The following is a 55448-nucleotide window of genomic DNA, read 5'->3' on the forward strand; positions in this document are numbered from 1 at the left end:
GGACAGGGGAGGGGCCGGGTGTGCGGTGGGCGGACCTGGGCGAGGTGAGCGGTACGCTCAATCCCGACCAGCTGGTCGGCGCCTTGCCCACGGTGTCGGGTGTTTCGGTGCTGTCCATGAGCGGAGCTGGTCCAGCCGAGTCAGAGATCCTGGCCTCCCCGGCCGTGCCATCGGTGGTGGATGCGATCCGTACCGCTTTCACGCTGACAGTTGTCGATCTGCCGTCCGGCCGGCCGGCAGGAGGTCCGCTGCTGCAGGTCTGTGACACGCTAGTGCTCCTGGTTCCGGGCCGGGCCAGACCGATTGCGGCAGCCCGCTCCCTGGCACAGCAAACCCGCCACCTGCCGGTGTCGGTGGTCGCCCGGGGGCCGCTGGCATCCGGGTTGGACCCGCATCGGGTGGCCGAGATCACCGGGCTACCGCTGGCGGGCTACCTTCCCCAGCTGCGCGGCGTGCACACCGCCGAGCATCAGGGGCGGCTCTTGGAACTTGGATCCCAGCGTGCTCTCCGGCGGCTCACCTCCAGCCTTCTTGCCTCGCTTCCGGACGTGGCCGGGAAGGCGTGGCGATGAGCGACCGGCCAGCAATCCGCCGGGATGACCGCGCTCCTGACGACGTCGGAAGGTCAATGGTCAGCGAAGTACGACAGGCTGTCCTCGCGGACCAGCTGCCGCTGACCGGCGCCCGCCTGGCAGCGGCGGTCCAGTCAACCGGCAAGCTGTTAGGTTCCGCTGGAACACTCCGCACAGTGGATCGGGTGCAGGCGGAACTGCAGGGATTAGGGCCGTTGCAGCATCTTCTCGCCGACCCCACGGTCACCGACATCCTGGTCAACGGGCCCGACGAGGTGTGGGTGGACGGCGCCAACGGGCTGCGGCGGACCCCGGTGGTCTTCCACGCGGACTCCGAGGTGAGGTCCTTGGCCGTTCGGCTTATTTCGGCAGGTGGGCGGCGGCTCGACGACGGCAATCCCTGCGCCGACGTCCGGCTCAGGACGTTCCGGGTGCACGCAGTCCTCACTCCCGTCTCCAACCGGGGCACACTCTTGTCCATCCGTATCCAGCGACACCGCGAGTTCACCCTGGAGGAGCTGACCCGGTCCGGCACCCTCGACCAGGAAATGTCCGAGGTGCTGCGCGCGGTGGTGGAGCAGCGCCTCAACTTTCTGATCAGCGGGGCGACTGGCACCGGCAAGACCACCCTCCTGTCGACTCTGCTGGCCCTGAGCGCCCCCACCGAACGGCTCATCACCGTCGAGGATTCTGCGGAGTTGACCCCGCGACATCCCCACACGGTCCCACTGCAGTGTCGCCACGGCAATGTGGAGGGCGCCGGGTCCGTGGACCTCGCAGAACTGGTACGTCAGGCGCTGCGGATGCGCCCGGACCGGCTGATAGTCGGTGAATGCCGTGGAGGTGAGGTCCGGGAACTCCTGTCCGCGATGAATACCGGCCATTCGGGAGCTGGCGGAACGATTCACTCCAACTCGGCCGAAACAGTCCCGGCCCGTCTGACGGCCCTGGGTTCGCTGGCGGGCCTGAGCCAGGAGTCCGTCACCCTGCAGGCAGCCAGCGCCCTCGACGTCGTCGTGCATCTGGTGCGCACCGTCAGGGGCCGCCAGGTCGCAGCAATTGGGCTTGTGGAACTGGATGAGGCGGGTCACTTGGTCGTGCGGCCGGCTCTGGTCCAGGGCATCGACGGAAGCAAACCGGCAGCCGGCTGGTCCCGGCTGGTAAAACTGCTCGGGCACGGACCGGACCGATGACCGGAATCCTGACGGGCGCCCTCCTGTTGGCGGGCTACCTGATCCTCACCCTTCCCTCCGGCAGTGGCGCCAGTCTGATGTCCATGCCGACCAGCAGGATCACCGGGTGGAGGCGCCCCGCGCGGTCAGCCGCTCTTGATCCCGCAGAGCTGCCGTTGTTCGTCCACCAACTCACCGCCCTGCTGCAGGGCGGACGGTCGCCACACCAGCTGTGGCAGGACGTTGCCCTGCTGTACGCGGCAGCCGACGATGGCAGCGGGCGGCAGGACCCGACCGGTTTCGCCCAACTCGCGGCACCCGTGCTGCGGGCCGCCCAACAGGCGGCAGCCATCGGTGCGGGCGTCCCGGAGGTGCTCCGGGCCGCAGCCACCGAACCACCCGGGCCACGCGGCTGGAGACCCGGCCGGCCACGAACCCCACCCTCAGTGTGCGCCGGGTTATGGCGGGATCTGGCAGTCTGCCTGGAGATTTCCGAACGCAGTGGCGCACCACTGACCGAGGTCCTCGGCCGGTACGCGGCGCAGCTCGACCTCGCGCTCGACTCGGCATCGGCCCGGGCGACGGCCCTGGCCGGTCCGAAGGCCACGGCCCGGCTGCTTGGCTGGCTGCCCGTGTTCGGACTCGGACTGGGCTATCTGACCGGACTTCAGCCGCTCGCCGTCCTCCTTGGATCCGCTGCGGGGATAACGCTGCTCTGTACAGGAGGCGCGTTGATGCTGCTGGGGCGGTTCTGGTCCGGACGGCTGGTTGCCACGGCAGGAAAGGAGCCGGGATGACCGGAGTGGTTGTTTTCCTCCTCATCTTCGCCGGGTGCTGGCTGCTGGTCGGCTCATCTCGGTTCGGAATCGCGGCGTTGAACCATAGCCCTGGCGTGGACCACGGCCAGCAGCGCACCGGCCTCGGGCGAGGGTGGCGGGCATCCGGCGACCGCGATTCGCCCAAAGCAGCGGTTCATCCGCTTGACCCGGCTGTGATGATCGACCTGCTGGGGGCAATGCTGGTTGCTGGTGCGCCCGTCGGGGAGTCGCTGGCAGCGCTTGCAGGCTCCTCCCCGCCGCCGGTGGCACAGGGCCTCCGGCGCGTCACGGGGGCTCTCGCCCTCGGATCGGACTGGGACGCGGCCTGGAACTCGGCGATATCGCAATCAGACCGTCCCACCCGGAAGGTGCTGGCGGAACTCAGGGATGCGCTGCGATTCGCGGCCCTGACCGGTGCGTCCTCTGCCGGAATGGTTCACGCCTACGCCGCACAGTTACGGCGCCGGAGAAATGGCGAGGCAGAGCGGCGTGCCGCGACCCTCGGTGTCCGACTCGTGGTTCCCCTGGGGCTGTGCTATCTGCCAGCTTTCATCTGCCTGGGGGTGCTTCCCATGGTCCTCGCTTTGCTTCCGCGCTGGTAATGACCCGGGTGACCGACCGTCGGAGACTTATCCACATAGCGCGTGCGTTCGGTCCGCAGCCGGGCGCGAACGGGCAGAGTTTTCAGCAGGACACATCAGAGTCCCAACCGATCGAGTGCCCACGTGGGGCAGGGCACTCACCAGATGGATCACACGGAGGAAGACATGTCATCACTCAAGGTACTCGTTTCGCGGACCGGCAGGCGTTTGGCCAGGGAAGTACGTCGACTCGCAAGGTCAGAGGCAGGGATGGCCACCGCGGAGTACGCCATTGCCACGCTGGCAGCGGTGGGGTTCGCCGCACTACTGGTGGCGATCCTGTCCAGCGGGGAGGTCAGGGGCATGTTGATGAACCTGATCAGTTCGGCCCTCAGCTTCGGGTAAGCCGCAGTGTCTCCCCATTCAGCCTTAACGAGACGGCGGCGGCCCGACTCCCAGCACGGGGCGGTGACGGCGGAAGTGGCGGTCGCACTGCCGTCCTTGATCGTGCTTCTGGCGCTGCTCCTGGGCGCCGCCACGGCCGGGCTGACCCAGCTCAGGCTAGAGGAGGCGGCCCGTGCCGGGGCCCGGGAAGTGGTCAGGGGAGAGCGAGCGGACGAAGTGCAGGCAACGGTGCGCAGGCTCGCTGGCTCGCAGTCACAGCTGGAGGTAGCGGAGCAGGGGGTCTGGACCACCGTGACCGTTGGGTCCCGCGTCTCCCTGCCGGGGGTCGACTTTCTGGGATGGGACCTGTCGGCGTCTGCCACGGCCCGGGCAGAACTCCAGAAGCAGGTCCACGGGAAGCCGTATCGGGGTGCTCCGGCTGCAGAGAATAAGTCAGCTGCCTGCCATCCAGGCACTGGTGGACCACGGGGTGGCTGCGCGGCACCGCCCGGCCAGGCGCCCACGGAGTACAGCCCGTGAAGGGGCGGGCCCACAGGCGGCGCCGAGGAGGGGAAGTGGGAGCCGGAACAGTGTTGACCTGCGGGTTCGCGTTGCTGCTCATGTCCCTGATTGCCGCAATGGTTCTGCTCGCCCAGGCAGGTGCGACGGCGTCCCGGGCAGCGACAGCCGCCGATCTGGCAGCGCTGGCCGCCGCGGACGCGTCCCGCGGATTGATACCCGGCGACCCCTGCACGGTGGCTGCAGAAACCGCAGCGGCACAGGGGGCAACCCTGCAGTCCTGCAGCAGGGCAGGGCCGGGCGGCACGGTCGTGGAGGTGCGCACGTCCGCCAGGGTCGATCCGGCGGTCCACTGGTTCGCGCTGATCCCGGACGCGACCGGCCGGGCGCGTGCCGGACCGCCGCCCTGATTCGCTAGCCGGGGATGCCGGGGATGCCGGGGATGCCGGGGATGCCGGGGGTGCCTACCGGATCCTGGGCGAGCAGGAGCGCGAGCAGGGTAGCCGCACCGGCCTTGCTCAGCGGGTTATTCCGGTTTCCACACTTCGGCGACTGCACGCAGGAAGGGCACCCGGTGTCGCACTCGCAGGCACGAATCGCATCGAGGGTCGCCTTGATCCAGATCCTGACGGCGTCGTAACCCCGTTCGGCGAAGCCCGCCCCACCCGGGTGGCCGTCGTAGACGAAGATAGTCGGCACCATGGTGTCGGCGTGCAGGGCGGTAGATACTCCGCCGATGTCCCAGCGGTCGCTCGACGCCACGAGGGGTAGCAGGCCGATCGCTGCGTGTTCGGCGGCGTGCAGGGCTCCCGGAAGATCGGCAGCCGTCAGGCCGTTGGCCTCCAGCAGACGCTGATCGAACTCAAACCAGACACCCTTCGTATGAAGGTCACGAGCGCCCAGCTCCAGCGGTTCCTCACCGAGGATCTCGTTGGAGACGAAAGCCTTGCGCTGGAACGAGACCACCTGGGTGGTCACCAGCACCTCACCGAACCTGATCTGGACACCACCCCAGTCCTGGGTGCGGTCAGTCCCGATCACCTCGATCTCGGTGATGTCCCTGGCCTGGGTGTAGTAGTCAGGGTTGGAGCGGGTCACCATCGCGCAATGATCCTGCTCGTTCAGTTCATCCACCACATAGGTCTGCCCCTGGTGCACGTAAATCGCTCCGGCGTGCGCCTGGTAGTGGCTCTGCGGCGAATCCATGGTGCCGAGCATCGTGCCGGTTCCGGTTTCGACGATGCTGATGGGCCCACCGCCGTCCGCGCGGAGGTTCACCATCGCGGCGGCACTCTGCGGATGGGTCCAGAACCAGCCCGCGGGCCGCTGGCGAAGAAACCCCTGCGTCACCAGTTTGGCCAGCAGGGCTTCGACACCCGCACCGAAGAGGGGCAGCTCGGCCGGAGTCAACGGTAGCTCCGCAGCCGCCGCGCACAGATGCGGGCCCAGCACATACGGGTTGGTCGGGTCGAACACCGTGGCTTCCACCCCGACGTCGAACACCGCCTCGGGATGATGCACCAGATAGGTGTCCAGCGGGTCGTCGCTCGCGACGAAAGCGGCGAGTGCATCCTGGCCCGAACGCCCGGCCCTGCCGATCTGCTGCAAAAGCGACGCGCGGGTGCCGGGCCAGCCCGCCACCAGGACCGCGTCCAGCCCTGAGATGTCGATGCCCAGTTCCAGCGCAGGCGTGCTTGCGACGCCGAGAAGTTGCCCGCTGCGGAGCGCCGCCTCCAGTTCCCTGCGCTCTTCAGGCAAATAGCCCGACCGGTAGGCGGCAACCCGGGCTGGCAGGCTCGGATGGACCTCGTGGAGCAACCGTTTGGACATCGCCGCGATGCTCTCTGCGCCCCGCCTTGACTTGATGAAAGCGATAGTACGCACCTGCGCTGAGACCAGGTTCGTCAACAGGTCGGACGTCTCGGCGATGACGGTCCGGCGCTTGGGTGCGCCGTTCTCCCCGCGCAGGTCGGTGAGCTCAGGCTCCCAAAAGGCCACCGTGGTGGAGCCGTGGGGTGAACTGTCCTCGATGACGGGGGTCGCCTCGCCGCCGATCAGCTTCCCGAAGGAGGCCCCTGGATCGGCTGACGTGGCTGAGGCCCCAATGAACACGGGAGAGGCACCGTAGTACTCGCAGACCCGCCGCAGGCGCCGTAGCAGGTTCGCCACGTGTGATCCGAAGACTCCCCGATAGCTGTGCGCCTCATCGATGATTACGTACTTCAGCCGCCTGAAGTACCTGGCCCACCAGGCATGATTCGGGAGAATCCCATAGTGCAGCATGTCCGGGTTGGCCAGGACCAGGTTCGCGTGATCCCTGATCCACCGGCGAGCTGTGGGGTCCGTATCGCCATCGTAGGTTTCCGCCCGCACCGTCGGAAGGTTCAGAGCCTTGACGGCGGCCAGCTGGTCAGCGGCGAGGGCCTTGGTCGGGGCGAGGTACAGCGCCACCGATCCGGTGGGCTCCAGGGAAACCTGGTCGCCAAGCGCCGTCCGATGGATCTCGTCGAGCACCGGCAACTGATAGCAGAGCGATTTTCCGGACGCCGTTCCGGTCGCCACGATGGTGTGCTGCCCGCTATGGGCTGCGTTCGCTGCGGTGACCTGATGCAGCCACGGGGTCGGAACCCCCAGGGCGCCGTAGGCGGCGACCACGTCCGGGTGCGCCCAGGCCGGCCACGGTTCGGTGACGGCCTGCCGGGTCGGGATCTGACGGACATGGACCAGCTGCTCCGGTTCGGCGCCCCCACCAAGCAGGGGGATCAGGGAGTCATGTTGGGCCACGGTGCCATTGTGTCACTCCGGCGGGCACACACCGCCCGCCGGAGCAGGTGCCCGCTCCGTCCGAGGGACGGAAGGGTCAGCCGCGAATCACAAAAACATCGGCCAGATGGTTCCAGCCCAGGAACTGGTACAGCTGCTGGCCATCCGCCGAGGCCATCAGCAGCCCGTCCTGCACGTCATCCTCGAGCACCGCGGAGGTGAGCGCCCGCATGACGAAACTGCCGAGCCCCCGGCGCCGGTACGCCTCGTTGGTAATGATGCGGTCGTAGACCGCGAAGTCCTGTTCGACGGCGACCGAGCCGCGGGCGGCTTCCTCCCCATTGGCCGTCACCATCACCCGGCGGCACGACGGTTCACGCAGGTGGGTGAGGGAGAACACGTCATCCGGCGCCCGCGGCTCCTCCACGTCCTGGCCATCCATGTTGACCGTCATCAGTGCCTGACGGTTGTCGACCACGCGCAACCCCGCAGGACGCAGCGTCGCCAGCAGGTCATTCATCCTGGTGGTGACCACCGTCAGGAGACGGTTCGGATCGGCCTTCGTTTCAGCGGCGAGCGCCAGCGCCTCCTCGTCGGATGGTTCATAGACGAAGTGTTCCAGCTGGTTTCCGGAGTCGGTCAGCACAACTGACACCGTCCGTCCCTCGTCATGCGGCTGATAACCCCGGCAGGCGGACCAACCAGAAATCCACGTTTTCATCAAGTCTTCAGACAGGGTTGCGCTCATGCAATGACCATAGTTTGTAGGACAGGTATTGAACATAGAATTACCCGGCTGTAGCGCATTTGAGACCTGCTATGACAGGGGCCGTTATGCTTAAATGCGTGTCCATGAACCGCATTGTGCTCTATTACGCCTTCACCCCATTGCCAGACCCCGAAGCCGTGCGCCTCTGGCAGCGCGCCCTCTGCGAGAAGCTGGGGCTGCGGGGACGCATCCTGCTGTCGAAAGACGGGATCAACGGCACGGTGGGCGGGGAGCTCAACGCGATGAAACAGTACGTGAAAGCCACCCGCGAATACCCTGCCTTCAAGAAGATGGACATCAAGTGGTCGGAGGGCGGCGCGGCTGACTTCCCCCGCCTCAGCGTGAAAGTGAGGGACGAAATTGTGTCCTTCGGCGCCCCGAACGAACTCAAGGTCAACGAATCGGGGGTGGTGGGCGGTGGCACCCACCTCAAACCGGCTGACCTGCACCGGCTGGTGGATGCGAAAAAAGCCAGCGGGGAAGAAGTAGTCTTCTTCGACGGCCGCAACGCCCTCGAAGCGCAGATCGGCCGGTTCAGGAACGCGATCGTGCCCAACGTGGCCACCACCCAGGACTTCGTCAACGAACTGGACTCCGGCCGGTATGACGACCTCAAGGACAAGCCGGTGGTCACCTACTGCACCGGCGGGATCCGCTGCGAGGTGCTGTCCAGCCTGATGATCAACCGTGGTTTCACCGAGGTCTACCAGCTCGACGGCGGGATTGTGCGATACGGCGAGGAATACGGTGACTCCGGCCTCTGGGAAGGGTCGCTGTACGTGTTCGACAAACGCATGCACGTCGAGTTCTCCAAGGATGCGAAGACCATCGGCAAATGTGTCCGCTGCGCGTCGCCCACCAACAAGTTCGAGAACTGCTCCAACCTTGCCTGCCGGAACCTCACCCTCTACTGCGCCGACTGCGCGGCCTCCCCGTCGACCCTGCGTTGCCCGCAGGGCTGCGAATCAGACGAGTCCGAGGCCACTGCCGCAGGTGCCGCGTGACCCCCACCGATTTCGTTGCCGACGTCCCCGACGCCCCGGCCAGCAACCACCCCGCACTGCTCGGGCAGCTGGCCGCTGACCTTCTGGCACTGAACTACACGGTCGACGGCGTTGCCGAGCTGGTCGGCGACGAAGCCTGGCAGGCGTTGGAAAAGGACCAGCTGATCCCGGCGCTGCTCGCCTGCCAGCAGGCGGGGACCTCCGGTGATCAGCCGGCCGCTCCCGTCCTGCTTTGGATGCTCGGCGAGCGGATATCGGACGACCAATTGGGCACGGCGTTCCCCCGAACGGGACCGGAAGGGTTGCACCGTCTGGGGTTGGCTGAGCGCTCCGACGCGGACCACTGGCATGCAACTGTCGACCTGCGGCCCTACACCTCCGACACGAGCGGTGACCTGTGGGTTGCCAGTGACCTGGGGCAACACCAGCGGCCCGGCGTCCTCCGGCGCGACCATGTCCTCGGAATCGGTCACGCCTCCTTGAACCTCGCCCAACTGACCATCCGGCCGGCAGTCGACCGTTCCCTGGATCTGGGCACCGGTTGCGGGATCCAGACCTTTCACCTGCTCGATCACGCACAACATGTCACCGCCACCGACATCTCGACGCGAGCTCTTGCCTTCACCCGGTTCAACCTGCTCCTGAACGCTGAGGGTCTCCGGCTCGACCCCACGGATCTCGGGGCACGGGTCACCCTCAGGCAGGGCAGCCTGCTGGACCCCGTGGCGGGGGAGACCTTCGACCTGATCGTCTCCAACCCACCGTTTGTCATCACCCCGCGCCAGCCCGGCGAATCCGCCGATAACCAGTTCACCTACCGCGACGGCGGGCTGCCGGGCGACGACATTGTCTCCACCCTGGTCAGGGACCTTCCGGCGCTGCTGACCGAGGGTGGAACCGCCCAGCTGCTGGGCAACTGGGAGATCACGGCCGGCAGCGGCACCTGGCATGAACGGATCGAGTCCTGGATCCCCGCCGGAGTGGATGGCTGGGTGATCCAGCGGGAACAGCTCACGCCGTCGGGCTATGCCCTGACCTGGCTGCGGGACGCCGCCGAAACCCGCGACCCCCACTGGTTCGCCGAGCGTTACTCTGCGTATCTCGCCGACTTCGCCAGCCGGAACGTCGAGGCCATCGGGTTCGGCTCGGTGGTGCTCCGCACCCAGCCACCGGGCGGCCCCAGCCAGGCAGGGCCCGCACCGCTGCGAAGGTTCGAAGAGATTACCCACCCTCTGGAACAGCCCATCGGCCCCCACATCGCTGCTGCTCTGCGCCGCCAGGACTGGTCGACCGCGCACACCGGGGACCTCGCGGACCAGCACCTCGTGGTGTCCGACGACGTCACCGAGGAACGGCACCAGCGCCCCGGCGCTGAACACCCCGGCGTGATCCTGCTGCGGCAGGGCGCAGGATTCCGGCGCACGAACCTCCTCAGTACCGAACTGGCCGGCTTCGTCTCCGCCTGCGACGGCGAGCTCACCGCCGGTCAGATCACGATGGCACTCGGCGCCCTCCTCGGCCAGGACGACGAGGGCTTCCGGGAGGCGCTTCTCGCTGATGTGCTGGAGCTTCTCCTTGACGGCTTCCTCATCCCGGCCGATGACCACTGGGACCAGGACCGTCCCGTCGAAGTCGGCCACTAGCCACCCGCCCGGGGCATCCGGCGACGAGAGGTTGTACACAGTTATCGCGCTTTTGTGACCACCCCTACATCGGAGCCGTTACCCTATTGCAGGAAGGCATACCGCATACTGTGAAGGGTATGGGGCCAGAGAACCAGTGGCGTCCCGTCACGAACCACGCTGAATCAGCACCGAAATCAGCGACCTATATATAGGAGAGAAGTGCCCACTAAGGCAACGGACAAGAAGCCCGGCCGCAAGCTCGTCATTGTTGAGTCACCCGCAAAGAGCAAGACCATTGCGGGCTATCTTGGCGAGGGCTTCGAGGTCACGGCGTCCATGGGGCACATCCGGGATCTTCCCCAGCCCTCCGACCTGCCCGCCGAGCTCAAGAAGACCGGTGTCGGCAAGTTCGCGGTGGACCTCGACAAGGACTTCGAGCCCTACTACGTGGTGTCCGCCAACAAGAAGAAGACCGTCGCCGAGCTCAAGGCTGCACTCAAGGGCGCCGAAGCCCTCTACCTCGCAACTGACGGTGACCGCGAAGGTGAAGCGATAGCCTGGCACCTGCTCGAGGTCCTCAAGCCCAAGGTTCCCGTATACCGGCTGACCTTCCCCGAAATCACCAAGGAAGCCATCCAGCGTGCCCTGCTGGAAATGCGCGAACTCGACATCCCCATGGTCGATGCGCAGGAGACCCGGCGGATCCTCGACCGGCTCTACGGTTACGAGATTTCGCCGGTGCTGTGGCGCAAGGTGGCCCGCGGGCTCTCCGCTGGCCGGGTGCAGTCGGTTGCGACCCGCCTCGTGGTGGAACGCGAACGGGAACGGATGGCGTTCCGCGCCGCCTCGTACTGGGACCTGACTGGTTCGTTTTCGCCGCTGAGCGGCGACGAACGGCAATCCTTCGGCGCCAAACTGGTCAGCCTCGACGGTGCCCGCGTCGCCACCGGCAAGGATTTCAACGACCTGGGCGAGCTGAAGTCATCGACAGTTGCACGGCTCGACGCGGAGACCGCCGAATCCCTGGCAGCCGAACTCCAGACCTCCGAGTTCGCCGTCCGTTCAGTGGACACCAAGCCCTATACCCGCCGCCCGGCGGCGCCGTTCACGACGTCGACCCTGCAGCAGGAAGCGGCACGCAAGCTCCGCTTCTCCTCCCGGGTCACCATGCAGGTGGCACAGCGGCTGTACGAAAACGGCTATATCACCTATATGCGAACCGACTCGCCAGCCCTGTCGGACCAGGCTGTCAACGCTGCCCGCCGCCAGGCCTCCGAACTGTACGGCGCCGAATATGTGCCGGACGCCCGCCGGGTCTATAAGGGCAAGTCGAAGAACGCACAGGAGGCCCACGAGGCCATCCGTCCCGCGGGTGACTCCTTCCGTACCCCGGCCCAGGTGGCCGGCCAGCTCCGCGGCGACGAGTTCCGCCTGTACGAACTCATCTGGAAGCGGACCGTTGCCTCCCAGATGGCTGACGCCAAGGGCTCGACGGCGACCCTCCGGCTGGGTGCGCTGGCAACCGGACCGGACGGTAGGACCCGCGACGCCGAGTTCTCCGCTTCCGGAACGGTGATCACCTTCCGCGGTTTCATGGCCGCCTACGAGGAAGGCAAGGACGCCGGCCGCAACGAACAGGACGCCGCCGACGACGGTGGGCAGGGAGCGCGGCTCCCCAACCTCAGCGCCGGGGACAAGCTGGGCGCCGAGGAAGTCACCGCCGTCGGGCATGAGACCTCGCCGCCGCCGCGTTACACCGAAGCCTCCCTGGTGAAGGTGCTTGAGGAGCTCGGCATCGGCCGTCCCTCCACGTACGCCGCGACCATTTCCACCATCATGGACCGCGGGTATGTGCGCACCCGTGGGCAGGCCCTGGTTCCCAGCTGGATCGCTTTCTCGGTGGTCCGGTTGCTGGAGGAACATTTCCATGACTACGTCGACTACGACTTCACGGCCGAGCTGGAAGAGGACCTTGACCGCATTGCCCGCGGCGAGGCCGGCCGGGTCGACTGGCTGAACCACTTCTACTACGGGGACCGCAAGGTCACCGGGCTGCACACCATCGTGAATGACCTGGGCGAGATTGATGCACGCAAGATCAACTCGATCGAGATCGCTGAGGGCATCACCCTGCGGGTCGGCAAGTTCGGTCCCTACCTGGAGAAGCCACTCGACCCCGACGCCGAGGAGGGCACCGAGCCGCAACGCGCGAACGTGCCCGAGGATCTCGCTCCTGATGAGCTGACCGTTGAGAAGGCCATCGAACTGATGAACTCGTCCGGCACCGAAGAGCGCGTCCTCGGGGAGGACCCCGAAACGGGACGCACCATCGTAGCCCGCGACGGCCGGTACGGGCCCTACGTGATCGAACTGATCCCGGAGGTCACCGAGGAGGAACTGGCCAAGCAGCCGGTCGAGTACTACAAGAACGGCAAGCCGAAGCCGCCCAAGAAGCCGGTGAAGGAAAAGCCGCGGACGGGCTCCCTGTTCGCGTCGATGTCGCTGGAAACTGTCACGCTTGAGGATGCCCTGAAGCTGATGAATCTTCCCCGGGTCCTTGGAACCGATGCCGAGGGCAAGGAGATCACTGTCCAGAACGGGCGGTTCGGTCCCTACCTGAAGAAGGGCACCGATTCGCGGTCTATCGGGTCGGAAGAGGAAATCTTCACCATCACCCTCGAGCAGGCGCTGGAGATCTATTCGCAGCCCAAGCAGCGTGGCGGCCGGGTGGCCGCCCCGCCGCTCGCCGAGTTCGGTGACGACCCGGTCTCCGAGAAGCCGGTAGTGGTCAAGGACGGTCGCTTCGGCCCGTACATTACCGACGGCGTCACCAACATCACCGTTCCGCGGTCGATGGCCATCGAGGAGCTGACCCGGGAGATGGCGCTGGACCTTCTGGCGGAGAAACGCGCCAAGGGCCCGGCGCCGAAGAAGAAGCCGGCCACCCGGGCGCCAGCCAAGCGTAAAGTTGCTGCACGCAAGTAGAGGTTCGGTGGCGGGTGCCACCGGGTAGGCCCGATCAGTCACAGGACGTCGTGGGGGCGCGTCGTCAACGGAAGTAGCTCACGAGACATAATGGAATCATGCGTCTAGGCGTCCTCGATATTGGATCAAATACGGTGCACCTGCTCCTGGTGGATGCGCATGCCGGGGCACGACCGGTACCCTTCGCGTCCCACAAGCGTCCACTCCAGTTGGTGGCGCACCTGGACGCCGACGGCGCCATCACCGATCAGGGGCAGGATGAGCTGATCAGCTTCGTCAAGGACGCGCGGAAGTTCGCCGACCGCCACGGTGCTGAAGACTTCCTCGCTTTCTGCACCTCGGCCATCCGGGAGTCCGCGAACGGGGCCGCCGTGCTGCAGCGGGTCAAGGAGGAAACCGCCGTAGCGCTTCAGGAGCTCACCGGCGACCAGGAAGCGGCCATGACGTTCCAGGCCGTCCGTCGCTGGTACGGCTGGAGCGCCGGCTCGATTCTCAACCTCGACATCGGCGGAGGCTCCTTTGAAATGGCCATGGGCGCCGACGAACTGCCCGAGGTCGCCATCTCGGTGCCACTCGGAGCCGGACGGCTTACCCGGGACTGGCTCTCAGCTGACCCGCCCACCGCGAAGAGCGTCAAGAACCTCCGGCGATACATCCGCGGCACCATGAAGGAGGCGGCCGCCGAGTTCGCTTCCCTCGGTGAACCGCATCTGGTGGCGGGGACATCCAAGACGTTCCGGTCGCTGGCCAGACTGGCTGGCGCGGCGCCGTCGGCGGCAGGGCCGTTCGTGCGCAGGGAGCTCCGTCTCGAGGACCTGTCCCTCTGGACCAAGCGCCTGGCGGCCATGTCAGTGAAGGACCGGGTCAACCTCGACGGCGTCTCCGAGGCCCGGGCGGCGCAGGTGCTCGCCGGTGCACTGGTGGCCGAGGCTGCCCTTGAGGCGTTCAAGGTGGACAGCGTGAAGATCTGTCCGTGGGCGCTCCGTGAGGGCCTCCTGCTTCGACGGTTCGACACGAAGATGTTCGAAGCGCAGGAACCGATGCCGGCGGTCGGCGTCGGTCATGTGCAACTGAATTCGGCCCTCCAAGACACCCCGTGGGCAGGACGCGCGGCACTGTGAGCGGGGAAGCTGCACCGCAGCGGGACGGGGTGCGGGTCGCGCTCTCCAGCGCATCCGTCTACCCCCTCGCGGTGCATGAGGCGTTCGCCGTATCCCGGAACCTGGGCTATGACGGCGTCGAGGTGATGGTCACCAACAACCATGTCAGCCAGAATCCGGACATGCTCAGCGCGCTTAGCCGAGAGTATGACCAGCCGATTGTGGCGATCCATGCCCCGACCCTCCTGCTCACCCAGCAGGTGTGGGGCAAGGCGTGGACCAAGGTGGAAATGTCGGCCGCGATGGCGGCGGAGGTCGGGGCAACGACTGTAGTGGTCCATCCACCCTTCCGGTGGCAGAGCGGCTATGCCGAAAACTTCGCCGAGGGGGTGCAGCGCATCACCGCCGAATATGGGGTGACAGTCGCGGTCGAGAACATGTATCCGTGGCGGGTCCGGGGTCGTGAGGCGAAGGCCTATCTGCCGCACTGGAACCCGGTGCCGCAGGGCTATGAAGCGGTCACCTGGGACTTCTCCCATGCAGCGATTGCCGGGATGGATTCGCTCGACGAAATGCGGACGCTCGGCGACCGGTTATCGCACGTGCACCTGACCGACGGTACGCCCAACGGCAGGGACGAGCACTTGTTGCCGGGGCAGGGGACACAGCGCTGCGCCGAATCCCTGCAGTTCCTCGTCGATTCGGGGTTCACCGGGGTGGTGGCGGTCGAGGTCAGCACCAGAAAAGCGAAAGGTGCCGACGAGCGGGACAAGTGGTTGGGGGAAACACTCGCTTTTGCTCGACGACACCTGGGTCAGGCCAAGGAAGCCTGACGGTTATCACTCGCACCTCTAGGAGGTGTTACCAACACTAGGACCGCTACTTGTGCGTTAGCCGTGAGGTACCTGAGTGTTGGGCTTAAAGGGAACGGTGCCGGCGAGCTGTCCAAGCGAGTGGGGGGCAAGCTTGCGTCGCTCACCGGCACCTGAGACGGATCAGACCCTAAGGCCTGATCCGTCATCACTCGCACCTTTATGAGGCAATAACGAGTGTACTGTTATTTCCTCGTGAATATGCCTGAGGAGGCTGGGATATCGCTGGGAATTCGGCCGTGGCAGGATGGATTCATGAATAACACCCCTGAACCCACGATTTCCTTCCTCGGCTGCGGCTCCATGAATGAGGCAATTCTGGGGGGCCTGCTCGCCGGCGGGCTTTCACCCGAGCGCGTGAGCGCGACGGTCCGGGGAGCGGAACGGGCAGCAGAGCTGCGCGGCACCCATGGCATTACGGTGCTTGCCACCTCGGAAGACCCGGAGGCCAACCGGGTGGCCGCGGCGGGAGCCGACGTCGTCATCATGGGCGTCAAGCCGGTAGGAACCATCGACCTCGCCCGCGAAATCGCTCCAGTGCTGAAACCGACCACCACCGTCCTGAGCGTCGCCGCGGCCATCTCCCTGGCGATGCTGGAGGCCGCCCTCCCTGAAGGCCAGCCGGTCATCCGATCCATGCCGAACACGCCGTCCCGGCTCGGCAGGGGAGTGCTCTCCATCTCGGCGGGTACTCACGCCGATGCGGCCCTGATGGCGCAGGCGAGGGAGATCCTCAGCTCCGCCGGAACGGTGGTGGATATTCCGGAGAGTCAGGTCGACGCCCTGTCGGCGGTCAGCGGCTCCGGCCCTGCCTATGTGTTCTACCTTGCCGAGGCGATGGCCGCGGCCGGCGTGGAGCTGGGCCTCGATCCTGAGCTGGCCAAGGTCCTGGCCACCGAGACGGTGGCCGGAGCCGGTTTGATGCTGGCGGAGCCGGGAGCCGACCCCACCGCACTCCGACGGGCAGTGACCAGCCCCAATGGCACCACCGAGCAGGCGATCGCCACCTTCGACCGGCTGGACCTGCCAGTGATCGTCGCTGCGGGAGCCCGGTCCGCCAGCAACCGTGCCAAGGCGATCACCGAGGAGCTGGACAGCTAACCGATGACCCGCCCCACCCGGATGCTTCCGGGTCAGGGGCGGGCGGCGAAGCGTTCCAGCAGATCCACATGGCCGGAGACAATCAGCATGTCCCGGCTGGTCACCTTGGTGTCCGGCCGGGCGTAGGTAAAGTCCTCGCCCGGCGATTTTACGCCGACCACTGTGACGCCGTATTTGGACCGCACCGCCGACTCGCCGAGGGTGAACCCCTGGGTCTCCTTGGGTGGGTACATCTTCACGATCGCGAAGCCGTCGTCGAACTCGATGAAGTCCAGCATGCGACCGCCCACCAAGTGGGCTGCCCGCACCCCGGCGTCCGCCTCGGGGTAGATGACGTGGTTGGCGCCGATCCGCTTCAGGATCTTTCCGTGCGCCGGAGTAATCGCCTTGACCCAGAGGTGGTCGATGCCCAGGTCCACCAGGTTCGCCGTGATCAGCACGCTTGACTCGATCGACGTTCCCACGCCGACGACGGCGGCGGTGAACTCCTGCGCCCCCAGCTGGCGGAGCGCGTCAATATTGGTGGCATCGGCCTCGACCACATGGGTGAGCACCCCCGACCACTTCTGGACGAGCTGGGTGTCGCGTTCAATCGCCAGGACCTCGCGGCCCTGCTTCACCAGTTGGTCGGCGGTGGCTGAGCCAAAGCGGCCGAGCCCGATCACCAGAACCGGTGCGTTGTGTGCTGGTCTCTCAGCCAATGATTGGCCTTTCTTCGGGGTAGTGGTACAGGGTACTGCGTTGCCGCAGGGCTAGCGCGGAGGCGAGCGTGATGGTCCCCATCCGGCCAGCGAACATCAGCGCGGACAGCACATACTTGCCCTCCGGGGGTAGTTCGGCGCTGAGGTTGGTGCTCAGCCCACAGGTGGCGAACGCCGAGATCACCTCGAAGAGCACCCGGTTCAGGTCCTCCTCGGTCATCCAGAGCAGGATCCCCGTGGCCACCAGCACCAGGGTTGCGCCCATGAAGATCACCGAGATGGCCACCCGCATCACACCCTCGGGGATTTTGCGTCCGTAGGCCTTCACATCGGAGTTGCCGCGGGCTTCGGCCACGATAGCAAGGAACATGACGGCGATGGTGGTCACCTTGATGCCGCCCGCGGTGGAGGCGGACCCACCGCCGGCGAACATCAGGGCGTCGGTCAGCAGCATCGTCGCCGAGCCCATCTCCGCCTGGTCCACCAGGTTGAACCCGCCCGAGCGTGTCATCACCGAGGCGAAGAGGGCATGGATCACCTTGTCGCCGTCGTTGAATCCGCCAATGGTCCGGTTGTTGGACCATTCCATCGCCCCCCAGGCGACTGCGCCGGCCACCAGAAGAATCAGCGAGACATTGACGGTGAGCTTGGTGTGGAGGCTCCATTTGCGGACCCTGAGCCGGTACTGGATGAGGACCAGGATGACGGGAAAGCCGAGGCTACCCAGAAACACGCCAATCATCAGGGGTACCAGGATGAACAGGTCGGTCTCGTAGGGAACCAGCCCGTCGGAGTGTGGCGTGAAACCGGCGTTGTTGAAAGCGGAAATGGAGTAGAACACGCCGTGCCAGACAGCGAGCCAGAACGGTTCCCCGAGCACCATGAACCGTGGGATCAGCATCAGGGCGAGCACAATCTCGACCACCACCGACGTGGTGATCACGATCCGCAGCAGCGTTCCGACCTCGCCGAGCCGGCTGGCGTTGTTGAGTGCCGACTGTGCCAGCAGCTTGCCGCGCACTCCGAGCCGCTTGCTCACCATCAGCGCGAGCAGCGAGGCAAGGGTCAGGGTGCCGAGGCCGCCCACGAAAATGGCAATCAGGATCACCAGCTGACCGAAGAAGGACCAGTACGCCGCGGTGGAGACAACTGTCAGCCCGACCACGCAGACCGCTGACACCGCGGTGAACATCGCATCGTGCAGGGGGGCCGCCTCGCCGTCGGCGGTCGCTATCGGCAGGCTCAGCAGGGCGGTGAAGATGAGGATGACGCTAAAGAAGATGATCAGCGCGACGCGGGCGGGGGAACTGTTCGCCACCCCGTCGATGAAGTCCCGGACGCGAGCCAGCAGCCTCAGGTATACGCTCTGCTCTTCCCGCAGCCAGGACGGCTGTTGTCTTGCCATAGCGCTCGCTTTGCCCCGGTTCCGCGGTCTCGACTTCGGCTGGATTACACCAGATGTCCTCCGAGTAGTAAACCACTTTCGGGATGCCACCGTGTCCAGACATCCCGCAAATCACGTAGCCTGTCAGTGATGAGTAGCGAATCCCCGTCGATCCCCACCAGCGTTGTCTGGGACGACTCAATGCTGGCCTACAACTTTGGCCCGACGCACCCGATGAACCCGCAGCGGCTGGCGCTCACGGCACGTCTTTCCACTGACCTGGGTCTCTTCGACCACCAGGCCGTCACCCTCACCCCACCGTTCGTGGCAACTGACGCGGAACTGGCTACCGTCCACGACGACGACTACATCGACGCGGTGCGGACAGCCGGAGCGGATCCCGAGCAGGCGGACCAGGCAGTGGGGCTGGGCACCGCTGACAATCCTGCGTTCGCTGGGATGCATGAGGCCAGCGCGCGGCTGGTTGGCGGTTCGCTGGCCGCCGCCGACGCCATTCTTGCGGGGCATGCAGTGCATGCGGTGAACTTCGGCGGCGGGATGCATCACGCTGGCCGCTCCATGGCCAGCGGGTTCTGTATCTACAACGACGCCGCCGCCGCCATCCAGCGGCTGCTCGACTCGGGGACTCAACGGGTCCTCTATATCGACGTCGACGCCCACCACGGTGACGGAACCCAGAGCATCTTCTGGAATGACCCGCGGGTGATGACCATTTCGCTGCATGAGACCGGGATGAGCCTGTTCCCGGGGACCGGATTTGCCAACGAGGTAGGGGGACCGCGCGCCGAGGGATACGCGGTCAACGTTGCACTACCGACCCTGGCTGGCGATGGCGCCTTCCTCCGCGCATTCCACGCAGTGGTTCCGCCGCTCGCGGAAGCATTCCAGCCCGAGGTCATCCTGAGTCAGCATGGCTGCGATAGCCATGTTGACGACCCGCTGACCAATCTCAGGATCAGCGTCGATGCCCAACGCGACCTGATGGTCAGCATCAGTGACCTGGCAGCGCGGGTCTGCGAGGGCCGTTGGATCGCCACCGGCGGCGGAGGGTACAACCTCACGAGCGTGGTGCCCCGTGTCTGGTCAACACTGATTGCGGTGGCCGCCGGTGTGCCCGTCGGGCCCAAGACTCCGGTGCCCGAGTCTTGGCGATCCTACGTGCTCGAGCAGTACGGGACGACGGCGCCTCTCCTGATGGGTGACGGCGCGGATACCTGGTGGCGCTCCTGGGAAGTCGGCTACGATCCCAACGACGAGCTGGACCGCACGGTGATGGCCACCCGGAAGGCAATCTTTCCACTGCACGGCCTCGATCCGTGGTTTGACTAGCATCGAACGCATATATGCCGCTAGGGTAATGGAATGGTCATAGAGGATGTTTTTGCCGTCGTCGCGGAGGGTACCCGCCGGGAGATTTTGGGGTCGCTCCGCGCCGGCGACAAAGCGGTAGGCGAGCTGGTCGACGAGCTCGAAGTCAGCCAGCCGACTGTCTCGAAGCACCTGAAGGTTTTGCGTGTTGCCGGCCTGGTATCGATGCGGGCGCAGGGACAGCGCCGCTACTATTCACTGAACCCCGCGCCGCTGCGAGAGATAGAACTCTGGTTGGGTTCGTTCGACTTCCCGGCCAAGACGCCGCCAGAGCCCGAACTCGCTGCAGTTGCTCCGCGCCCGTCAACGGTCCTCGCGACAGCTGTTGATCCGGCCACCGACCTTGCCGGCCAGCAAGCCTTCGGTCGCACTGTGGGCAGGGCTGCCGAACGTGCAGCTGACCTCTTCGCACAGCTCCCGAAACTGAGGCGTCGACGCGACTGATCCTGCCGCGGCCATCCCGCTCGGCGGCGCCGCCGACACTTTCACTTTGGTCACAGCAGCAACTAGAGTACTAGGTGGCGGACTTTTCCCAACACGTGGCGACAGGCCGTTTGGGCTGCCACGAGGCACGCCTCAGGTTGCACACGTTGGGTGCAAGCCTCAGTTTTAGGAGCAATGTGGGATGGTAGACGCGAGCAATTTCTCGGACGTTCGGTTTGTGACGGTGGCCGAGGTGGCCGACATGATGCGAGTCTCCAAAATGACCGTTTATCGCCTGATTCACTCCGGCGAAATGCCAGCAGTCCGCTTCGGCCGGTCCTACCGGGTGCCGGAATCGGCTGTCGAACAATTTGTCAGGGGCGCGGTGGTGGACGGCCAGTCCGAAACGGGCTAGTCGGCACCGGGTTCTCAGGCCGCCGATCTCCCCGAAGTAGTCCGGTCGGGAGAGGTCACAATTAGCGGTACCCTGTTAAGGAGCGTTTTACGCGCTGTTGGCCGTGCGCCCGAGTGGCGGAAAGGCCGATCCGCGTAGGTAGTTGCGTTATTGTCAGAATCCGATCGTTGGCCCCACCCGGGCCGTGTCGGAAACCGAAGATCAGTTTGTGAGGACTTTATGGGTTCAGTAATTAAGAAGCGCCGCAAGCGTATGGCCAAGAAGAAGCACCGCAAGCTGCTTCGTAAGACCCGTCACCAGCGTCGCAACAAGAAGTAACTTCATTTTTTCAGTTTCTTGAAGGGCCCGTCACCTCGGTGGCGGGCCCTTCAGCGTTAAGCCCGACCCAGTGTCAACATGATCGAGAGTGAGAGCCTGGCTCTGCCTAGCTCCCGCGCATCCTGGTGAACCCACGCCAGAGCCCGTAGACCGCACCGGCACCCGTGGCCACCTTCAGCCCCAGAGTGGCGGCACGTCGGCCGCTGCGGAAGTCGTAGATCGGCCAGTTGTTCTCCCGTGCATGCCGCCGGAGTCTCCGGTCCGGATTGATCGCCACCGGATGGCCCACAATGGTCAGCAGGGGGATGTCATTGAAGGAATCGGAGTATCCCCAGCACCGCCGGAGATTGAGGCCTTCCTTCTCCGCCAGCGCGCGCACCGCAACCGCCTTGGCAGGCCCGTGAAGAAACTCGCCCACGAGCTTCCCGGTGTACAGGCCATCAGCCACTTCACCGACGGTGCCGAGTGCGCCGGTCAGTCCCAGCCTGTTGGCGATCACGCTGGCCACCTCGACGGGTGTCCCGGTGACAAGCCAGACGCGTCGCCCTGACTTCAGGTGCTGTTCGGCCAGGGCACGTGCACCGGGCCAGATCTTGGAGGCGATCATCTCGTCGTACACTTCTTCGCCCAGCGCCAACACGTCCTCGTGGGCAATGCCGATGGCGAAGGCCAACGCTGCGTCGCGCACTGAATTGATGTCGGTCATGTTCTCGCCACGCATGACGAAGCGGAGTTGTTTCCAGGCCAGCCCGACGGCGAAACGGAGGGTGAAGGCCCTGCGCTGATACATCTTCCGTCCCACGTGGAAAAGGCTGGCGCCGCGCATCATGGTGTTGTCGACGTCGAAGAATGCGGCATCTCCTCCTGGGCCGGGGAGGGTGTCGGCTACCCCTGGGACCACGCGCAGGGGTCCGGTGCTGGCAACGGACATGCTCTGAGTCTAAATCAATCGCATCGGGCCACGGCCCGATACTGTGTGCTCACCGGTGAGGCGGTAACTTGGGTGGCATGACCCCTACACCACCGTCCGACGTTCCAGAGGGCGAGGTGCGCGCCCCGAGGGTGGAGCTGCTCACCCGGCCCGACTGCCACCTGTGCGCTGATGCCCGGGCTGTGGTCGAGTTGGTATGCGGCGAGCTGGCGGTGCCCTGGCGGGAGCTGTCGACGGAGGAGAGGTCGGACCTGCTCGAGAAGTTCGCCGAGGAGATCCCGGTGCTGTTCATTGACGGTGTGCAACGTGACTTCTGGAAGATTGACGAGCGGCGGCTTCGATCGCTCCTGGCCCCATGACGGTCCCCTCGGGCAACGCCGGCTTTGTGCGGTCCCCTCTGCACCCTAAAGTGGAGTTACCCACGGCGCCGGCTGGTCCGGCGTTGTGCAACCCTGCCGCCTGACGGCTGGTGGATAGCAAACGGAGCGATGGAAAGTGACGACGCCGGAAGTACCCGAGCTGCGACTGTCGATGGGCGGCAGCGCCGCGCGCCAGATCCCCAGCGCCTCCCTGACGCGCCTGACCATCTATCTGCGCGCTCTGAATTCCTTCCTGGCGGAAGGCACCGAACGGGTGTCATCCGACCGCCTGGCGGAGGCTGCCGGCGTCAACTCCCCGATCCTGCGCAAGGACCTGTCGTACCTCGGCTCCTACGGCACGCGGGGTGTCGGTTACGACGTGCAATACCTGAACCGGCAGATCTCGGCGGCTCTCGGCCTGACCCATGACTGGCGGGTAGCGATCCTGGGGGCGGGCAACCTGGGCCGGGCACTCGCCGGCTACTCCGGGTTTGAATCCCGGGGATTCGAAATTGTTTCTCTCTTTGACGCCGACCAGCTGGTGGTCGGAGCCGAGGTGGGCTGGCTGCGGGTCAGCCCGGTGGCCGACCTGGAGCAGGTGCTGGAACGGACCCGCGCCAATATGGCGGTCCTTGCCGTGCCTGCGGCGGTGGCGCAGGCGCTGTGTGACAGGTTGGTCGCTGCAGGGATCACCAGCATCCTGAGTTTTGCCCCGGTGGTGCTGCAGGTGCCGGACGGGGTTCAGCTGCGGAAGGTCGACATGGCTACCGAGCTGCAAATACTTGCCTATCACGCACAACGGGCGCAGGAGCCAGAGATAACTGATGACTCCCGCGCCCGTTCAGCCCAGTAGGTCCAGCGTTCGGCTCGCGCTCGTGCCCGCCTAGTACTGGCTGGGGGCGGTCTGCTTCTCGAAGTACGGCCGGGCCGGTTTCAGGAAGGTCATCACGACGCCGGCGATGCCGAGCAGCAACCCAAGGAGGCCCAGAATGGTCTCCAGCGGCCCCGGTGTAACCATCTCCTGGCCCTGCATCAGGTCGCTGCCCTCAAGCATCGACGCCGACATCAGGCCGAACAGGTACATCAGCACTGACAGCACCGCCAGCACCGCCGCTGTGATTCTCGCCCAGTTGTGACCCTTGCGGATGAAGATCGCCAGCAGAATGTAGACGCCGGTCACGATCGCGGCGAAGACCAAGCCAATTGCAGTGGCAACGTCAGCGCCGGGACCCTGAACCGGAGTGGTCACCGTGCTGAGGATGGTAGAGATCAAGCTGACCACACCCGCAGCAATGATCAGCCAAAAAGCCCGCTCCACTTCCTTGGGAGCCGGGCCCTTCTCCGTCATCGCGACCTGGCTCATGTTCCCCGGGTAGTTGTAATTGGCGGGCGGTGTGTTGGGCGACCCATACGGTGACGAGGTGGGGCCCGCCGGGTTCTGGCCGGGGGTGGGCTGCCCCGCCGAGGGATCGCGCGGACTCTGGCCCTGGCCGTAGTTGGGGTCGTTGGGAGGTGTGCTCATTGCCGTTTCCTCTTCACTTGAGACTGACTGGTGCAGACCCTGTGGGGTCCCAAATCCAACCCTAGCGCGGAGGATTGAGCGTCGGCAGGATTAAACGCCAGTGGCTGCCCTTCCCCTGGGGGAAGGGCAGCCACTGAGGGGATGCTTACGCTGCTGGTGCTACGAACGCTGCATCGAGGTTGATGGTGACCTTATCGCCGACCAGGACGCCGCCTGCTTCGAGGGCTGCGTTCCAGGTGAGGCCGAAGTCCTTGCGGGAGATCACGGTCTGGCCGGAGAAGCCGGCGCGGGTTGCACCGAAGGGATCAACCGCAACGCCATTGAACTCGGTCTCGAAGACCACGGGAAGGGTGGTGTCGCGGATGGTCAGGTTGCCTGAGAGCTTGTAGGTCTCGCCGGAACCGTCGATGGACGTGGACTCAAAAGTCATCTCGGGGAAACGCTCGACGTCGAAGAAGTCCTCGCCACGCACGTGGGCGTCGCGGTTCTCGTCGTTCGAGTTGAAGGATGCGGTCTTGATGGTCGCGGTGACCTTGGAGTCGCTCAAAGAGGAGCCTACGTGCAGGGCTGCATCGACGGTGTCGAAGTTGCCGCGCACCTTGCTGATGCCAGCGTGCCGCACGGTGAAGCCGACCTCGCTGTGCGAGCCATCGAGGGTCCAGATGCCGTTGTTCAGTCCGGTGGGAATTGCCATGGTAGTTCTCCTGATTGTGGTGCCGTCTAGGTGATGTGCTGTCGCTGCCGGGAGGCCGCTACTCATAATAAGCATGCATTTGCATTGATTATTCCCCAAGTTACTTGAATCTTCAAATAAACGGTTCCCGAGTCCGCTCGGGCGCGGATTTAGAGGCATGAGCGAACTCTGAGAAACTAGAGGTATGTCCCTAGCTACCGTTCACCTCGTGCGCCACGGTGAGGTCCATAATCCCGAGCGCGTCCTCTACGGGCGGTTACCCGAATTCCACCTCTCCGAGCTGGGCCACGAGATGGCAGCCCGGGTGGCCGGCCATTTCGCGCAAAGCGCCGCCGACGGTGCGAACATTGTGCAACTCGTTGCCTCACCGCTGACGCGTGCCCAGGAAACCGCCGCCCCGATCGCCGAACGCCTTGGCCTGGAGATGAGGACGGATGGACGTGTGATCGAGGCATTCAGCCGTTTCGAGGGCATGTCGCAGGTGGTCCAACAGCTGAAGAATCCCCGCTACTGGCCACTTCTCGCGAACCCCTTCCGTCCGTCCTGGGGTGAACCGTACCGCCAGCAGGTCGCGCGGATGATGTCGGCCGTTGAGGACGCGCGGCGCAGTGCGGTCACGCTGGCAGAAGCTGCCGGAATGTCCGGCCCGGCCGAGGTGATCGTGGTCAGCCACCAACTGCCGATCTGGGTCTCCCGCCTGGCCGCTGAGAATCGCCGGCTCTGGCATGACCCCCGTGACCGCGAGTGCACCCTGACCTCGATCACGTCACTGGATTTCGATGGCGGGCGCCTGGCCGGAGTGCGCTACCAGGAGCCGTGCGCTGACCTCCTGCCCGGTGCGGCAAACCTGCCGGGAGCATAATAGTATTACTACACGTTGTAGAACTGTGGAAGAAGCTGTGAAAAACTCTGACCGATCCGCTGGGCGCCTGAAAAAACTCGGTGCCGCGCTGGCTCTTGGGCTGGCCGCCTCACTCGCCCTTTCAGCGTGCGCCGCCGACGACCCCCTCGCGCAGCAAGCCGCCGTCGGTGACAACAAAAACTACATTGCAGGCGACGGATCGGTGACCGAATACGCTGCCAGCGACCGCGGCGAGCCGCTCGCCATCACCGGCACTGAGTACGGCGGGGCCACGGTCGACTCAGCGGACTGGGCGGGCCAGGTCACTGTGGTGAACTTCTGGTACGCGGCTTGTGCGCCCTGCCGCGAGGAAGCTCCGGACCTGGTGGCGCTGCACGACGAATACGCGTCGGCCGGGGCCCAGTTCTATGGAGTCAACATCCGCGATACGCAGAGCACCGCGGAGGCCTTCGAGCGCAGCTTCGAGATTCCCTATCCCAGCCTGGACGACCAGAACGGAGGGGTGCTGCTGGCAATGACCAGCTACGTCCCCCCACAGGCAGTCCCCACCACGCTGGTGATCGACAAGGAAGGCCGTGTCTCAGCACGGATCCTCGGGTTGGCCGACAAGAGCACGCTGGCCGCTCTCATCGACGCCGCGCTGGCCGAGTAAGAGACAAGTGACTTTTCAGCTGCACCTCAGTGCCGCCGTCGGGAGTTCAGTGCCGACGGCGACCTCCAACGCGTTCGCCGACACCGTGCTGAACGGGTCGATGCTCCTGGCGCTTCCGGTGGCGCTGCTGGCCGGTCTCGTGTCGTTCGCCTCACCGTGCGTCCTGCCACTCGTCCCCGGCTACCTGGGCTACGTCACGGGGCTGACGGGCGTCGACCTGGAACAGCAAAAGCGTGGCCGGATGCTCACCGGGATTGCCCTGTTTGTGCTCGGGTTCTCGGTGGTCTTCATGGCCTACGGCGCCTTGTTCGGCCAGCTTGGTGCCTGGATGGTGGGGTCCGAAAGCTGGCTGATCCCGGTGATGGGCGTGGTGGTCGTGCTGATGGGGCTGATCTTCATGGGCGGCTTCTCCTGGTTCCAGACCGAGAAAAAGCTCCACACCAAAGTGCCTACCGGGCTCTGGGGTGCACCGCTGCTGGGGTTGACCTTCGGGCTGGGCTGGGCGCCCTGCATCGGCCCCACCCTCTCCGCGGTGCAGCTCCTCGCCTTCTCAAGCGACGATGCCAGCGCCGCGAAGGGCGCCGCCCTCACGTTCGTGTACTGCCTTGGGCTGGGCCTGCCGTTCCTGCTGATTGCGCTTGGTGTACGGCGCGGCATGGGTGCCATGGCGTTCTTCAGGAAGCATCGCCTGGCCCTGCAACGGTTCGGGGGCGGAATGCTGGTGGTGGTTGGCCTGCTGATGGCAACCGGCGTCTGGGCGCTTTGGATCAATGAACTGCAGAACTGGCTCGGCGGGGTGACCCTTCCCATCTAATGACTTCTGACCACTATGAAAGGGGGCAGACAATGACCCCCGACACTCCAGACGGCGGCAAACCCGACGTTGCTCTCCCGGCCCTCGGCCTCTTTGGCAGCCTGCGGTGGGGCTGGACCCAGCTCACCAGCATGCGCACTGCACTGTTCCTGCTGCTCCTGCTTGCCGTCGCCGCGGTTCCCGGATCGTTGTTCCCGCAGCGTCCGGCCAACCCGGCAGTGGTCACCCAGTACATCCAGGACAACCCCGACACCGGGCCGATCCTCGACTGGTTCCAGCTGTTCGATGTCTACTCGTCGGTCTGGTTCTCGGCGATCTACCTATTGCTCTTCGTGTCCCTGATCGGCTGCGTCATCCCGCGGGCTCTTGCCCACGGTCGGGCCATGAAATCGAAGCCACCCCGGACACCCCGGAAGCTCTCGAGGATGCCGATCTACGGCACACTGGTCCTTCCCGCGTCGACGCAGTCCGGCGGCTCGCCGATCACCGCTGCGTCAGCAGCCGCCGACGCAGCCGCGATGCTGAAGAAGCGCGGTTACCGGGTGGACCTGCGGGACACTGACTCCGCGCAGCCCTCAGTTGGCGCGGAACGCGGTTTCCTCAAGGAAGTCGGCAACCTGGTATTCCACTTCTCACTCATCGGTGTGCTCGTTTCGGTGGCAGTCGGCGGTCTCTTCGGATACAGCGGGCAGAAAATCATCGTGGAGGGCGACAGCTTCGTCAATACTCTCGTGGGCTACGACACGTTCACCCCCGGCGCCAACTTCACCGCCGGCCAGCTGGAACCCTACTCATTGCGTCTCGATAACTTCGACGTGCAGTTCGACCGCCAGGAAACCCACTACGGGCAGCCACTCGACTTCACCGCCAACGTCACCACCAAGGACGGCCCGGACGCCGAGGAAGAGGAACAGGTGCTGAAGGTGAACTCTCCGCTGAACATCGGCGGCACCGGCATCTACCTGGTGGGCAATGGCTACGCGCCCGTGGTCACGGTCCGCGACGGCAACGGCGACATCGCCATGCAGGGCCCCGTGGTGACCATCCCGCAGGACGGCCTTTTCACCTCCCTCATCGTGATCAAGGCACCGGACGCCGCACCCGATCAGCTGGGGTTCGTCGGATTCTTCCTTCCGACAGCATTCGTGGGCGAGGACGGCGTCGCCTTCTCCCGTGATCCTGACCCGTTCAATCCCCAGCTGAACCTGAACTCCTACTACGGTGACCTCGGCCTTGACGACGGCGAGCCGCGCAGCGTCTACGTCCTCGACACCGAGGACCTGACCGAGCTCAACAGCCGGACCAGCGACGAGGGCGGTATTGTCCTGGGCGCCGGCCAGACCTACGATCTCCCCGACGGTAAGGGTTCTATCTCCTTCGACGGGCTGGACCGCTACATCGCCGTCGACATCCGCCACGATCCCGGGCAACTGGGCGCCCTCGTGTTCTCCTCCCTCGCGTTGGCTGGGCTGACGGCGTCCCTCTTTATCGGACGTCGGCGGGTCTGGGTGCGAACCGGCACCCACGCCGACGGCCGCACCATGGTCGAGTACGGGCTCCTCGCCCGCGGCGAGGACCATCGGCTGACCGGAGAGGGAGCCGCCATCGAGAAGGCGCTCCGAACCCAGTGGCTGGTGGACGAACCGGTTGAGGAGCAAAATGAAAGACCTGGCGCACCAGGTAGCACGACCTTCGAACACGCGTCACACCAGGCAGGAAACGGTAAGGAAAGCTAATGCCACCAATCAGCCAGACCCTCGGGGAGTTCAGTGAGCGCTTCATGCTGCTCGCTGCCCTCACCTACACGGTCGCCTTCATTGTCTTCACGCTCGACCTTGTGAAGAGCAGCAAGCGAATCCGTGCGGTGGAGGAGAACCTCGCCGCGTCCCAGCAGGCCGAGCAGCGGGTTCTGGTGGGAGCCGACATGACAGGTGGTTCCTCGCCCCGCGGCGGCGCTGCCCGTCTCGCTGCCGACACCACTGCCGATGATTCGATGGATTATTCCGGCCGGCGGAAACTGGCGCGCATCGCCGTCGTCCTCACCGTCGTCGCGGCACTGATCCACGCGGCCGGGGTGATTTCCCGCGGACTGGCCACCAACCGCGTCCCGTGGGGCAACATGTACGAGTTCTGCACCACGGGCGCCCTGGTAGTGGTGGTTGTCTTCCTCCTCGCTCTGATTCGCAAGGACCTCCGGTTCCTCGGCACATTTGTTGTCGGGCTGACCCTGGTGATGCTCTGTGCTGCGACGATCGGCTTCTTCACGCCGGCAGGCAACGTGGTGCCCGCTCTGCAGAGCTACTGGCTGATCATCCACGTCTCGGTGGCGGTAGCGGCCTCGGCGCTGTTTACTCTGACCTTTGCCATGTCGGTCCTGCAGCTCATCCAGACGAGCCGGGTCCGCAAGCTTGCCGCAGGCGGTGTGGACCGCACCCCGTTCATGCGGCTGGTTCCGTCAGCGCTAAGTCTGGAGAACCTCTCCTACCGGATCAACGCCTTTGCCTTCGTGATGTGGACCTTCACCCTGATGGCCGGCGCTATCTGGGCTGAGGAGGCCTGGGGCCGTTACTGGGGCTGGGACGTGAAGGAGGTCTGGACCTTCGTCATCTGGGTTGTCTTCGCCGGGTACCTTCACGCCCGGGCCACCCGCGGCTGGACTGGCACCCGCGCCGCGTGGCTGTGCATCATCGGTTACCTGTGCATCGTGTTCAACTTCACGATCGTGAACATCTACTTCTCAGGCCTGCACAGCTACGCCTAGCGAGCGGCTGACCAGACGAAAAAGTGCAGCCACCCTACGGGGTGGCTGCACTTTTTCGTTTCGAGTGGTCGATGGGATCAGGCGGTCTGGCCGCCGGGCTCGGGGTCGGTTTCCCCATCCTTCTTCTGCTGATCCTCGCGTGCCTTCTTCTCCTGGGCGGCGCGCAGCTCTTGTTCCTTGCGCCGGAGTTCCTTCTCGCGGGCCTGCTGCCGACGCTTCGCCTCAAGGTTTCGCAGGAACTGGGGATCGTCGTCCGGCGCGGTGGGATGCCGGGGAGCGGGGCGGGCGCGGCCGCGGGTCCCGCTGGGCCGGGGGCGGCCGAAGAGGAACCACAGTCCCGCACCGAGAAGCGGTACCAGGGCGATGGTGAGGATCCAGGCGGGTTTGGAGATGCTGCGCACCGAGTGCGCCTTGGTCATGATGCAGTCGATCAGTGCGTAGACGATAACGGCAACTGCAACGAGGATGAGAAACAACAACAGGCGAGGCATCTATCAATTGTAGGCGAGTAAACTTGATGAGTGCCCTTCTTCAAATTCACTGCCCTCCGCCTCGGCCTCGTCGTGGTGTTCTTCGTTATTGCCTACTGGCTGGGCCTCGGCGCCATCTTCTCGGCGGTCGCGGCGGCGATCCTTGCCTGGTGCGTGACCTACCTGTTTTTCCGCTCCCAGCGGGATGCGGCCGCAGCCTCCCTGCAGCGCCGGTTCAGGGACGGGGCGCCGCCGCAGCGCAACCTTGCCGAGCTCGACGACGCCGCCGCTGAGGACGTGTACGACCCCAACGCAGCGGTGAACGCGGACCGCAAACCCCGCCCCTGAGCTACGCCGGTCCATTGGACCGGCGTCAGGACCCCATGACAGTCGTCAGAATCAGGCCGGCACCGTAGAGGACACTGAATCCGAGGTTGATCAGACCGGTCTGCTTGAGCACTGGAATGAGGCTGCTGCGTTGCTCGCCCTTGAGCATCAGCCAGCTCGGCATCAGGCAGGCCGGGACGAGCAGCAGCACCAGCAGCACCCACGGGTAGTCGGAGACCAGGAACAGGGGCAGCAGCAGTGCGACGGCGAGCATCATCACGTAGGTGATCCGAGCTGCGGTGTCACCGAGTCGGACGGCCAGGGTGATTTTCCCCGCCTCACGGTCGGTCGGGATGTCCCGGACGTTGTTCGCCATCAGGAGCGCCATCGCAATGATGCCGGTGCTGACTGCGCCGATCCAGGCCGCAGCGCTCAGCTGCCCTGCCTGCGTGTAAGTGGTGCCCAGCGTCGCGACCAGTCCGAAGAAGACGAACACAAAAACATCGCCCAGGCCCAGATATCCGTACGGGTTCCTGCCACCGGTGTAGCCCCAAGCGGCCGCGATACAGCCCACTCCCACGAGTAGCAGGAACCAGGCCTGGGACAGCAGAACCAACCCGGCGCCCGCGACCATCGCCAGTGCAAAGCACGCGAAGGCCGCCCGTTTCACTTGTTCCGGCCGGGCAGCACCGGATCCTGTCAGGCGCAGCGGGCCGACGCGGTCCGCGTCGGTGCCCCTGACGCCGTCGGAGTAGTCGTTGGCGTAGTTGACGCCAATCTGCAGCAGGATGGCGACGAGCGCCGCCAGGGCAGCGTTGACGGGTTTGAAGGCACCAAGGTCGAACGCGGCGGCACAACCCACGATCACCGGCGCGATAGCCATCGGGAGGGTTCGTGGGCGGGCGCCCTCAAGCCATTGTGCGGCAGTAGCCACGATGTTGTCCTTTGCGTTGGAAGGGAGGTTTAGGCGCCGGCGCGTTCGAGCAGGGCCTGTACGGCGAGCCGGTCGGGTTTGCCGTTGGGCAATACCGGCAGCGAAGCGAGGGTGAGGATGGTGCGCGGTGCGGCGTGGGGGCCGAGGGCAGCCTTCGCGTGCTGGCGCACCTCGTCGGGGCTCACCTGGCCGACGACGGCGGCCGCCACCTCCGAGCCCCACTCGGCGCTTCCAATACCCAATACCAGAGCCGTCTCCACGCCGGCCATCGACTCGATGGCGGAGGCGACAGCCGTGGCCGACACCTTGACGCCCCCAGTGACGATCACGTCGTCGATCCGGCCCGAGACCGACAGTTTCCCATTGCTGAACTCACCAATGTCATCGGTCCTGAACCAGCGGCGGCCCGAGTTGAACCTGAACCGGTCGGCGCTGAGTTCGGCCTGGCCCAGGTAACCGTCCGCCAGGACGGGACCACTGATCCACAACCGGCCGTCCTCGTTGATCAGGTCGACCCCGTCCAGCGGGACGCCGTCGTAGACGCAGCCGCCGCAGGTCTCGCTCATCCCGTAGGTGAGCACCAGCTTCAGCCCTTGCCGGTGTGCCTCCTCACGGAGGGCCGCCGATGCTGGGGCGCCGCCCAGAAGAATCGCGTTGAACCGGCGTAACGCCTGGAGTGTTTCCGGACGGGGATTCTGGAGCAGCCGGTGCAGTTGCGTGGGTACCAGGGAGGTGAAGCGGACCTTGTCGGTGAGTTCGCCGGCGGCCGCGGTGAACGCGTCGGCGCTGAACGGCGCTGCCAGATCCATGGCCCAGGGGCGGGTGCCGGCGTACAGCGACCGGACCAGGACCTGGAAACCCGCCACATAGTGCACGGGAAGAGTGAGAAGCCACTGGCCCTCCGCCTTTAGCGCCAGGGCCGTGCCCATCGCCGAGGCGGCCAGCGCGTCGACGCTGAGCATGGTTTGCTTGGGCGTCCCGGTGGAGCCCGAGGTGCTGAGGACGGCGGCTATCTCGTCGTTGGGCAGCTCACCATCGAAGGTCTGGCCCTGCTCCACATGCGGGGCAATGGCAGGGCCCTCCCCGGCGAGGGCGGCAGCCAGCGGAGTGAGGAGGGCATGGGGGTCGGATCCGGGCGGGGTATGAAGGGGGAGCAGTTCCATGGCGGCCTAGAAGTAGTAGGGGTAGGCGGACCAATCGGGTGCCCGTTTTTCCAGGAAGGCTTCCTTGCCTTCGACCGCCTCGTTGGTCATGTAGGCCATCCGCGTGGCTTCCCCGGCGAACACCTGCTGGCCGGCGAGGCCGTCGTCGGCCAGGTTAAAGGCGAACTTCAGCATCCTGATGGCCTGGGGGCTCTGCCGGGCGATGTCAGCGGCGTACTGCAGCGCAGTGGTCTCCAGCTCCGCGTGGTCCACCGCCTCGTTCACGGCGCCCGTGGCGACCATTTCGTCGGCCGAGTATTCGCGGGCCAGGAAGAAGATCTCGCGGGCCTTCTTCTGGCCGATCTGGCGGGCCAGCAGGGCAGACCCGTAACCGGCGTCGAAACTGCCCACCGTGGCATCAGTTTGTTTGAACTTGCCGTGTTCGCGGGACGCGATCGTCAGGTCCGCCACCACGTGCAGGCTGTGCCCGCCGCCGGCGGCCCACCCGTTAACGACGGCGATGACGACCTTGGGCATAGTGCGCATCAGGCGCTGCACCTCCAGGATATGGAGCCGGCCCGCACGGGCAGGATCGACGCTCTCGCTGGTCTCGCCGTCGGCGTAGCGGTAGCCGTCGCGGCCACGGATCCGCTGGTCACCACCGGAGCAGAAGGAATGACCGCCGTCCTTGGGTGACGGGCCATTGCCAGTGAGCAGGACAGTGGCGACGTCGGAGGTCATCCGGGCATGATCCATGGTCCGGTACAGCTCATCGACCGTCCCGGGACGAAACGCGTTGCGGACCTCGGGCCGGTTGAAGGCAATCCTGACGGTCGGGAGATCCCGTACCTGCCCCTCAGCGGTCCGCTCGACCTGCCGGTGGTAGGTGATGTCCTCCAGGTCCCCAAACCCGGAGACGAGTCGCCAGCGGGCAGGGTCGAAGAGGTCTGAAACCTGTGGGGGAAGGTCGATAGTCACCCATCGAGTGTAACTTCGCGGCGCGCCCTTGGCGTGATCAGGGCCGCCTGCTGCGATCCGCTGGGTAAGGAACCTGGAGCGCTGGCGGTTTTCTTCGGGGTTTGGTTAGCTGACGCCTGGGAGCTGGCCATCGGGGACAGCCGACATCAAGGGGGAGTCATGAAACTCATCAAATACCTGGCCATCGGAGCTGCTTCATCCGCGCTCGGGCTCGCTTCAGCGGTGCCGGCACTTGCTGCCCCCGACGAGATCGTGTTCGTTCCCTTTGATGAGGCTACGGTGATCGACCCGAACACTGTCACCTTCGTGACCGGGGGCCTGATCGACGCCACTGGAAACAATCTGTGCGCCGTCAACCCCGGTTCCATCGTGTTCCCGGATGGAACCTACCCGTGCTTCATTGATTTTGCGTCGCCCACGCCGGACCCCGCCCCGCAGGTAGGTCAGCTGCCGGTGGGTGGGGTCGACACCGGGGTGTCCACGCCGCCCCTCCTGCCACCGGAGACCGCCACGATCGCGGCCGTCTCCGCTGGCGCCGTCAGCCTCGTAGCAGCGCTTGTGGTGTTGCGCAGGCGGGTCGAATAGGTCAGCCGATGCAGAACTCGTTGCCCTCGGGGTCGGCCATCGTGTACCAGACGTGGGGACCCTGATTCGCCTGGTACAGGAACCGTGCACCCCGTCCCTCAAGCTGGGACCGGAGCAGGTCCTTGTCATCGCCGTCGAGGTTGATGTCCAGATGGCAGCGGTTCTTGACGGTTTTCGGTTCGGGAACCGGCTGAAACAGCATGCGCAACCGGCCAGGGCTACCTTCCTCGCCGGGACGGCAGATCGCTGCGCCGTCCCGCCACACCCGCACCCCGTTGTGCACCACGAGGTCGTCAGGTTGGGCCCACCCCTTGGCCAGCACGTCGTCGATAAAGGCTTGGTCAGTGGGTTCCACCACCCAGCCGAGCGTTTCCGCCCACCAGTCCGCCTGCTGGTGGGTGTCTTTGCAGTCGAGGGAGATCTGAATGTTGTAGGTCATGCACCGACAGTAGGGAATCACCGCTGCGGCAAACCAGCCGATAGCGGACAGTAACGGTCCGCAGAGCAGGCCGCTCTTGACAGCAGTTTCCGGCTCGGACACGTTAGCCACATGACGTCGGCACCCGTGACACATCTCCTTGCCCGGCCCGCGCAGGGCCGGATTGCCTACGATGTGCAGGGCTCAGGCCCCCTGCTGCTCCTCGTCCCGGGAATGGGGGATCTGCGCTCGACCTACCGTTTCATTTCCCCCGCACTGGTGGCCGCCGGATACACAGTGGTCACCACCGATCTGCGGGGACATGGGGACAGCAACACCGCCTTCGAGAGCTACGGAGACAATGAGACGGCCAGTGACATTGAGGCGCTGATCCGTGAACGGGGTGTGCCCGCCACCATCGTGGGCAACTCGATGGCTGCGGGTGCAGCAGTTCTGGTCGCGGCCCAACATCCCGGGTTGGTGAGTCGGCTGGTGCTTATCGGCCCCTTTGTCCGGGAGGCTGCGATCAGCAGGGTCGGGAAGCGGTTCTTCCGTCTTCTGATGGCCCGTCCGTGGGCGGCAGCTGCCTGGAAGGCATATCTGCCCACGCTGTACGCGGGTAGGAAGCCGGTGGACTTTGCCGAGTATCGCCAACGGGTCGTCGAGAGCCTGAAGCGGCCGGGCTACGCCCGAGCCTTCAGCCTGACTACACGCACCGATCATGTGGACGCCGGCAACAGCGTGGGTTCGGTCACCGCACCCACCCTCGTGGTGATGGGGGAGAAAGACCCCGACTTCAAGGACCCGAAGGCTGAGGCCGATTGGGTCTCACAAGCCCTGAACGGAGCTACCGTTATGGTTCCCGAAGCGGGGCACTATCCGCAGTCCCAGCAACCAGAGCTCACCGCCGCCGCGATCCTGCAGTTCCTTGATGCGCCGGCAGGGGCCGGACAGCCCTAGGGAAGCACCGACGCGGTCCCCTGATATGTCACTGTTCGCCAGCAGGGCGGCTGTCGGGCGGCGTCACGCTTCGATGGTCTCTTTCGGCGAGCCGCCGGAGTTCGCGGAGTTGCTTGCGCATCATCACCAGGTCTCCCCAGGCGAGGGCGCTCTGGCGAAGGCCATCCAGGGGACCGGTGGGCAGCGGCACCGGCAGCCTCACGACCAGCCGTGAACTACTCCCGACGGGCTCCACCAGGTACTCGATAATCAGCCGGCCGAAGATGCGTTCCGCGCGGGCGGAGCTGAACCGGAGGGTGAACGACCGCGCCGGATCAACCGACACCACTGTGAAGATCCGCATGACTGTGTCCCCTGGGCGAAGGTCGATCAGCGCCGGATCGAGAACCTGCGGACTGCGATGGCCCCAGTTGTCGATCAGGTCGTAGCTATACGGGGCCCGGCGAAGCTGCGTTGTCCAGGCGAACACCAGATCGGGGGAGCTGGCAACGTCCACAGCGCGAACCCAGCACTGCCGCGAGGCGGCACTGCCGCGAGGCGGCACCGCTGGCGAGGGCCCCTGACACACGCGCTGGGCTGGGGTCAATCCAGAGCCAGGGTAATGCGGAGGTGATCATCTCCCTATCGTCCCGGACTTCCGCTGATGCCGCGAGTACCGGACGACGGCGTCGTCAGGGACAACGAGTTGACTGGCCCACCGTGCCGGGGCACGCTAGGGGCATGTGGAACTAGCCGTGCACCCGCCCGTCCCGTGGTGCCAACCGTGTGCCATGACAATGACGCGCCGTCCCACCGCCACCCCTTCCACAGTGCGAGGAACCCCCGTGAGCGAACACGTAGAGCTATCCGAGGTATCCCATGGCTACGGCGATCGCCTGCTGCTGGATCACGTCAACCTGAGCATCGGCCGCGGAGAGCGCGTCGCGGTGGTCGGTGAGAACGGTGCCGGGAAGTCCACTCTCCTGCGGCTCATCGCGGGGCTGGAGCCCCCCCCGACGGCGGGCAGGTCTCCGTGCACGGGGCGGTCGGGTACCTGCCGCAGACTCTGGACCATGCGCCGACCGACACGGTGCAGACAGTCATCGATACGGCGCTGGCCAGGATCCGCGCCATCGAGGCTGAGCTGCGGACCCGGGAGGCGGCACTGGCCGTCGCCGATTCCGGAGAGCTGGAGCGCTATGGCGCAGCCCAGTCCGCCTACGACCTCCATGATGGCTACGTCGTCGATTCACGTGTCGATGCTGCCCTCAGCCAGCTCCGGCTGGGGGGTCTGCAGCGGGACCGTACCCTCGACACGCTGTCCGGAGGGGAACAGGAACGGCTGGCGCTGGCTTGCCTGCTCGCGGATCCCGCCGCCATCCTGCTGCTGGATGAACCGACCAACCATCTCGACGACGACGCCGTGGCCTGGCTGGAACGCGAACTCGCCGCCCATCGGGGCGCCGTCGTCGCGATCTCCCATGACCGTTCGTTCCTCCGGACTTTCGCCACGACAATCATCGAGGTCGACGGCGACCGGCGGGAGCTGCGCCGCTACGGCGACGGGTACAACGGGTATCTGCTGGCCAAGGCCGCCGAGCGGCGCCGCTGGGAACAGGAGTACCAGCAGTGGATGGACGCCAAGGAAACCGAACGGGCCAAGGCCGCAGCGGTCGAGGGCCGGATGGGTTACGGCAGGCGACGTGACCGGGACAAGATGGGCTACGACTTCAAGCAGGGAACGGTCCAGGAAGCCATCACCAGCCAGAAACGCAACGCTCTGGAACGCCTGCGCCGGCTCCAGGAACACCCGGTGGACCGGCCGCCGAAGCCACTGACGCTCTCGGCGCAGTTCGGAGGCCAGTCCCTCACAGGTACTGTGCTCGAACTGGACAATGCAGCAGTAGCGGACCGACTCGCCGTGGAGACCCTGGCTGTCGGGGCGGGGAATAACCTTTTGGTCACCGGACCCAACGGCGCGGGCAAAACCACGTTGCTCGATGTGATGGCCGGGGTGTGTCCCGTGGACCGGGGTACCCTCGTGCAGCGCGGACGACTGGGGTACCTTCCCCAGGAACTGCGTCCACCCCGGAAACCGTCGATGCGTCTGCTGCCGGCCTTCGCCTCGGGGCTCGTGGGGGATCTGGAGGAGCATGCGGATCGTCTGCTGAACCTTGGCCTGTTCCGCACAGCCGACCTCCTGGTCCCGGTGGGATCCTTGTCCGCCGGGCAATACCGGAGGCTCGCGCTGGCCCGCCTGCTGGTGGGACGCTATGACGTCATCCTGTTCGATGAGCCGACGAACCATTTGGCGCCGGTCCTGGTGGGGGAACTTGAGGAGGCCCTGGCCGGCTACGGAGGGACCCTGGTGATCGCCAGCCACGACCGCGAGCTGCGCCGGTGGTTCTCGACTCTCCCGGCGGGGCGCGAGTTGCGCCTGGAGGCCGGGCAGGTGGTCGGGTCGCCCCGCTAGGCTCTGGTCGCTTAGGAAAGTGCAGCACCTGCAGGCGAGCGGTGCCGCATCAGCGCACGTGCAGGGGAGCCACTTTCCTGGGCACGTCTGTAATATAGAACGAACGGTCAGTAATTGAGCTGCCCGAAGGACTAACCTAATCGCTGATGATTCTGGAGGCAGGCATGGCCGAGGCATTTCTGGTCGGCGGGGTTCGCACCCCGGTAGGACGCTACGGCGGGGCCCTTTCAGGAGTCCGGCCTGACGATCTGGCGGCACTGGCGATCCGCGAAGCCCTAGCCCGCGCGGGAATCGACCCCGGGGAAATCGACGAGGTGATCCTCGGCAACGCCAACGGAGCCGGTGAGGAGAACCGCAACGTCGCTCGAATGGCGTCACTGCTCGCCGGTTTGCCGGATACGGTTCCCGGCATCACCGTCAACAGGCTCTGCGCGTCTGGCCTGTCAGCGATCATCATGGCCTCCCACATGATCAAGTCCGGGGCGGCAGATATCGTCGTCGCGGGTGGGGTGGAATCCATGAGCCGTGCCCCCTGGGTGATGGAGAAGCCCGCCAAGGCCTTCGCCAAGCCGGGCGATGTCTTCGATACCTCCATCGGGTGGCGCTTCACCAACCCGATCTTCGCGGCGCAGGACAAGACCACCTACTCCATGCCGGAAACGGCCGAAGAGCTGGCCTCGGTCGACGGGATCACCCGCGACGAAGCCGATGCCTTCGCCCTGCGGTCCCACCAGCGCGCGCTCGCCGCCATCGAAGCGGGCCACTTCCGTGACGAGATCGTGCCGGTGCCGACCCGTGCGGGCAAACGCGAGATCACCGTCGACACCGACGAGGGGCCCCGCGCCGACACCACCCTGGACGTTCTCGCAGGCCTCCGGCCGGTCGTCAGGCGCGACGGCGTGGTGACAGCCGGTAACTCCAGCTCCCTGAACGACGGCGCCTCCGCCGTCGTCGTCGCTTCGGAAGCGGCAGTCAACCGGCTGGGACTCGCCGCCCGCGCCCGCATCCTTGATGGCGCATCGGCGGGCGTGCCGCCAGCGATCATGGGCATCGGCCCGGTCCCCGCCACCCAGAAGGTGCTCCAGCGCACCGGCCTGGGCATCGGTGACCTCAGCGCCGTCGAACTCAACGAAGCCTTCGCCACCCAGTCGATCGCCTGCATCCGCCGGCTGGGCCTCGACGAGGAGTTGGTAAACCGGGATGGCGGGGCGATTGCCCTCGGCCATCCCCTGGGCTCCTCCGGGTCCCGCCTCGCGATCACCCTGCTGGGTCGCCTTGAACGTGAGGCACGCGGCGAGGGCCGCGCGATCGGACTGGCCACCATGTGCGTCGGCGTGGGGCAGGGCACGGCAATGCTGCTGGAGCGCGTCTAGTGGACGGGTTCAGCACCCTCAAGGTGAGCGACGACGGCGACCGACTCACCGTCCAGCTACACCGGCCGGAGGTCCGCAACGCCATCGACCAGGTCATGGTCGATGAGCTCCATGAAGTCTGCGATCTCCTGGAGAAGCAGCCCCGCGTCCTGATCCTGGCCGGGGGCAACGGCGTGTTTGCGTCAGGAGCCGACATTGCCCAACTGCGCGAGCGACGCCGGGACGATGCCCTCGCCGGCATCAACTCCACCCTGTTCGCCCGGATCGCCCGGTTGCCCATGCCCGTGATCGCGGCCCTCGACGGGTACGCGCTTGGGGGAGGCGCCGAGCTCGCCTACGCAGCCGATTTCAGGATTGGTACGCCCAGCCTGAAGATTGGCAACCCTGAGACCGGCCTGGGTATCCTCGCCGCTGCCGGAGCCACCTGGCGGCTCCGTGAACTCGTCGGCGAGCCGCTTGCCAAGGAGATCCTGCTCGCGGGCCGGATCCTGGGAGCCGACGAAGCGCTCGGCGTCCGGCTCATCACCGAGATCCACGAGCCGGACGCCTTACTCCCTGCCGCGAACGCGCTCGCCGACCGGATCGGACGACAGGATCCCCTGGCCGTCCGGATCACCAAGTCCGTATTCCATGCCCCGCCCGAAGCCCACCCGGTTATCGACCAGTTGGCCCAGGGAATATTGTTCGAATCCGAGGCGAAGTTCGACCGGATGCAGGCGTTCCTCGACAGGAAAAAGAAATGACCACATCGATTGAAATCCCTGAGACGGTCGGCGTCCTGGGCGGCGGTCGGATGGGGGCGGGCATCGCCCACGCGTTCTGCACCGCGGGCGCGACGGTAGTCGTCGTCGAACGCGACGGCGACGCCGCCGAAGCAGCCCTCCAACGCATCCTGGACGCGCTCGGCAAGAGCGTGCAGCGCGGGACAACCACTGAGTCCCTCGACAGTCTTTCGGCGCGGGTGTCCGTCTCCGTTGACTACGCCGCGTTCGAGGCCTGCGGGTTGGTAGTTGAGGCGGTTCCTGAGGACGCCGGACTGAAGGCAACGGCCCTGACGGCCGTGGAGGACCGGTTGACTCCCACCGCGTGGCTGGCCACCAACACCTCGTCCCTGTCCGTCAGCGGACTGGCCGAGAAGCTGCAGCGCCCCGATCGCTTCTGCGGCCTGCACTTCTTCAACCCGGTGCCCGCCTCAACGCTGATCGAGGTGGTCCTGGCTCGGCAGACATCGGACGAGCTGGCCGCCGCAGCCCGGGGCTGGGTGGAGCAGCTCGGGAAAACCCCGGTGGTGGTCAACGACGCGCCGGGTTTTGCGAGCTCGCGGCTGGGTGTCGCGATTGCCCTGGAAGCGATAAGGATGGTCGAGGATGGAGTCGCCTCGGCCGAGGACATCGACACCGCGATGGTGTTGGGCTACAAACACCCGGTCGGTCCGCTGCGGACCACCGACCTCGTGGGGCTCGACGTGCGGCTCGGCATCGCCGAATACCTGGAGTCGACGCTGGGGGAGCGGTTCGCCCCGCCGCAGTTGCTCAGGGACAAGGTGGCCCGCGGAGAGCTGGGCCGAAAATCGGGCAAGGGCTTCTTCGACTGGACTGGGTAGGTCGGGTCAGTCGTTGAGCGTCTGAGTCTCGGGCGCCCGATACCTGGGGCTGGCAGCCGCTTCCAGCTGCCAGCGCCACGGGGTGCTGACCTTCGCGTTGGCAGCTGCCCTCCGGGAGATCCGCCGCTCACGCACCAGGCGCTGCACGGCGTTCCGCCACTTCTGCTCCAGTTCCAGCCGGTCCTGGGGGTGGTGGCGGAGCAAGGTTTCGAGGCGGTCAACGGCTTCCCGTTTAGCCCCGTGGATTGCCGCCCTGTAGTCGCCCTCCATCGTTTTCCGTCCCCTCGCCGGTGACCAATGCCGGGCCGAGGCGTACCCCTTGGCGGCAAGAGCAAGAAGCATCACGGCAACCACCAGATTGGAAACCAGCCACGGGGTCCAGCCCGCTTCGGCAGCATCTTCACGGAAGGTGGAGAGGTATCCGCCGTACGCCAAACCGACGGCGATAAACGCCACCTGCAGGAGGCTGAACCCGGCCAGCTGACGGGTCAGGTCCTTGATCGAGGCCCGGGGGAGCAGCAGGGCGACGATAATGACCGCGACAGCGACATAACCAGAATTGGTGCTCCACGTCAGCATGCTTCCCAGGTCGCTGGTGCGGTTGAATCTGGTGGGCAGCAGAACGAAGGCGACACTTGCCACAGCGAAGAACACCAGACTGTGGACACTTGCCACAAGAAGGTCACGTCCAGTCCATCCGCCCCAGCCAGGCCGAAGGGGGGTAGCCGTGGCGACCCGCTCATAATCCCGGCGGGCATCCTGCGTTGCCGACAGCAGGTCCTGCCTGATCCGTTCGACGCCCGGCGCAACCACCGGATGCTGGTCCAGTGTCTGCTCCGCCAGGGTTTGCAGCCGATCAAGGTCCTGGTCGCTGCCAGCGAGGACATTCCTTGCCGGTGCTTTGGGATCGCGGTACTTCATCGCTGGCTCTCCTGCTCCTCCGGGACCTCGTAATCGGGCTCGGCGACGAGTTCGAGCTGCCAGCGCCATGCAGTGGTGCGGCTGGCGTGGGCGGCAGCGTTCTTGGAGATCTGCCTCTTGCGCGATGCTGTCTTCACAGCGCTCTGCCACTCATGGTCCACGGCTTTCTTTTCCTGGGGATTCCCGTTCATCAGGGTTTCGAGCCGGTCGATGGCTCCACGCTTGACGCCGTGGATTGCAGTGAAGTAGTCCCGATCCACGTCCTGGGGTTCCAGCTCCACAGGCTCCTCACGGGACGCAGCGAAGCCCTTGGCGGTGAGCGCCAGGAGCAGCACTGCAGCCACCAGATTGGCGATCAGCCACGGCGTCCAGTTCGCCTCCGCAGCATCGACATCAGTCCTCGACCGGTTGAGACCCACGGCGACGCCGACAGCGACGATCAACACCTCAGCTCCATAGAGCTGCCAGGACTGCCGTCGATAGGTTTTATCCCCTGGTGCCGGAAGCAGCAGGCCGAGGATCACCAAGACGATAGTGATGTAGGCACCGACTGTGCTGAACTGGACTAGGTAGGGTAAGTCCAGGTTAAAGCTTTGCCTTGGCGGCAGCAGGACAAAGCCTGCGAAGCCCGCCGCCAGAAAGGTAAGCGCCTGGATGATCACTGCGAAGATCGCTAGCCCGGACCAGCGTGTGGCCCTCCGGGGCGCGGGAGCCTCGACGATCGACTGATCCACCACCTGGCGCGCCTCAGCCGTTTCAGCGAGCAGGTCCATCTTGATCTGCTCGACGCCGCCAGCTACCGCTGGGTGCTTGTCCAGGGCTTCCTGGGACATGGCCTGGATCCGGTACAGGTCACGTTCGCTGCCCGCCAGGACGTTTTTGGATTCAGTGGTGCGTGCGCGGTACTTCATGGTTGGCCTTTGGGGCTCGAGAGATGAAGGGGGAAAGCGGGCCATAACGAGACCCTTTGGTTTCCCACATGCTACAGCGAACGCCTTGCCAGCGAACGCAAGTTGGGCCATAGTGGCAATCCACTGACGGCTCAGGTTGAGGAGCCGTCACACCCGGTGAGGTGTTTTAAGGGAGGCACCCTTTGAGCGAGGCCAGCCAACAATCACAGGATCACGAGCACACCACTCCTACTGCAGAGACGATGGCCCAGCGTGTGCTCGATGCCTCCCTGGGCATGGTCGACGCGCTCGCCATCCATCTGGGCGACCGCCTGGGATGGTACCGGCAGTTGCGGGATGGTGGGCCCGCGACCGCCGCCGAGCTGGCCCAGCGATCCGGCACGAACGAGCGGTACACCCGGGAATGGTTGGAGCAGCAGGCAGTTACCGGGATCCTCGCCGTTGCCCCCGGGCCGGTGGACGGCGTCGACGCCGCGGCGCGTGAGCGGCGGTTCTCCATCCCCCCGGGTGCGGCGGAGGTGCTCACCGATGAGGGAAGTCTGAACTACCTTGCCCCGCTGGCCCGGATGTTTGCTGGGGCCGCAGTGCAACTCCCATCCCTGCTCCACGCCTATCGGACCGGAGGCGGCGTGGGGTGGTCAGACTTTGGTGCTGACGCCCGGGAGTCGCAGGCCGACATGAACCGCCCCTGGTTCGAGTCGGTCCTGCCGGGCGCGTTGGAGGGGATCGAGCACCTGGATGCGCAGTTGCGCCGACCCGGCGCCCGGATAGCCGATGTGGGCGCCGGAGGGGGGTGGTCGAGCATCGCCCTGGCCCGCACCTATCCGAACGCCACGGTGGAGGGATTCGACGTCGACCCTGCGTCAGTGAAACTGGCGACCGCCAATGCCGCGCACGCGGGTGTGCAGGACCGGGTCATCTTCTGGGAGGCGGACGCCAAGGTGATCCCCGCGGCGTCGTACGACGCCGTGTTCGCCTTCGAATGCATCCACGACCTGCCCCACCCGGTGGAAGTCCTCGCCGCGGCCCGGCAGGCCCTCGCCCCGCACGGAACGGTGATTGTCATGGACGAGGCCGTCGCAGACACCTTCACCGCACCGGGAGATGAACTGGAGCGGCTGATGTACGGGTTCAGCCTGCTTATCTGCCTGCCCGACGGCATGTCACACCCACTCAGCACCGCCACCGGGACGGTGATGCGCCCCGACGTCCTGCACGCGTATGCGGTGGCGGCCGGGTTCTCCGACATCAGGACGCTGCCGATCGAGAAATTCGGATTCTGGCGGTTCTACGAGCTGCTCCGTTAGACGGGTTCCACGCAACGCCCGGTTCCGATCAGCCCACAGTCTTGTCAGCGGTGCGGCCCGTTCAGCGCCACAGGGTGGACAGGTTGACCGTGCTGCGGACCGCCTTGAAATAGCCCTGCTCATACCCCCTGGCAGTCGGGTGCAGGTCGTCGATAGCGGTAAACCCGGTGTAGGTGATCCACGGGTCCCTGGTCCCGATGCCGTGCCCCTTGAACTTCTTTACCACGTCCACGTACTGCAGTCGGTTGGTTTTGGCGTTGTGCCGGATGACCTGGTTGAGCGCATCGGTGCCGTTATTGAACAACCGTTGCGCCTCGGTGCTGAGCAGTACTTCGGATCCCGATCGTGGTGAGAACAGGTGTGGGTAGCCGGTGACAACAATCCGCGCTTTCGGTGCGGCGGCGCGGAGGTCGCCATACAGTTCATCCAGCGCGGCAGCGAGCGTGGTCTGGGCCTGGAGTGTGCGGGAGTTGATCACCTGCTCGCAGACGGCGAGCGGTTGAGTGGCGCACGCACCGACTACCGAGCCGAAATCGAGATCGTTGCCTCCGGCGGACACGGTGACCAGGTCGGTGCCCTTTCCGATCAACCCGGCGCCGACGAGTTGCTCCAGCTGCTCGGGAAGGTCAGGTATGGCGTCGGTGCGGTCGGCGGTCGCCTTCGCCCCGCTGCAGGAGGCGTTGAAGGTCAGCTCGATTCCCCGTCGCTCATCGAGGAGACCCGGCAGTCCCAGCGGGGATTGCCCGCAGGCATTGACGTAGGATCCTGCGCCGAATCCGGCGGCATAGGAGTCGCCCAGTGCAACATAGTCGGCGGGTCCCCGGTGCCGGTCGGGGACGGTGGCTGAGGCGGGGCCGGCGACGGTGCCGGCGACCAGCCCAAACGCGAGAAGTGTGGCGGCGGTGCCGCGTCCCAGCAGGGACCTTAGGGGAGTTTTCATGGGTTCAAGGTACTCCTGCGGAGGCTTCCTGGATATGGGGGGCGGAAAGATCCGCCGCCGGACCGCCACTTGTTAGGGTGTGGACATGATCTCGCACCCAGACCAGGCAGCTGACGCTGCCAGCCCGGGCGTCGTCGGGTGGGACGGAGCGGTCAACGCCCGCGATCTCGGCGGCCTGGGCGGCCTCATCCAACCGCGTCGGATCTACCGGATGGGCCGCCACGAGTGGATCACCGCTGACGGTTGGCAGCAGGCGCACGACGACGGGGTCCGCACCGTCGTCGACCTCCGGAATCCCGGAGAGTACGGTCGGCGGGAGAACGACCCGGCGGTTGCCGAGGAAGCGCTGGGCCGTTTCTCGATCGTCAACTGTCCCACCGAGGACCAGTCCGACGCCGAGTTCATGGAGCTGGTGGGCCCGTACCTGAGCTCGCCGAAGTACTACCTGGAGAACCTGCGGCGCTGGCCGGAAAAGATCGTCGCGGTGGTGCGGGCGGTGATCAACGCGCCCGACGGTGGGGTCGTGGTCCACTGCTCGGCTGGCCGCGATCGCACCGGCCTCGTGATGACGGTGATGCTGGCCGCCGCGGGAGTGCCCACCGATGAGATTGTCCAGGACTACGCCAGGGGTGTCCGGGGGATCAACGAGTTCCATTCGACTCAGGAGACGCCTCGAGAGATACCTCTGTCCGAAACCGAGCTGGCGGAGCGTGTTGACCTGTCGGTAGCGCATCTGCGGGAGCTGTTGGACGATTTCGACGCCGAGCGGTATCTGCTGGATGCGGGCCTCACCGCCGCGGAACTGGCAGGGTTACGGGCCCGGCTGACCGGCTAGCCTGTCCGTCTAAATCAGCCCGCGGCAGGACAACCCGCGTGGTTGAATGGGCCCATGACCGCACTGCTACCCGTAACGCTCACCGGCCCATCCGTCACCCTGGAGCCGCTCTCGACTGAGCACCACGATGGACTGGTCGACGCGGTCCGGGACGGCGAACTGTGGAACCTCTGGTACACCTCGGTGCCCACTCCTGATTCAATGGCTGAGGAGATCGACCGAAGGCTGGCACTGCAGGCCCAGGGTGCCATGCTGCCCTTCACCCTCCGCCGGAATGACACCGGCCAGGTTCTCGGCATGACCACCTACTGCAACATCGACGCCGACACACCGCGGGTTGAGATTGGCTACACCTGGAACCGAGCCTCCGTCCAAGGCACTGGAACGAACCCCGAAAGCAAATTGCTGCTCCTGGCCCACGCCTTCGAAACAATCGGGTGCACCGCCGTCGAGTTCCGCACCCACTGGATGAACCAGCAGTCGCGGGAGGCAATCGCCCGCCTGGGCGCCAAACAGGACGGGGTGTTGCGCGCCCACCGGTGGGGTCCCGACGGCAGTCTGCGGGACACCGTCGTGTTCTCGATCATCGCCTCCGAGTGGCCTCAGGTGTTGGCGGGGCTCACCCATCGGCTGGCCAAAAACCGCTAGCTGATGACCTAGCGGCGGTCGATGATCAGGTTGGTGATCCTCAGGCTGCAGAGGCGGGCGCCGTCGTCGTTGGTCAGAACCACCTCATGGGTGGTGAGGGTGCCGCCCAGATGGATTGGGGTGGCGGTGATGGTGACCATTCCTTCGCGGGCCGACTTGTGGTGGGTGGCCGACACATCCACGCCGACGGCCGTCTTCCCCAGAGTGCTCGCATGGATCACGGCCGCCCACGACCCCACTGCCTCACCGACCGCTAGCGACGCACCGCCGTGCAGCAGGCCGAATGACTGCCGGTTGCCTTCCACCGGCATGGTAGCCACCACCCTCTCCGCCGACTGCTCGAGAATCTTCACGCCCATCTTCTCGTCGAGTTCGCCAAGCTGAATCTGCCAGACCTGATGGGTCACGGAGGGCTCCTTAGGGAGGAAAGAAACGGGTGCGGAAAATGTCGGTTAATGTACGCTGGACATATTACCGAACGTCCGTTCAGTTATCCTCCCTGAGGCGGCGGGCGCTCGAGACACCCAAAGGCGAAAGGCAAGTCGACGATGACTTCAACAGCGGTACGCGTTCAGACGGTTCCCAGTTTTATCGAGGACGCCTGGTGGACGCCCGACGCCGGCTCTCTGACGGACCGCAACAGTGCGGAAGTCAGGGATGCCAGCACCGGCGAAACACTCGCGGTCGTCAGCACCGAGGGGCTCGATGTCGCCCAGGTGGTCGACTATGCACGCACCACCGGTCAGCGGGAGCTGGGGGAGTTCACCATCCACCAGCGGGCGCTCATGCTCAAGGCCCTGGCGCAATTCCTCAATGAGCAGCGCACGTCGCTGTATGAGCTGTCCGCCCGGACCGGCGCCACAAAGATCGACTCGATGGTGGACATCGACGGCGGGATCGGGGTGCTCTTCACCTTCGGGTCCAAGGGCCGCCGCGAGCTGCCGAACTCGAACGTGGTGGTGGACGGCCCACCGGAGATCCTTTCCAAGGATGGCAGCTTCCTCGGTGAGCACATCTACACCCGGATCCCCGGTGCGGCAGTCCAGATCAACGCCTTCAACTTCCCGGTGTGGGGCATGCTCGAGAAACTGGCGCCGGCGTTTCTGGCCGGCGTACCGACCATCGTCAAACCGGCGACCCCCACCGGGTACCTGACGGCCGCCGTCGTGAAGTTCATCATCGAATCCAACATCCTGCCGAAGGGGGCGCTCCAGCTGATCTCCGGGTCCGCTCGCGATCTGCTGGACTACCTGGACTACCGGGACATGGTGTCGTTCACCGGGTCGGCGTCGACCGCCAACAAGCTGAAGTCCCATGACAACGTGGTGCACGGCGGCGTCCGCTTCACCTCCGAAACGGACTCGCTCAATGCCGCGATCCTCGGTGAGGATGCCGTCCCCGGCACCCCCGAATTCGACGCCTTCATCAAGTCCCTGGTCACCGAGATCACCGTCAAGGCGGGGCAGAAGTGCACCAGCATCCGCCGCACCATCGTGCCCAAGGCGCTGGTGAACGACGTCGTCGCCGCGGCGAGGGAGCGCATCGAGCAGCGGGTCGTCCTCGGCGATCCGCGCGCCGAGGGTGTCACGATGGGTGCGCTCGCATCGCTGGACCAGCTCAGGGATGTCAGGAGCGCCGTCGAGACCATGATCGCCGCCGGCGGCGAACTGGCCTACGGCACCCTCGACGCTCCCCGCGTCACCCGTGCCGACGGCACGGTGGATACCGTCACGGACGGTGCGTTCATGTCCCCGGTCCTCCTGACCTGGGAAAATGCCGAGGCAATCGAGCTGCACACCGTTGAAGCATTTGGTCCGGTGGCGTCGGTGATCGGGTACGACGACGCCGCCCACGCCGTCCGGCTTGCCGCCCTCGGCGCAGGATCACTGGTCGCGACGGTCTGCACCAACGACCCCGCCGTCGCGCGCGAGCTGGTTCTCGGTATCGCAGCCCACCACGGGCGGGTGCTGATGCTCAACCGGGAAGATGCCCGCAGTTCCACCGGCCACGGCTCGCCGGTCCCGCACCTGGTGCACGGTGGACCGGGACGCGCTGGCGGAGGCGAGGAACTCGGCGGTATCCGATCGGTCCTGCACCACATGCAGCGCACCGCGATCCAGGGGTCCCCGAACATGCTCACCGCGGTAACCGGCGTCTGGCACATCGGTGCCAACCAGCGGTTCGATGACACACACCCGTTCCGCAAGGACCTGGCGGGCCTGCAGATTGGCGACGCCGTCCGCTCGGAGCTGCGACAGGTGACCCTTGAGGACATCACGGCGTTCGCCAACAGCACGGGGGACACCTTCTACGCGCACACCAACGAGGAAGCCGCTGCCGCCAACCCGTTCTTCCCAGGGATCGTGGCGCACGGGTACCTGCTGCTGTCCTGGGGTGCGGGATTGTTCGTTGACCCCGCTCCGGGGCCGGTGCTCGCCAACTACGGGCTGGAGAACCTGCGGTTCATCACCCCGGTGGCTGCTGGCGACTCGATCCGCGTCACCCTGACCGCCAAGCGCATCACCCCGCGCGAGGACGAAGAATACGGTGAGGTCGCCTGGGACGCCGTGCTGCACAACCAGGACGACGAAATCGTCGCGACCTACGACGTCCTGACGCTCGTCGAGAAGTAGCCGAGCCCGCGGATGGACTCGGGGTGTCCTAGGTGCTGTGGAGCCCGTCGAAGACCATCGTGATGACGTCGTCGGCCAGTTGGTCCGGTGTCACAGCGCCGCCGGGTTTGTACCATTCGACAATCGAGTTGATGGTGCCGAACAGCAGCCGGGTGGTGGTGCGTGGGTCGATGTCGGAGCGTAGGGACCCTTCCGTGCGCGCTGCGTCCACCAGCGCCGCCACCTGATGGTCGAAGGCGCGCCGTCGTTCCAGCGCGCCGCGCTCCACCTCGGTGTTTCCCCGGAGCCGCAGCAGCAGGGTCACGAACGGCAGCCGCTCGATCAGCACCGCGATGGTGCCGCGCAACACGAACTCCAGGCGGGCGTCAGCCTTGCCCGAGGTGGCCAGCGGATCGGTCAGCACGGCTTCCAGGCCGCCCAGGGCATGGTCCAGCGCCAGGCGCAGCAGATCCCCTTTGGAGGGGACGTGGTGGTAGATGGCGGACTTGCTGATTCCCAGGTTCTCGGCGAGGACGCCCATTGACGTCGCCTCATAGCCGTGCCGGTTGAACACGTCGACGGCGATCGTTAGGACGGCTTGCTGGTCGTAGCCGGGCCGCCCGCGGCGGTTGGCCGTCTGCGAGGAAGCGGTCGGCATCAGTTGCCGCCCTTGGGTCGCAGATCGTAGATGCGGCGGAGCTTGCCGCTGGACCGGGCCAGTGAACCCGGCTCGGCGATGGTGACCGCGCAGCTGGATCCGATGTGGATCTTGATCTGCTCGCTGAGGTGGCTGGCCGCGGCTTCCGCGTCGTGCGCCGAGACGCCCTCGCGCGGTTCAATCTTGACGGTCATCGCATCCATCCGCTGGCCTTCAGGACGGGTAATCTCCAGCTGGAAGTGAGGGCTGAGCGCCGGGATGCGGAGCGCAATCTCCTCGATCTGGGTGGGGAAGAGGTTGACCCCGCGGAGAATGATCATGTCGTCGCTGCGTCCGGTAATGCGTCCCATGCGTCGCATACCGGGCCGCGCAGTTCCGGGAAGCAGCCGCGTCAGGTCGTGGGTGCGGTACCTGATGATGGGCAGCGCCTCCTTGGTGAGGGAGGTGAACACCAGCTCTCCGTGCTCGCCGTCGTCGAGCACCTTGTCGGTGAACGGGTCGATGATCTCCGGCCGGAAGTGGTCTTCCCAGATGTGGGAGCCGTCCTTGCTTTCGACGCATTCGCCCGCCACGCCGGGGCCCATCACCTCGGACAGGCCATAGATATCGCAGGCATCGAACCCCATCCGGCTCTCCAGCTCGTGGCGCATCTCCTCGGTCCAGGGCTCAGCGCCGAGCACAGCGGTCTTCAGCGACGTGCTGGCGGGGTCGATACCCGCGGCAGCCATCGCGTCAAGGATGGTGAGCAGGTAGGTGGGAGTCGCCAGGATGGCGTCGGGCTCGAAGTCGGTGATCAGCTGGACCTGCCGCTCGGTCTGCCCGCCCGAAATGGGGATCACTGTACAGCCAAGCTTTTCGGCTCCGAAGTGGGCGCCGAGCCCCCCGGTGAAGAGCCCGTAGCCGTAGGCGTTGTGGACCTTGTCGCCCTTCTTGACGCCCGACGCGCGGAGCGACCGGGCCACCAGCGTGGCCCAGCGGTCAAGATCCCCGGTGGTGTAGCCGACGACCGTCGGGCGGCCGGTGGTCCCTGACGATGCGTGGATTCGGGCCACCTGGTCCTGCGGGACGGCGAACATCCCGAACGGGTAGGTGCGGCGCAGGTCTTCCTTGGTGGTGTACGGGAACACCGAAAGGTCGCCGAGCTCCTTGAGGTCGGTGGGGTGCACCCCTGCCGCGTCGAACTTCTCCCGGTACAGCTGGACGTTGTCATAGGCATACTGCACGGTGTGTTGGAGCCGGGTGAGCTGCAGTGCCTCGATCTGGTCCCGGGACATCAGCTCCTCGGCGTCGAGGGTTGCAGGATCAGCGGCGGTGGCCTTGAGTGCAGTACTGGTCATGGGAGGCTCTTCTCTGTGCTGGGGACACCACTACTGGGGACAACACGGCTAGGGACGGCTGTGCCGGGAACGGTGCTGTGGGCGTCGGCGGGCCGGTTCGGGTTCGGGATGGTGCGGGACCGCCCCCGGAATTCGGCAATCGCACGGGTACCCTCACTGTTCTCGGCGGTCACCGCAATGTCGTAAAGACCGCTCCGGCCAGCCGAGGCGCGGTGGGTGGCGGTGGCCGTCAGCAGGTCGCCTGGCCGGGCAGAAGCCAGGAAGGTGACGTCAGCGCCCGAGGCGACGGTGATCGTTTCGGTCTCACCGACCGGGTTACAGGCCAGGGCGAAGGCCGAGTCGGCGAACGCAAACACCATCCCGCCGTGGGCTATCCCGAACCCGTTCAGCATTTCGGGGCGCAGCGTCATGGTGATCACCGCGTAACCGTCGTCAAGGGCAACGACGTCGATCCCGAGCCAGCGCGAGGCATGGTCCTGTTCGAGGATAGGGTGCGTGGGTTGGACGCCGGTGTCCGCCATTGGAGCCTCACTACTGGGTGACCGTGATTAGTAACCGAATGTTCATTAGGTAATTGATTCAGGTAATACCGGCAGGCAGGCTGGTGTCAAGCGATGACGACAGGGGGCAGCACTATTACCGCACGAGACGGGCCGCGGAGGAGGGTGCCCATGCGGCGCCCTCCTCCGTGGGCGGCGGTGCTAGGCGGTGGTGTCGCCGGTCAGGGGCTTCTCGGCCCCGAGCGCGGAGGCCACAAAGGCGTAATCCCAGGCGACGTCCTTCCACTTTTCGTACCGGCCGCTGGCGCCGCCGTGGCCGCCGTCCATCTCGGTTTTCAGGACGATCGGTTCGCTGCCGGTGGTGGTTTCACGCAACTTAGCCACCCACTTGGCGGGCTCCACGTACAGCACCCGGGTGTCGTTGAAGCTCGTTACCGCGGCGATCCGGGGATAGGCCGTCGGCTGGATGTTCTCGTAGGGGGTGTACTCCTTCATGTACCGGTACACCTCGGGGTCGGTGATCGGGTTGCCCCATTCCTCCCATTCCAGGGCTGACAACGGCAGCTCGGGGTCGAGGATGGTGGTCAGCGCGTCAACGAACGGCACCTGGGCCACGACCGCGCGGTACATTTCGGGGGCGAGGTTGGTGATGGCGCCCATCAGCAGGCCACCCGCCGACCCGCCCATGGCGGCGATCCTGCCCGGATCGACGAAGGGGGACGCCGCGACGTGGCGGGTGGCATCCACGAAGTCGGTGAACGTGTTCTTCTTGGTGAGCTTCTTCCCGCCCTCGTACCAGGTGCGGCCCATCTCGCCGCCACCCCTGATGTGCGCGACGACGAAGACCACGCCGCGGTCCAGGAGCGACAGCCGGGAGATGGAGAAACCCGGATCCATGCTGATCTCGTAGCTGCCGTAGGCGTACACCAGGGCCGGATTGCTGCCGTTCGCTGGAAGGTCTGTTCGCCGCAGCACCGACAGCGGGATCAGGGTGCCGTCCGTCGCAGTGGCCCATTGCCGCTCGGCCGTGTAGTCCTCCGACCGGTACCCGCCGCGCACCTCGGTCTGCTTGCGGAGCAGCAGGCTGCCGGTGTCGAGCACGTAGTCGTACACGCGTGGGGGAGTGAAGAACGAGGTGTAGGAGAGCCGGATGATCGGCGAGTCGAACTCCGCGTCGGCCAGGTGGCAGGTGAACAGCTCCTCATCGAACGCTGGCTCCTCGGGGACAGACTGGGTAGGGGTCCCGAGCCCTTCGAGCGGGAGGACCTGGACCCGCTCGATGGTGTCCTTGCGGACAGAGACGACGAGGTGTGTGGAGGTGACGGCGACACCGCCCACGCGGACGGCGTCGTCGTGCTCCACCACTGTGCGCCACCGCTGCTCGGCGAGCGGTAAGCCGAACTCGGATTCGGCGGCGAGGCTGACCATCGAATTCTTGGCGTTCCGGTTGTGGGTCAGGACGTAGTGGCGCTCGCCGTCGACCGTCACGGGGTCCGCCTCGTAAAGCACCTTCTCGCTGCGCGGGATCAGCGTCAGGAGGCCTGCTGAGGGGTTCGCCAGATCGAGGACTCGGTATTCGCTGTATTCGGAGCAGCCGATGCCGATGATCAGCTGTGAGCGGTCGGCGGACAGGTCGAAGCCGGTCCACATGGCGACGTCGTCCTCCTGGTACACCACGGTGTCCTGTTCCACCGGGGTGCCGAGGGTGTGGGACTTGATCTGGTAGGGGCGCCACGAGTCGTCGACCACCGTGTAGAACACCTGGGTGCCATCGGGCGAGAAGGCCAGGCCGTAGAAGATGTTGGGCACCACATCGGGGAGTAGCTCGCCGGTGCGCAGGTCCTTGATGCGCAGGGTGAACCGCTCGTCGCCGGCGTTATCCTCGCAGTAGGCCAACAAGTGCCCGTCCTCGGTAACGGCCAGGCCGCCCAGGGAGAAGAACGGCTTCCCCTCGGCTTCGGCGTTGCCGTCCAGCATGATCTGTTCGCCGTCGATCGGCTGGCCCGGGACGATTTCCGGTGGAGTCCAGTCCCGGTTCAGGTCCCCGGTGTCAGTGGCTGCCACCCGGCAGTTAATGGCATACTGCTTGCCCTCTTCGGTGCGGGCGTAATACCACCAGCCCCGCTTGCGGGAGGGAACCGACAGATCGGTTTCCTGGGTGCGGTTTTTGATCTCATTGAAGATGTCCTGCCGGAGTTGTTCCTGGCCAGCGGTCACGGCCTCCGTGTACTTGTTCTCGGCAGTGAGGTGGGCCACCACCTCGGGGCTCTCCTTTTCCCGCAGCCACTCGTACTCATCGACAAACGTGTCCGAGTGGTGGGTGCGTTCCGTCGGGACCTTCTTGGCGACGGGCGGGGCGGGGAAATGCGTCTCTGCAGTCATGGAATCCATCCTGCCAGAGACTCAGCCGTGCAGCTTTCCCCGGGTTCTGTGCCCCATGCCGTGTGGCGCCGTCCAACACGCGGGTGGATTCACGACGGCGGCGACAGTACCTGGGGAGACTTGCACCCCCGGAGGCTCTTAGCTGATCCGGAGCGTAGGGCGGACCACTGGATCGGCACTTCGGGCAGCCCACCAGATGAAGCCGGCCACGGCCAGGCATGCACCAACCAACACGGGGATCGCCGGCAGTCGAAGGAACACCACGTCGGGGGTCAGCCCAATTGCGGCTGCTACTGCGAGGGCAATACCCATCCCCAACAGCCCGCTTTGCCAGATGGCCCATGAACGCACTATCGCATCCAGATTGACTGAGATGACCACGAGGGCGGCGCACACGACCAGGATCAGGGTGAGCAGGACGCCCGTGACCTCGAAGTCTCTGCCAGTGACTACCGGAGTGATCGCGAACGGCAAGACGGTGAAGGCGGCAACGCCGACGGCCCTACCAACCCAGAGCATCGCGCCTCCGTTCCGGCGACCCGGCAGGGCGAGGTTCTCGGCGTACTCGTCCGGCGGACCGAAGGCGTCGATAGGACTTTCGCCGGTGTCTTGAAGGTGAGCCTCGACCGTCGACACGGCGTCGCCAATCAGGTCACCGGGGACGTCCCGCAGCCGCAATTCCACAATGAAGTCTTCCAGCCACTTTCGCTGCTCGTTACTGGTGATCACTTGGGGCTCCGTTCAGGTGGGTCAGGGTCTGGGTGGTGAAGGCTTGCCAGTCGGTGGTTTGTTGGGCCAGTTCGGCCCGGCCGGCATCGGTGAGTGAGAAGTACTTGCGCCCGGGGCCGCCGTCACCCGCCCGCCACTCGGTGGTGACGAGTTGGGCTGACTCGAATCGGGTCAGCAGCGGATACAGGGTCCCTCCCTTGATGGAGCCCAGTCCGGCTTCCTCCAGGGCTGCGGCAATCGCGTAGCCGTACGTCGGGCCGGACTCAAGGACCTTGAGCACACTCATCCCGAGGACGCCGCGCATCCACTCGCTGGGCCATTGTCTGTCGCTCATGACTACATAGTTGCACTAACTAGTCAGGCTGTCTACCTAGCTATCCCGTGTAGCATTCCCCACCTTCTCCTCGGGGCAGTGCGCGTCGAGGCGCAATACGCCGCTGGTGTGGCTATTGCTGCGTCAGTACCTGGGGGAACCTGCTCGGCAGCAGAGGCGATGGTTGACTGTCCGGCGGCCGTCCCGATATCCTGAACGAACGGTCGGTAATTAACCTGCGGCCGACATCGCGTACTTCTGACGCTCACAGTGAGGTGACCACCATGGCAACAGCACCAGCAGTTGACCAGACGCCGGCCGAATCAGCCACCGAGACCGAAGAGGAGCGCGCCGGACGCGAACAGTTCGAGCGCCTCATCAGCGAGGATTCACGGATCGAGCCCCGCGACTGGATGCCCGAGGCCTACCGGAAGACCCTTGCCCGGCAGATTTCCCAGCACGCCCACTCCGAGATCATCGGCATGCAGCCCGAAGCCAACTGGATTTCCCGCGCACCGTCGCTGAAGCGCAAGGCCATCCTCATGGCCAAGGTCCAGGACGAGGCGGGCCACGGCCTGTACCTCTACTCGGCTGCTGAAACCCTCGGTACCCCCCGGGACAAG

General features: G+C 65.6%; 58 protein-coding genes and 2 pseudogenes (1 of these 60 running past the window's edge). 37 read left to right on the forward strand and 23 right to left on the reverse strand.

All coding sequences use genetic code 11. The annotated features are described in order from the left end of the window. The 7 genes and pseudogenes from HMI58_RS07695 to HMI58_RS07725 all read left to right on the forward strand — a co-directional run. Positions 1–572, forward strand: a pseudogene (locus HMI58_RS07695) (hypothetical protein); the annotation flags it as partial. After that, positions 569–1765 (forward strand): TadA family conjugal transfer-associated ATPase, encoded by a 1197-nt coding sequence (locus HMI58_RS07700; RefSeq protein ID WP_225667967.1) that lies wholly within the window; start codon positions 569–571, stop codon positions 1763–1765. The pseudogene HMI58_RS07695 and the gene HMI58_RS07700, both read left to right, overlap by 4 nt. Next, the gene (locus HMI58_RS07705) at positions 1762–2541 is read left to right on the forward strand and encodes a hypothetical protein (RefSeq protein ID WP_171618759.1); all 780 of its coding nucleotides are present in this window, start codon (positions 1762–1764) and stop codon (positions 2539–2541) included. The genes HMI58_RS07700 and HMI58_RS07705 overlap by 4 nt, the downstream gene beginning before the upstream one ends. Further along, positions 2538–3164, forward strand: coding sequence for a type II secretion system F family protein (locus HMI58_RS07710; RefSeq protein WP_171585758.1), 627 nt, complete (start codon positions 2538–2540; stop codon positions 3162–3164). Before HMI58_RS07705 ends, HMI58_RS07710 begins: the two co-directional genes overlap by 4 nt. Positions 3165–3329: 165 nt before the next feature. After that, positions 3330–3548 (forward strand): DUF4244 domain-containing protein, encoded by a 219-nt coding sequence (locus HMI58_RS07715; RefSeq protein WP_171585760.1) that lies wholly within the window; start codon positions 3330–3332, stop codon positions 3546–3548. A gap of 63 nt (positions 3549–3611) precedes the next feature. Next, positions 3612–4067, forward strand: a complete 456-nt coding sequence (locus HMI58_RS07720) for a TadE family type IV pilus minor pilin (RefSeq protein ID WP_192476265.1) — start codon at positions 3612–3614, stop codon at positions 4065–4067. Between the two features lie 35 nt (positions 4068–4102). Beyond that, on the forward strand, positions 4103–4456 hold the full coding sequence (locus HMI58_RS07725) for an Rv3654c family TadE-like protein (protein WP_318779164.1): 354 nt from the start codon (positions 4103–4105) through the stop codon (positions 4454–4456). Positions 4457–4460: 4 nt separating this feature from the next. Here the strand turns inward: HMI58_RS07725 and HMI58_RS07730 are convergent, their stop codons facing one another. Together HMI58_RS07730 and HMI58_RS07735 are read right to left on the reverse strand one after the other, a co-directional pair. Further along, entirely contained in the window at positions 4461–6830 is a 2370-nt protein-coding gene (locus HMI58_RS07730; RefSeq protein ID WP_171618761.1) for a DEAD/DEAH box helicase, read from the reverse strand. A gap of 76 nt (positions 6831–6906) precedes the next feature. Continuing rightward, positions 6907–7464 carry a GNAT family N-acetyltransferase gene (locus HMI58_RS07735; RefSeq protein WP_171585764.1) on the reverse strand — a complete coding sequence of 186 codons (558 nt, stop codon included), beginning with the start codon at positions 7462–7464 and terminating at the stop codon, positions 6907–6909. Between the two features lie 191 nt (positions 7465–7655). Between HMI58_RS07735 and HMI58_RS07740 the strand changes: the two genes are divergently transcribed. The 6 genes from HMI58_RS07740 (at position 7656) to proC (ending at position 16265) form a co-directional block, all read left to right on the forward strand. Further along, positions 7656–8582, forward strand: coding sequence for a rhodanese-related sulfurtransferase (locus tag HMI58_RS07740; protein ID WP_171618763.1), 927 nt, complete (start codon positions 7656–7658; stop codon positions 8580–8582). Next, positions 8579–10225, forward strand: a complete 1647-nt coding sequence (locus HMI58_RS07745) for a class I SAM-dependent methyltransferase (RefSeq protein WP_171618765.1) — start codon at positions 8579–8581, stop codon at positions 10223–10225. The genes HMI58_RS07740 and HMI58_RS07745 overlap by 4 nt, the downstream gene beginning before the upstream one ends. A gap of 201 nt (positions 10226–10426) precedes the next feature. Beyond that, a complete protein-coding gene (gene topA / locus HMI58_RS07750; RefSeq protein WP_171618767.1) occupies positions 10427–13192 on the forward strand; it encodes a type I DNA topoisomerase in 2766 nt (921 codons plus the stop codon). A 98-nt stretch (positions 13193–13290) separates the two neighbouring features. Continuing rightward, the gene (locus tag HMI58_RS07755) at positions 13291–14313 is read left to right on the forward strand and encodes a Ppx/GppA family phosphatase (RefSeq protein WP_171618769.1); all 1023 of its coding nucleotides are present in this window, start codon (positions 13291–13293) and stop codon (positions 14311–14313) included. Further along, complete coding sequence (locus HMI58_RS07760; RefSeq protein WP_318779163.1) at positions 14310–15125, forward strand: sugar phosphate isomerase/epimerase; 816 nt, start codon at positions 14310–14312, stop codon at positions 15123–15125. The genes HMI58_RS07755 and HMI58_RS07760 overlap by 4 nt, the downstream gene beginning before the upstream one ends. A gap of 294 nt (positions 15126–15419) precedes the next feature. After that, the gene (proC, locus tag HMI58_RS07765; protein ID WP_171585773.1) at positions 15420–16265 is read left to right on the forward strand and encodes a pyrroline-5-carboxylate reductase; all 846 of its coding nucleotides are present in this window, start codon (positions 15420–15422) and stop codon (positions 16263–16265) included. Between the two features lie 32 nt (positions 16266–16297). On the opposite strand, the gene HMI58_RS07770 is transcribed toward proC, so the two are convergent. Together HMI58_RS07770 and HMI58_RS07775 are read right to left on the reverse strand one after the other, a co-directional pair. Further along, positions 16298–16966 (reverse strand): TrkA family potassium uptake protein, encoded by a 669-nt coding sequence (locus tag HMI58_RS07770; protein ID WP_171585775.1) that lies wholly within the window; start codon positions 16964–16966, stop codon positions 16298–16300. Continuing rightward, entirely contained in the window at positions 16959–18371 is a 1413-nt protein-coding gene (locus tag HMI58_RS07775; protein ID WP_225667966.1) for a potassium transporter TrkG, read from the reverse strand. The genes HMI58_RS07770 and HMI58_RS07775 overlap by 8 nt, the downstream gene beginning before the upstream one ends. 129 nt (positions 18372–18500) lie before the next feature. On the opposite strand from HMI58_RS07775, the gene HMI58_RS07780 reads away from it, so the two are divergent. The 4 genes from HMI58_RS07780 to HMI58_RS07795 all read left to right on the forward strand — a co-directional run bounded on the left by HMI58_RS07780 (position 18501) and on the right by HMI58_RS07795 (position 20895). Continuing rightward, complete coding sequence (locus HMI58_RS07780) at positions 18501–19700, forward strand: acetoin utilization protein AcuC (RefSeq protein ID WP_171618773.1); 1200 nt, start codon at positions 18501–18503, stop codon at positions 19698–19700. A gap of 33 nt (positions 19701–19733) precedes the next feature. Then, entirely contained in the window at positions 19734–20183 is a 450-nt protein-coding gene (locus HMI58_RS07785; RefSeq protein WP_171618775.1) for a metalloregulator ArsR/SmtB family transcription factor, read from the forward strand. A gap of 181 nt (positions 20184–20364) precedes the next feature. Continuing rightward, complete coding sequence (locus HMI58_RS07790) at positions 20365–20577, forward strand: helix-turn-helix domain-containing protein (RefSeq protein WP_171585781.1); 213 nt, start codon at positions 20365–20367, stop codon at positions 20575–20577. Positions 20578–20796: 219 nt separating this feature from the next. Further along, positions 20797–20895, forward strand: a complete 99-nt coding sequence (locus HMI58_RS07795) for an AURKAIP1/COX24 domain-containing protein (protein WP_003792170.1) — start codon at positions 20797–20799, stop codon at positions 20893–20895. Positions 20896–21001: 106 nt separating this feature from the next. On the opposite strand, the gene HMI58_RS07800 is transcribed toward HMI58_RS07795, so the two are convergent. Continuing rightward, positions 21002–21826 (reverse strand): HAD-IB family hydrolase, encoded by an 825-nt coding sequence (locus HMI58_RS07800; RefSeq protein ID WP_225667965.1) that lies wholly within the window; start codon positions 21824–21826, stop codon positions 21002–21004. 77 nt (positions 21827–21903) lie between these two features. On the opposite strand from HMI58_RS07800, the gene HMI58_RS07805 reads away from it, so the two are divergent. After that, entirely contained in the window at positions 21904–22185 is a 282-nt protein-coding gene (locus tag HMI58_RS07805) for a glutaredoxin family protein (protein WP_171618777.1), read from the forward strand. Positions 22186–22357: 172 nt separating this feature from the next. Next, positions 22358–23038, forward strand: a complete 681-nt coding sequence (locus HMI58_RS07810; RefSeq protein WP_171585927.1) for a redox-sensing transcriptional repressor Rex — start codon at positions 22358–22360, stop codon at positions 23036–23038. A gap of 30 nt (positions 23039–23068) precedes the next feature. Here HMI58_RS07810 and HMI58_RS07815 read toward each other — a convergent pair whose 3' ends face one another. Both HMI58_RS07815 and HMI58_RS07820 read right to left on the reverse strand, forming a co-directional pair. Further along, entirely contained in the window at positions 23069–23707 is a 639-nt protein-coding gene (locus tag HMI58_RS07815; RefSeq protein WP_171618779.1) for a hypothetical protein, read from the reverse strand. 145 nt (positions 23708–23852) lie between these two features. Then, positions 23853–24401: a YceI family protein gene (locus HMI58_RS07820; RefSeq protein WP_171585787.1), complete on the reverse strand. Its 549-nt coding sequence runs from the start codon at positions 24399–24401 to the stop codon at positions 23853–23855. Between the two features lie 184 nt (positions 24402–24585). On the opposite strand from HMI58_RS07820, the gene HMI58_RS07825 reads away from it, so the two are divergent. From HMI58_RS07825 to ccsB, 5 genes are all read left to right on the forward strand, one after another. Then, the gene (locus HMI58_RS07825) at positions 24586–25263 is read left to right on the forward strand and encodes a histidine phosphatase family protein (protein WP_171618781.1); all 678 of its coding nucleotides are present in this window, start codon (positions 24586–24588) and stop codon (positions 25261–25263) included. 37 nt (positions 25264–25300) lie between these two features. Next, the gene (locus tag HMI58_RS07830) at positions 25301–25915 is read left to right on the forward strand and encodes a TlpA disulfide reductase family protein (protein WP_318779162.1); all 615 of its coding nucleotides are present in this window, start codon (positions 25301–25303) and stop codon (positions 25913–25915) included. A gap of 100 nt (positions 25916–26015) precedes the next feature. After that, positions 26016–26729 carry a cytochrome c biogenesis protein CcdA gene (locus HMI58_RS07835; protein WP_171585928.1) on the forward strand — a complete coding sequence of 238 codons (714 nt, stop codon included), beginning with the start codon at positions 26016–26018 and terminating at the stop codon, positions 26727–26729. A 32-nt stretch (positions 26730–26761) separates the two neighbouring features. Further along, on the forward strand, positions 26762–28465 hold the full coding sequence (locus HMI58_RS07840) for a cytochrome c biogenesis protein ResB (RefSeq protein WP_171618783.1): 1704 nt from the start codon (positions 26762–26764) through the stop codon (positions 28463–28465). Next, complete coding sequence (gene ccsB / locus HMI58_RS07845; RefSeq protein WP_171585795.1) at positions 28465–29490, forward strand: c-type cytochrome biogenesis protein CcsB; 1026 nt, start codon at positions 28465–28467, stop codon at positions 29488–29490. Before HMI58_RS07840 ends, ccsB begins: the two co-directional genes overlap by 1 nt. Positions 29491–29567: 77 nt before the next feature. Here ccsB and HMI58_RS07850 read toward each other — a convergent pair whose 3' ends face one another. Next, positions 29568–29981, reverse strand: a complete 414-nt coding sequence (locus HMI58_RS07850) for a PLD nuclease N-terminal domain-containing protein (RefSeq protein ID WP_171585797.1) — start codon at positions 29979–29981, stop codon at positions 29568–29570. A gap of 30 nt (positions 29982–30011) precedes the next feature. Between HMI58_RS07850 and HMI58_RS07855 the strand changes: the two genes are divergently transcribed. Next, the gene (locus tag HMI58_RS07855) at positions 30012–30308 is read left to right on the forward strand and encodes a DUF4229 domain-containing protein (RefSeq protein WP_171618785.1); all 297 of its coding nucleotides are present in this window, start codon (positions 30012–30014) and stop codon (positions 30306–30308) included. Positions 30309–30333: 25 nt separating this feature from the next. Here HMI58_RS07855 and HMI58_RS07860 read toward each other — a convergent pair whose 3' ends face one another. Genes HMI58_RS07860 through HMI58_RS07870 form a run of 3 tightly spaced genes read right to left on the reverse strand, consistent with a single transcriptional unit; the run spans position 30334 to position 33341 of the window. Continuing rightward, entirely contained in the window at positions 30334–31221 is an 888-nt protein-coding gene (locus tag HMI58_RS07860) for a 1,4-dihydroxy-2-naphthoate polyprenyltransferase (protein ID WP_171585801.1), read from the reverse strand. Positions 31222–31250: 29 nt separating this feature from the next. Next, on the reverse strand, positions 31251–32384 hold the full coding sequence (locus tag HMI58_RS07865; protein WP_171618787.1) for an AMP-binding protein: 1134 nt from the start codon (positions 32382–32384) through the stop codon (positions 31251–31253). 6 nt (positions 32385–32390) lie between these two features. Further along, positions 32391–33341, reverse strand: coding sequence for a 1,4-dihydroxy-2-naphthoyl-CoA synthase (locus tag HMI58_RS07870; RefSeq protein WP_171618789.1), 951 nt, complete (start codon positions 33339–33341; stop codon positions 32391–32393). 159 nt (positions 33342–33500) lie between these two features. On the opposite strand from HMI58_RS07870, the gene HMI58_RS07875 reads away from it, so the two are divergent. Further along, on the forward strand, positions 33501–33926 hold the full coding sequence (locus tag HMI58_RS07875) for a hypothetical protein (RefSeq protein WP_171618791.1): 426 nt from the start codon (positions 33501–33503) through the stop codon (positions 33924–33926). Between the two features lies 1 nt (position 33927). On the opposite strand, the gene HMI58_RS07880 is transcribed toward HMI58_RS07875, so the two are convergent. Then, a complete protein-coding gene (locus tag HMI58_RS07880; protein ID WP_171618793.1) occupies positions 33928–34365 on the reverse strand; it encodes a VOC family protein in 438 nt (145 codons plus the stop codon). A gap of 111 nt (positions 34366–34476) precedes the next feature. Here HMI58_RS07880 and HMI58_RS07885 point away from each other — a divergent pair, with 111 nt between their 5' ends. Continuing rightward, positions 34477–35304, forward strand: a complete 828-nt coding sequence (locus tag HMI58_RS07885) for an alpha/beta hydrolase (RefSeq protein ID WP_171618795.1) — start codon at positions 34477–34479, stop codon at positions 35302–35304. Between the two features lie 28 nt (positions 35305–35332). Here the strand turns inward: HMI58_RS07885 and HMI58_RS07890 are convergent, their stop codons facing one another. Next, the gene (locus HMI58_RS07890) at positions 35333–35800 is read right to left on the reverse strand and encodes an SRPBCC family protein (protein ID WP_171618797.1); all 468 of its coding nucleotides are present in this window, start codon (positions 35798–35800) and stop codon (positions 35333–35335) included. A gap of 280 nt (positions 35801–36080) precedes the next feature. Here HMI58_RS07890 and HMI58_RS14825 point away from each other — a divergent pair. The 5 genes and pseudogenes from HMI58_RS14825 to HMI58_RS07910 form a co-directional block, all read left to right on the forward strand. Then, a pseudogene (locus HMI58_RS14825) lies at positions 36081–36253 on the forward strand (metal ABC transporter ATP-binding protein); the annotation flags it as partial. Between the two features lie 63 nt (positions 36254–36316). After that, the gene (locus HMI58_RS14830) at positions 36317–37756 is read left to right on the forward strand and encodes an ATP-binding cassette domain-containing protein (protein ID WP_318779161.1); all 1440 of its coding nucleotides are present in this window, start codon (positions 36317–36319) and stop codon (positions 37754–37756) included. 164 nt (positions 37757–37920) lie between these two features. Continuing rightward, on the forward strand, positions 37921–39129 hold the full coding sequence (locus HMI58_RS07900) for a thiolase family protein (protein ID WP_171618799.1): 1209 nt from the start codon (positions 37921–37923) through the stop codon (positions 39127–39129). Then, positions 39129–39872, forward strand: a complete 744-nt coding sequence (locus tag HMI58_RS07905; RefSeq protein ID WP_171618801.1) for an enoyl-CoA hydratase/isomerase family protein — start codon at positions 39129–39131, stop codon at positions 39870–39872. Before HMI58_RS07900 ends, HMI58_RS07905 begins: the two co-directional genes overlap by 1 nt. Further along, positions 39869–40732: a 3-hydroxyacyl-CoA dehydrogenase family protein gene (locus tag HMI58_RS07910; RefSeq protein ID WP_171618803.1), complete on the forward strand. Its 864-nt coding sequence runs from the start codon at positions 39869–39871 to the stop codon at positions 40730–40732. Before HMI58_RS07905 ends, HMI58_RS07910 begins: the two co-directional genes overlap by 4 nt. A 6-nt stretch (positions 40733–40738) precedes the next feature. Here HMI58_RS07910 and HMI58_RS07915 read toward each other — a convergent pair whose 3' ends face one another. Further along, positions 40739–41653, reverse strand: a complete 915-nt coding sequence (locus HMI58_RS07915; RefSeq protein ID WP_171618805.1) for a hypothetical protein — start codon at positions 41651–41653, stop codon at positions 40739–40741. Further along, positions 41650–42564: a hypothetical protein gene (locus HMI58_RS07920; protein ID WP_171618807.1), complete on the reverse strand. Its 915-nt coding sequence runs from the start codon at positions 42562–42564 to the stop codon at positions 41650–41652. The genes HMI58_RS07915 and HMI58_RS07920 overlap by 4 nt, the downstream gene beginning before the upstream one ends. 182 nt (positions 42565–42746) lie before the next feature. Here HMI58_RS07920 and HMI58_RS07925 point away from each other — a divergent pair, with 182 nt between their 5' ends. Beyond that, entirely contained in the window at positions 42747–43871 is a 1125-nt protein-coding gene (locus HMI58_RS07925; RefSeq protein ID WP_225667964.1) for a class I SAM-dependent methyltransferase, read from the forward strand. A 61-nt stretch (positions 43872–43932) separates the two neighbouring features. Here HMI58_RS07925 and HMI58_RS07930 read toward each other — a convergent pair whose 3' ends face one another. Further along, positions 43933–44811, reverse strand: coding sequence for an SGNH/GDSL hydrolase family protein (locus tag HMI58_RS07930; RefSeq protein WP_171618809.1), 879 nt, complete (start codon positions 44809–44811; stop codon positions 43933–43935). An 85-nt stretch (positions 44812–44896) separates the two neighbouring features. On the opposite strand from HMI58_RS07930, the gene HMI58_RS07935 reads away from it, so the two are divergent. After that, the gene (locus HMI58_RS07935) at positions 44897–45646 is read left to right on the forward strand and encodes a tyrosine-protein phosphatase (protein ID WP_171618811.1); all 750 of its coding nucleotides are present in this window, start codon (positions 44897–44899) and stop codon (positions 45644–45646) included. A 54-nt stretch (positions 45647–45700) separates the two neighbouring features. Continuing rightward, positions 45701–46294, forward strand: coding sequence for a GNAT family protein (locus HMI58_RS07940; protein ID WP_171585823.1), 594 nt, complete (start codon positions 45701–45703; stop codon positions 46292–46294). Positions 46295–46302: 8 nt separating this feature from the next. Here the strand turns inward: HMI58_RS07940 and HMI58_RS07945 are convergent, their stop codons facing one another. Further along, positions 46303–46653, reverse strand: a complete 351-nt coding sequence (locus tag HMI58_RS07945) for a hotdog fold thioesterase (RefSeq protein ID WP_205208012.1) — start codon at positions 46651–46653, stop codon at positions 46303–46305. 189 nt (positions 46654–46842) lie between these two features. Between HMI58_RS07945 and paaZ the strand changes: the two genes are divergently transcribed. After that, positions 46843–48927, forward strand: coding sequence for a phenylacetic acid degradation bifunctional protein PaaZ (paaZ, locus tag HMI58_RS07950; protein WP_171618815.1), 2085 nt, complete (start codon positions 46843–46845; stop codon positions 48925–48927). A gap of 28 nt (positions 48928–48955) precedes the next feature. Here the strand turns inward: paaZ and HMI58_RS07955 are convergent, their stop codons facing one another. The 6 genes from HMI58_RS07955 to HMI58_RS07980 all read right to left on the reverse strand — a co-directional run bounded on the left by HMI58_RS07955 (position 48956) and on the right by HMI58_RS07980 (position 54846). Next, complete coding sequence (locus HMI58_RS07955; protein ID WP_171618817.1) at positions 48956–49564, reverse strand: TetR family transcriptional regulator; 609 nt, start codon at positions 49562–49564, stop codon at positions 48956–48958. Continuing rightward, positions 49564–50901, reverse strand: a complete 1338-nt coding sequence (paaK, locus tag HMI58_RS07960) for a phenylacetate--CoA ligase PaaK (RefSeq protein WP_171585829.1) — start codon at positions 50899–50901, stop codon at positions 49564–49566. The genes HMI58_RS07955 and paaK overlap by 1 nt, the downstream gene beginning before the upstream one ends. Continuing rightward, positions 50898–51422, reverse strand: coding sequence for a hydroxyphenylacetyl-CoA thioesterase PaaI (gene paaI, locus HMI58_RS07965; RefSeq protein ID WP_171585831.1), 525 nt, complete (start codon positions 51420–51422; stop codon positions 50898–50900). Before paaI ends, paaK begins: the two co-directional genes overlap by 4 nt. A 180-nt stretch (positions 51423–51602) precedes the next feature. Beyond that, positions 51603–53783, reverse strand: a complete 2181-nt coding sequence (locus tag HMI58_RS07970; protein ID WP_171618819.1) for a S9 family peptidase — start codon at positions 53781–53783, stop codon at positions 51603–51605. Between the two features lie 138 nt (positions 53784–53921). Further along, positions 53922–54512 carry a hypothetical protein gene (locus HMI58_RS07975; RefSeq protein WP_171618821.1) on the reverse strand — a complete coding sequence of 197 codons (591 nt, stop codon included), beginning with the start codon at positions 54510–54512 and terminating at the stop codon, positions 53922–53924. Further along, complete coding sequence (locus HMI58_RS07980) at positions 54499–54846, reverse strand: PadR family transcriptional regulator (protein WP_171618823.1); 348 nt, start codon at positions 54844–54846, stop codon at positions 54499–54501. Before HMI58_RS07980 ends, HMI58_RS07975 begins: the two co-directional genes overlap by 14 nt. A gap of 263 nt (positions 54847–55109) precedes the next feature. Between HMI58_RS07980 and paaA the strand changes: the two genes are divergently transcribed. Then, positions 55110–55448, forward strand: the 5' end (the start) of a protein-coding gene (paaA, locus tag HMI58_RS07985) for a 1,2-phenylacetyl-CoA epoxidase subunit PaaA (protein WP_171618825.1). It continues 663 nt past the right edge of the window; the window shows 339 of its 1002 coding nt (coding positions 1–339); the start codon lies at positions 55110–55112; its stop codon lies off the right edge, out of view.

Source organism: Arthrobacter sp. 147(2020) (assembly GCF_013116715.1).
GTDB lineage: Bacteria > Actinomycetota > Actinomycetes > Actinomycetales > Micrococcaceae > Arthrobacter_D.

Excerpts from the sequence above, each read along its gene's own strand:
- HMI58_RS07710 (WP_171585758.1), top strand. The coding sequence starts at position 2,538 with ATGACCGGAGTGGTTGTTTTCCTCCTCATCTTCGCCGGGTGCTGGCTG.
- HMI58_RS07945 (WP_205208012.1), bottom strand. The coding sequence starts at position 46,653 with ATGGGCGTGAAGATTCTCGAGCAGTCGGCGGAGAGGGTGGTGGCTACC.
- ccsB (WP_171585795.1), top strand. The coding sequence starts at position 28,465 with ATGCCACCAATCAGCCAGACCCTCGGGGAGTTCAGTGAGCGCTTCATG.
- paaI (WP_171585831.1), bottom strand. The coding sequence starts at position 51,422 with ATGGCGGACACCGGCGTCCAACCCACGCACCCTATCCTCGAACAGGAC.
- HMI58_RS07880 (WP_171618793.1), bottom strand. The coding sequence starts at position 34,365 with ATGACCTACAACATTCAGATCTCCCTCGACTGCAAAGACACCCACCAG.
- HMI58_RS07875 (WP_171618791.1), top strand. The coding sequence starts at position 33,501 with ATGAAACTCATCAAATACCTGGCCATCGGAGCTGCTTCATCCGCGCTC.
- HMI58_RS07915 (WP_171618805.1), bottom strand. The coding sequence starts at position 41,653 with ATGAAGTACCGCGATCCCAAAGCACCGGCAAGGAATGTCCTCGCTGGC.
- HMI58_RS07820 (WP_171585787.1), bottom strand. The coding sequence starts at position 24,401 with ATGGCAATTCCCACCGGACTGAACAACGGCATCTGGACCCTCGATGGC.
- HMI58_RS07755 (WP_171618769.1), top strand. The coding sequence starts at position 13,291 with ATGCGTCTAGGCGTCCTCGATATTGGATCAAATACGGTGCACCTGCTC.
- HMI58_RS07700 (WP_225667967.1), top strand. The coding sequence starts at position 569 with ATGAGCGACCGGCCAGCAATCCGCCGGGATGACCGCGCTCCTGACGAC.
- HMI58_RS07785 (WP_171618775.1), top strand. The coding sequence starts at position 19,734 with ATGGTCATAGAGGATGTTTTTGCCGTCGTCGCGGAGGGTACCCGCCGG.
- HMI58_RS07920 (WP_171618807.1), bottom strand. The coding sequence starts at position 42,564 with ATGAAGTACCGCGCACGCACCACTGAATCCAAAAACGTCCTGGCGGGC.
- proC (WP_171585773.1), top strand. The coding sequence starts at position 15,420 with ATGAATAACACCCCTGAACCCACGATTTCCTTCCTCGGCTGCGGCTCC.
- HMI58_RS07955 (WP_171618817.1), bottom strand. The coding sequence starts at position 49,564 with ATGCCGACCGCTTCCTCGCAGACGGCCAACCGCCGCGGGCGGCCCGGC.
- HMI58_RS07815 (WP_171618779.1), bottom strand. The coding sequence starts at position 23,707 with ATGAGCACACCTCCCAACGACCCCAACTACGGCCAGGGCCAGAGTCCG.
- HMI58_RS07840 (WP_171618783.1), top strand. The coding sequence starts at position 26,762 with ATGACCCCCGACACTCCAGACGGCGGCAAACCCGACGTTGCTCTCCCG.
- HMI58_RS07780 (WP_171618773.1), top strand. The coding sequence starts at position 18,501 with ATGAGTAGCGAATCCCCGTCGATCCCCACCAGCGTTGTCTGGGACGAC.
- HMI58_RS07805 (WP_171618777.1), top strand. The coding sequence starts at position 21,904 with ATGACCCCTACACCACCGTCCGACGTTCCAGAGGGCGAGGTGCGCGCC.
- HMI58_RS07800 (WP_225667965.1), bottom strand. The coding sequence starts at position 21,826 with ATGTCCGTTGCCAGCACCGGACCCCTGCGCGTGGTCCCAGGGGTAGCC.
- HMI58_RS07930 (WP_171618809.1), bottom strand. The coding sequence starts at position 44,811 with ATGAAAACTCCCCTAAGGTCCCTGCTGGGACGCGGCACCGCCGCCACA.
- HMI58_RS07835 (WP_171585928.1), top strand. The coding sequence starts at position 26,016 with ATGCTCCTGGCGCTTCCGGTGGCGCTGCTGGCCGGTCTCGTGTCGTTC.
- HMI58_RS07910 (WP_171618803.1), top strand. The coding sequence starts at position 39,869 with ATGACCACATCGATTGAAATCCCTGAGACGGTCGGCGTCCTGGGCGGC.
- HMI58_RS07885 (WP_171618795.1), top strand. The coding sequence starts at position 34,477 with ATGACGTCGGCACCCGTGACACATCTCCTTGCCCGGCCCGCGCAGGGC.
- HMI58_RS07810 (WP_171585927.1), top strand. The coding sequence starts at position 22,358 with ATGGGCGGCAGCGCCGCGCGCCAGATCCCCAGCGCCTCCCTGACGCGC.
- HMI58_RS07900 (WP_171618799.1), top strand. The coding sequence starts at position 37,921 with ATGGCCGAGGCATTTCTGGTCGGCGGGGTTCGCACCCCGGTAGGACGC.
- HMI58_RS07935 (WP_171618811.1), top strand. The coding sequence starts at position 44,897 with ATGATCTCGCACCCAGACCAGGCAGCTGACGCTGCCAGCCCGGGCGTC.
- HMI58_RS07940 (WP_171585823.1), top strand. The coding sequence starts at position 45,701 with ATGACCGCACTGCTACCCGTAACGCTCACCGGCCCATCCGTCACCCTG.
- HMI58_RS07775 (WP_225667966.1), bottom strand. The coding sequence starts at position 18,371 with ATGGCAAGACAACAGCCGTCCTGGCTGCGGGAAGAGCAGAGCGTATAC.
- HMI58_RS07825 (WP_171618781.1), top strand. The coding sequence starts at position 24,586 with ATGTCCCTAGCTACCGTTCACCTCGTGCGCCACGGTGAGGTCCATAAT.
- HMI58_RS07970 (WP_171618819.1), bottom strand. The coding sequence starts at position 53,783 with ATGACTGCAGAGACGCATTTCCCCGCCCCGCCCGTCGCCAAGAAGGTC.
- HMI58_RS07850 (WP_171585797.1), bottom strand. The coding sequence starts at position 29,981 with ATGCCTCGCCTGTTGTTGTTTCTCATCCTCGTTGCAGTTGCCGTTATC.
- HMI58_RS07795 (WP_003792170.1), top strand. The coding sequence starts at position 20,797 with ATGGGTTCAGTAATTAAGAAGCGCCGCAAGCGTATGGCCAAGAAGAAG.
- paaK (WP_171585829.1), bottom strand. The coding sequence starts at position 50,901 with ATGACCAGTACTGCACTCAAGGCCACCGCCGCTGATCCTGCAACCCTC.
- HMI58_RS07980 (WP_171618823.1), bottom strand. The coding sequence starts at position 54,846 with ATGAGCGACAGACAATGGCCCAGCGAGTGGATGCGCGGCGTCCTCGGG.
- HMI58_RS07865 (WP_171618787.1), bottom strand. The coding sequence starts at position 32,384 with ATGGAACTGCTCCCCCTTCATACCCCGCCCGGATCCGACCCCCATGCC.
- HMI58_RS07705 (WP_171618759.1), top strand. The coding sequence starts at position 1,762 with ATGACCGGAATCCTGACGGGCGCCCTCCTGTTGGCGGGCTACCTGATC.
- HMI58_RS07715 (WP_171585760.1), top strand. The coding sequence starts at position 3,330 with ATGTCATCACTCAAGGTACTCGTTTCGCGGACCGGCAGGCGTTTGGCC.
- HMI58_RS07790 (WP_171585781.1), top strand. The coding sequence starts at position 20,365 with ATGGTAGACGCGAGCAATTTCTCGGACGTTCGGTTTGTGACGGTGGCC.
- paaZ (WP_171618815.1), top strand. The coding sequence starts at position 46,843 with ATGACTTCAACAGCGGTACGCGTTCAGACGGTTCCCAGTTTTATCGAG.